50 protein-coding genes, 2 tRNA genes and 1 pseudogene (2 of these 53 running past the window's edge) are annotated in these 57,671 nt (G+C 66.7%); 22 read left to right on the forward strand and 31 right to left on the reverse strand.

Going from position 1 to position 57,671, the window contains the following annotated elements:
• Positions 1-455 carry the 5' portion of a S9 family peptidase gene (locus tag ACZY0X_RS27715; RefSeq protein WP_463774984.1) on the reverse strand. Its footprint begins 1,531 nt before the window's first position, so the window shows 455 of its 1,986 coding nt (coding positions 1-455); its start codon is at positions 453-455; its stop codon lies off the left edge, out of view.
• Positions 456-567: 112 nt separating this feature from the next.
• On the opposite strand from ACZY0X_RS27715, the gene ACZY0X_RS27720 reads away from it, so the two are divergent.
• The gene (locus ACZY0X_RS27720) at positions 568-1,731 is read left to right on the forward strand and encodes an FAD-dependent oxidoreductase (RefSeq protein WP_463774985.1); all 1,164 of its coding nucleotides are present in this window, start codon (positions 568-570) and stop codon (positions 1,729-1,731) included.
• Positions 1,732-1,737: 6 nt separating this feature from the next.
• Here the strand turns inward: ACZY0X_RS27720 and ACZY0X_RS27725 are convergent, their stop codons facing one another.
• From ACZY0X_RS27725 to ACZY0X_RS27755, 7 genes and pseudogenes are all read right to left on the reverse strand, one after another.
• Positions 1,738-2,262: a transglycosylase family protein gene (locus ACZY0X_RS27725; RefSeq protein ID WP_463774986.1), complete on the reverse strand. Its 525-nt coding sequence runs from the start codon at positions 2,260-2,262 to the stop codon at positions 1,738-1,740.
• 279 nt (positions 2,263-2,541) lie between these two features.
• Positions 2,542-2,766 (reverse strand): annotated as a pseudogene (locus ACZY0X_RS27730) (transglycosylase family protein); the annotation flags it as partial.
• 1,165 nt (positions 2,767-3,931) lie between these two features.
• Complete coding sequence (gene mobA, locus ACZY0X_RS27735; protein WP_463774987.1) at positions 3,932-4,534, reverse strand: molybdenum cofactor guanylyltransferase; 603 nt, start codon at positions 4,532-4,534, stop codon at positions 3,932-3,934.
• Positions 4,506-5,588 carry a 2-oxoacid:ferredoxin oxidoreductase subunit beta gene (locus ACZY0X_RS27740; RefSeq protein ID WP_463774988.1) on the reverse strand — a complete coding sequence of 361 codons (1,083 nt, stop codon included), beginning with the start codon at positions 5,586-5,588 and terminating at the stop codon, positions 4,506-4,508. The genes mobA and ACZY0X_RS27740 overlap by 29 nt, the downstream gene beginning before the upstream one ends.
• Positions 5,585-7,522, reverse strand: coding sequence for a 2-oxoacid:acceptor oxidoreductase subunit alpha (locus ACZY0X_RS27745; protein WP_463775071.1), 1,938 nt, complete (start codon positions 7,520-7,522; stop codon positions 5,585-5,587). Before ACZY0X_RS27745 ends, ACZY0X_RS27740 begins: the two co-directional genes overlap by 4 nt.
• Positions 7,523-7,865: 343 nt before the next feature.
• Positions 7,866-8,714, reverse strand: a complete 849-nt coding sequence (locus ACZY0X_RS27750) for a PfkB family carbohydrate kinase (protein ID WP_463774989.1) — start codon at positions 8,712-8,714, stop codon at positions 7,866-7,868.
• 88 nt (positions 8,715-8,802) lie between these two features.
• Positions 8,803-9,807, reverse strand: a complete 1,005-nt coding sequence (locus tag ACZY0X_RS27755; protein WP_463774990.1) for a LacI family DNA-binding transcriptional regulator — start codon at positions 9,805-9,807, stop codon at positions 8,803-8,805.
• A 156-nt stretch (positions 9,808-9,963) separates the two neighbouring features.
• On the opposite strand from ACZY0X_RS27755, the gene ACZY0X_RS27760 reads away from it, so the two are divergent.
• The 4 genes from ACZY0X_RS27760 to ACZY0X_RS27775 are packed head-to-tail and all read left to right on the forward strand — an operon-like array spanning position 9,964 to position 14,030.
• Positions 9,964-11,127, forward strand: a complete 1,164-nt coding sequence (locus ACZY0X_RS27760; protein WP_463774991.1) for a phytanoyl-CoA dioxygenase family protein — start codon at positions 9,964-9,966, stop codon at positions 11,125-11,127.
• Positions 11,124-12,131, forward strand: a complete 1,008-nt coding sequence (locus ACZY0X_RS27765) for a Gfo/Idh/MocA family protein (RefSeq protein ID WP_463774993.1) — start codon at positions 11,124-11,126, stop codon at positions 12,129-12,131. Before ACZY0X_RS27760 ends, ACZY0X_RS27765 begins: the two co-directional genes overlap by 4 nt.
• Entirely contained in the window at positions 12,128-13,036 is a 909-nt protein-coding gene (locus ACZY0X_RS27770; protein WP_463774994.1) for a sugar phosphate isomerase/epimerase family protein, read from the forward strand. Before ACZY0X_RS27765 ends, ACZY0X_RS27770 begins: the two co-directional genes overlap by 4 nt.
• Before the next feature lie 31 nt (positions 13,037-13,067).
• Positions 13,068-14,030: a Gfo/Idh/MocA family protein gene (locus tag ACZY0X_RS27775; RefSeq protein ID WP_463774995.1), complete on the forward strand. Its 963-nt coding sequence runs from the start codon at positions 13,068-13,070 to the stop codon at positions 14,028-14,030.
• Between the two features lie 23 nt (positions 14,031-14,053).
• Here the strand turns inward: ACZY0X_RS27775 and ACZY0X_RS27780 are convergent, their stop codons facing one another.
• The 4 genes from ACZY0X_RS27780 to ACZY0X_RS27795 form a co-directional block, all read right to left on the reverse strand.
• Positions 14,054-14,530 (reverse strand): SRPBCC family protein, encoded by a 477-nt coding sequence (locus ACZY0X_RS27780; RefSeq protein WP_463774997.1) that lies wholly within the window; start codon positions 14,528-14,530, stop codon positions 14,054-14,056.
• Between the two features lie 66 nt (positions 14,531-14,596).
• Positions 14,597-15,418: an ATP-binding cassette domain-containing protein gene (locus tag ACZY0X_RS27785; protein ID WP_463774998.1), complete on the reverse strand. Its 822-nt coding sequence runs from the start codon at positions 15,416-15,418 to the stop codon at positions 14,597-14,599.
• 3 nt (positions 15,419-15,421) lie between these two features.
• Positions 15,422-16,480, reverse strand: a complete 1,059-nt coding sequence (locus ACZY0X_RS27790) for an ABC transporter permease (RefSeq protein WP_463774999.1) — start codon at positions 16,478-16,480, stop codon at positions 15,422-15,424.
• Positions 16,481-16,498: 18 nt separating this feature from the next.
• On the reverse strand, positions 16,499-17,488 hold the full coding sequence (locus ACZY0X_RS27795) for a substrate-binding domain-containing protein (protein WP_463775000.1): 990 nt from the start codon (positions 17,486-17,488) through the stop codon (positions 16,499-16,501).
• Positions 17,489-17,676: 188 nt separating this feature from the next.
• Here ACZY0X_RS27795 and ACZY0X_RS27800 point away from each other — a divergent pair, with 188 nt between their 5' ends.
• Positions 17,677-18,450 (forward strand): TIM barrel protein, encoded by a 774-nt coding sequence (locus tag ACZY0X_RS27800; protein ID WP_463775002.1) that lies wholly within the window; start codon positions 17,677-17,679, stop codon positions 18,448-18,450.
• Between the two features lie 13 nt (positions 18,451-18,463).
• Here ACZY0X_RS27800 and ACZY0X_RS27805 read toward each other — a convergent pair whose 3' ends face one another.
• Entirely contained in the window at positions 18,464-19,195 is a 732-nt protein-coding gene (locus tag ACZY0X_RS27805; protein WP_463775003.1) for a GntR family transcriptional regulator, read from the reverse strand.
• Positions 19,196-19,352: 157 nt separating this feature from the next.
• Between ACZY0X_RS27805 and iolC the strand changes: the two genes are divergently transcribed.
• From iolC to ACZY0X_RS27840, 7 genes are read left to right on the forward strand one after another with little or no spacing between them, the layout of a single operon-like run.
• Positions 19,353-20,324 (forward strand): 5-dehydro-2-deoxygluconokinase, encoded by a 972-nt coding sequence (gene iolC, locus ACZY0X_RS27810; protein ID WP_463775005.1) that lies wholly within the window; start codon positions 19,353-19,355, stop codon positions 20,322-20,324.
• Entirely contained in the window at positions 20,317-21,204 is an 888-nt protein-coding gene (locus tag ACZY0X_RS27815) for a Cgl0159 family (beta/alpha)8-fold protein (RefSeq protein WP_463775006.1), read from the forward strand. The genes iolC and ACZY0X_RS27815 overlap by 8 nt, the downstream gene beginning before the upstream one ends.
• Positions 21,205-21,207: 3 nt before the next feature.
• Positions 21,208-22,077: a 5-deoxy-glucuronate isomerase gene (iolB, locus tag ACZY0X_RS27820; RefSeq protein ID WP_463775008.1), complete on the forward strand. Its 870-nt coding sequence runs from the start codon at positions 21,208-21,210 to the stop codon at positions 22,075-22,077.
• Positions 22,078-22,079: 2 nt separating this feature from the next.
• Positions 22,080-24,038 (forward strand): 3D-(3,5/4)-trihydroxycyclohexane-1,2-dione acylhydrolase (decyclizing), encoded by a 1,959-nt coding sequence (gene iolD, locus ACZY0X_RS27825; protein WP_463775009.1) that lies wholly within the window; start codon positions 22,080-22,082, stop codon positions 24,036-24,038.
• Positions 24,039-24,050: 12 nt separating this feature from the next.
• Positions 24,051-24,956 (forward strand): sugar phosphate isomerase/epimerase family protein, encoded by a 906-nt coding sequence (locus ACZY0X_RS27830; RefSeq protein ID WP_463775010.1) that lies wholly within the window; start codon positions 24,051-24,053, stop codon positions 24,954-24,956.
• A 20-nt stretch (positions 24,957-24,976) separates the two neighbouring features.
• Positions 24,977-25,996, forward strand: a complete 1,020-nt coding sequence (locus ACZY0X_RS27835; RefSeq protein ID WP_463775011.1) for a Gfo/Idh/MocA family protein — start codon at positions 24,977-24,979, stop codon at positions 25,994-25,996.
• A 1-nt stretch (position 25,997) separates the two neighbouring features.
• Positions 25,998-26,873: a sugar phosphate isomerase/epimerase family protein gene (locus tag ACZY0X_RS27840; RefSeq protein ID WP_463775012.1), complete on the forward strand. Its 876-nt coding sequence runs from the start codon at positions 25,998-26,000 to the stop codon at positions 26,871-26,873.
• Between the two features lie 96 nt (positions 26,874-26,969).
• Here the strand turns inward: ACZY0X_RS27840 and ACZY0X_RS27845 are convergent, their stop codons facing one another.
• Positions 26,970-27,632, reverse strand: coding sequence for a hypothetical protein (locus ACZY0X_RS27845; RefSeq protein ID WP_463775013.1), 663 nt, complete (start codon positions 27,630-27,632; stop codon positions 26,970-26,972).
• Positions 27,633-27,809: 177 nt separating this feature from the next.
• On the opposite strand from ACZY0X_RS27845, the gene ACZY0X_RS27850 reads away from it, so the two are divergent.
• Positions 27,810-28,262, forward strand: a complete 453-nt coding sequence (locus tag ACZY0X_RS27850; protein ID WP_463775072.1) for a MarR family winged helix-turn-helix transcriptional regulator — start codon at positions 27,810-27,812, stop codon at positions 28,260-28,262.
• A gap of 14 nt (positions 28,263-28,276) precedes the next feature.
• Here the strand turns inward: ACZY0X_RS27850 and ACZY0X_RS27855 are convergent, their stop codons facing one another.
• Entirely contained in the window at positions 28,277-30,451 is a 2,175-nt protein-coding gene (locus tag ACZY0X_RS27855; protein ID WP_463775014.1) for a glutamine synthetase III family protein, read from the reverse strand.
• A gap of 164 nt (positions 30,452-30,615) precedes the next feature.
• On the opposite strand from ACZY0X_RS27855, the gene ACZY0X_RS27860 reads away from it, so the two are divergent.
• Together ACZY0X_RS27860 and fdhD are read left to right on the forward strand one after the other, a co-directional pair.
• The gene (locus ACZY0X_RS27860; RefSeq protein ID WP_463775016.1) at positions 30,616-32,940 is read left to right on the forward strand and encodes an FdhF/YdeP family oxidoreductase; all 2,325 of its coding nucleotides are present in this window, start codon (positions 30,616-30,618) and stop codon (positions 32,938-32,940) included.
• Positions 32,933-33,763 carry a formate dehydrogenase accessory sulfurtransferase FdhD gene (gene fdhD, locus ACZY0X_RS27865; RefSeq protein WP_463775017.1) on the forward strand — a complete coding sequence of 277 codons (831 nt, stop codon included), beginning with the start codon at positions 32,933-32,935 and terminating at the stop codon, positions 33,761-33,763. The genes ACZY0X_RS27860 and fdhD overlap by 8 nt, the downstream gene beginning before the upstream one ends.
• Here the strand turns inward: fdhD and ACZY0X_RS27870 are convergent.
• Both ACZY0X_RS27870 and ACZY0X_RS27875 read right to left on the reverse strand, forming a co-directional pair.
• On the reverse strand, positions 33,747-34,979 hold the full coding sequence (locus tag ACZY0X_RS27870; protein WP_463775018.1) for an ankyrin repeat domain-containing protein: 1,233 nt from the start codon (positions 34,977-34,979) through the stop codon (positions 33,747-33,749). The genes fdhD and ACZY0X_RS27870 overlap by 17 nt on opposite strands.
• Positions 34,980-35,126: 147 nt before the next feature.
• The gene (locus ACZY0X_RS27875; protein WP_463775019.1) at positions 35,127-36,617 is read right to left on the reverse strand and encodes an FAD-dependent monooxygenase; all 1,491 of its coding nucleotides are present in this window, start codon (positions 36,615-36,617) and stop codon (positions 35,127-35,129) included.
• Positions 36,618-36,674: 57 nt separating this feature from the next.
• Here ACZY0X_RS27875 and ACZY0X_RS27880 point away from each other — a divergent pair, with 57 nt between their 5' ends.
• Positions 36,675-37,304 (forward strand): TetR/AcrR family transcriptional regulator C-terminal domain-containing protein, encoded by a 630-nt coding sequence (locus ACZY0X_RS27880; RefSeq protein WP_463775021.1) that lies wholly within the window; start codon positions 36,675-36,677, stop codon positions 37,302-37,304.
• Between the two features lie 50 nt (positions 37,305-37,354).
• On the opposite strand, the gene clpX is transcribed toward ACZY0X_RS27880, so the two are convergent.
• The 5 genes from clpX to ACZY0X_RS27905 form a co-directional block, all read right to left on the reverse strand.
• The gene (clpX, locus tag ACZY0X_RS27885; RefSeq protein ID WP_463775022.1) at positions 37,355-38,635 is read right to left on the reverse strand and encodes an ATP-dependent Clp protease ATP-binding subunit ClpX; all 1,281 of its coding nucleotides are present in this window, start codon (positions 38,633-38,635) and stop codon (positions 37,355-37,357) included.
• Positions 38,636-38,927: 292 nt separating this feature from the next.
• Entirely contained in the window at positions 38,928-39,575 is a 648-nt protein-coding gene (locus tag ACZY0X_RS27890; RefSeq protein WP_463775024.1) for an ATP-dependent Clp protease proteolytic subunit, read from the reverse strand.
• Positions 39,572-40,156 carry an ATP-dependent Clp protease proteolytic subunit gene (locus tag ACZY0X_RS27895; RefSeq protein WP_463775074.1) on the reverse strand — a complete coding sequence of 195 codons (585 nt, stop codon included), beginning with the start codon at positions 40,154-40,156 and terminating at the stop codon, positions 39,572-39,574. The genes ACZY0X_RS27890 and ACZY0X_RS27895 overlap by 4 nt, the downstream gene beginning before the upstream one ends.
• 119 nt (positions 40,157-40,275) lie before the next feature.
• Positions 40,276-41,718: a trigger factor gene (gene tig, locus ACZY0X_RS27900; RefSeq protein ID WP_463775025.1), complete on the reverse strand. Its 1,443-nt coding sequence runs from the start codon at positions 41,716-41,718 to the stop codon at positions 40,276-40,278.
• Between the two features lie 39 nt (positions 41,719-41,757).
• Positions 41,758-41,831, reverse strand: a tRNA-Pro gene (locus tag ACZY0X_RS27905).
• 96 nt (positions 41,832-41,927) lie between these two features.
• On the opposite strand from ACZY0X_RS27905, the gene ACZY0X_RS27910 reads away from it, so the two are divergent.
• Positions 41,928-42,001 (forward strand) — tRNA-Gly (locus ACZY0X_RS27910).
• Between the two features lie 125 nt (positions 42,002-42,126).
• Here the strand turns inward: ACZY0X_RS27910 and katG are convergent.
• Positions 42,127-44,328: a catalase/peroxidase HPI gene (gene katG, locus ACZY0X_RS27915; RefSeq protein WP_463775026.1), complete on the reverse strand. Its 2,202-nt coding sequence runs from the start codon at positions 44,326-44,328 to the stop codon at positions 42,127-42,129.
• Positions 44,329-44,362: 34 nt separating this feature from the next.
• On the reverse strand, positions 44,363-44,767 hold the full coding sequence (locus ACZY0X_RS27920) for a Fur family transcriptional regulator (protein WP_463775075.1): 405 nt from the start codon (positions 44,765-44,767) through the stop codon (positions 44,363-44,365).
• Between the two features lie 161 nt (positions 44,768-44,928).
• Between ACZY0X_RS27920 and ACZY0X_RS27925 the strand changes: the two genes are divergently transcribed.
• Positions 44,929-45,762, forward strand: coding sequence for a DUF1542 domain-containing protein (locus ACZY0X_RS27925; RefSeq protein WP_463775028.1), 834 nt, complete (start codon positions 44,929-44,931; stop codon positions 45,760-45,762).
• Positions 45,763-45,778: 16 nt separating this feature from the next.
• Here the strand turns inward: ACZY0X_RS27925 and ACZY0X_RS27930 are convergent, their stop codons facing one another.
• Genes ACZY0X_RS27930 through ACZY0X_RS27955 form a run of 6 tightly spaced genes read right to left on the reverse strand, consistent with a single transcriptional unit; the run spans position 45,779 to position 51,619 of the window.
• Positions 45,779-47,467 carry a cation:proton antiporter gene (locus ACZY0X_RS27930; RefSeq protein ID WP_463775029.1) on the reverse strand — a complete coding sequence of 563 codons (1,689 nt, stop codon included), beginning with the start codon at positions 47,465-47,467 and terminating at the stop codon, positions 45,779-45,781.
• A gap of 39 nt (positions 47,468-47,506) precedes the next feature.
• Positions 47,507-48,301 (reverse strand): Fpg/Nei family DNA glycosylase, encoded by a 795-nt coding sequence (locus ACZY0X_RS27935; RefSeq protein ID WP_463775030.1) that lies wholly within the window; start codon positions 48,299-48,301, stop codon positions 47,507-47,509.
• A 3-nt stretch (positions 48,302-48,304) separates the two neighbouring features.
• A complete protein-coding gene (locus ACZY0X_RS27940; RefSeq protein WP_241404336.1) occupies positions 48,305-48,784 on the reverse strand; it encodes a ribose-5-phosphate isomerase in 480 nt (159 codons plus the stop codon).
• Between the two features lie 41 nt (positions 48,785-48,825).
• A complete protein-coding gene (locus tag ACZY0X_RS27945; protein ID WP_463775032.1) occupies positions 48,826-49,785 on the reverse strand; it encodes an isopenicillin N synthase family dioxygenase in 960 nt (319 codons plus the stop codon).
• Positions 49,782-50,213, reverse strand: a complete 432-nt coding sequence (locus ACZY0X_RS27950) for a nucleoside deaminase (RefSeq protein WP_463775077.1) — start codon at positions 50,211-50,213, stop codon at positions 49,782-49,784. Before ACZY0X_RS27950 ends, ACZY0X_RS27945 begins: the two co-directional genes overlap by 4 nt.
• 11 nt (positions 50,214-50,224) lie before the next feature.
• The gene (locus ACZY0X_RS27955) at positions 50,225-51,619 is read right to left on the reverse strand and encodes a purine-cytosine permease family protein (RefSeq protein WP_463775033.1); all 1,395 of its coding nucleotides are present in this window, start codon (positions 51,617-51,619) and stop codon (positions 50,225-50,227) included.
• 234 nt (positions 51,620-51,853) lie between these two features.
• On the opposite strand from ACZY0X_RS27955, the gene mgtE reads away from it, so the two are divergent.
• A complete protein-coding gene (gene mgtE, locus ACZY0X_RS27960) occupies positions 51,854-53,242 on the forward strand; it encodes a magnesium transporter (protein ID WP_463775034.1) in 1,389 nt (462 codons plus the stop codon).
• A 78-nt stretch (positions 53,243-53,320) separates the two neighbouring features.
• On the forward strand, positions 53,321-54,889 hold the full coding sequence (locus tag ACZY0X_RS27965; RefSeq protein WP_463775036.1) for a molybdopterin-dependent oxidoreductase: 1,569 nt from the start codon (positions 53,321-53,323) through the stop codon (positions 54,887-54,889).
• A 12-nt stretch (positions 54,890-54,901) separates the two neighbouring features.
• Here the strand turns inward: ACZY0X_RS27965 and ACZY0X_RS27970 are convergent, their stop codons facing one another.
• The gene (locus tag ACZY0X_RS27970) at positions 54,902-55,510 is read right to left on the reverse strand and encodes a mycothiol-dependent nitroreductase Rv2466c family protein (protein ID WP_463775037.1); all 609 of its coding nucleotides are present in this window, start codon (positions 55,508-55,510) and stop codon (positions 54,902-54,904) included.
• A gap of 95 nt (positions 55,511-55,605) precedes the next feature.
• Here ACZY0X_RS27970 and pepN point away from each other — a divergent pair, with 95 nt between their 5' ends.
• A protein-coding gene (gene pepN, locus ACZY0X_RS27975) for an aminopeptidase N (protein ID WP_463775039.1) crosses the window boundary here: on the forward strand, positions 55,606-57,671 show its 5' portion. 538 nt of this gene lie beyond the right edge of the window; the window shows 2,066 of its 2,604 coding nt (coding positions 1-2,066); its start codon is at positions 55,606-55,608; its stop codon lies off the right edge, out of view.

The following is a 57,671-nucleotide window of genomic DNA, read 5'->3' on the forward strand; positions in this document are numbered from 1 at the left end:
CGCCGGTCGTCCTCGACCCCGGCCGCCGACGGCAGCAGAGCCGCGTGCACCAACACCACGTCTGCGTCGCGGGCCGCGATCACACCGTCGACACCGCCGGGCAGCGTCAACTCGGCCACCGCCTCGCCGCCCTCGGCGGGCAGGCGCCACAGCGCGGCGGGCGGTTTGTCGTCACCTTCGGCAGCGCCGACCCCGGAACGGGATGCCACGAACAGCAGGTCACCGTCGGAGGTGAACGTCGGTGCCGACTCCCCCTTGGCGCCGCGAGTGAGCCGGCGCGCGGGCCGCTGGCCCGCTGGGTCGAGTTCCCATATGGCCGTGACGTATTCGGTGCGCGTCTCGTCGAGTTCGGCGATGGTTGTGACGACGCGCGAGCCGTCACGTGACACCGCTAAACCGGCGACGCGAGGCAGTGCCAGGAACTCGTCGAGGTCGTGGAACGGAGTGGCGGCCATGTCAGCAGAGGTCTCGGTGGCAGAACAGCACCATCGGACCGTACCCCGGCGGGGTCCGTCCTCTGCAGCACCTGCTGGTGTTCGACATCTGATCTGACCTAGCGTCGTCTGCGTGACACAACGCATTCTCGTGGTCGGTGCCGGCATCGCCGGCCTGGCGACCGCGGTAGCCCTGCAGCGGCAGGGCCATCACATCACCATTGTCGAGGAGCGGACCGACACCTCCTCCGGCGCCGGAATCAGCATCTGGCCCAATGCGCTTGCCGCGCTGGATGCCATCGGCCTCGGTGATGCGGTGCGCGAGTCGGGCGGCCGCGTGACCGCAGGCGCCATGCGCTGGCGCGACGGCTCGTGGTTGCGGCACCCCAGCGCCGAGCGGATCGTCACCGCACTCGGCGAACCCCTCGTGGTGATCAGACGATCGGTGCTGACGGATCTTCTCGCCGGTGCACTCGATACCGGAACCATCGAATCTGGTCTCGCGGCAACCGAACTCGTACCCACTGGCCGTAGCGTGCGAGTCACGCTCACCGACGGCACCACCCGGGAGGTGGCCGGCGTGATCGGCGCGGATGGCACCGGGTCCGTCGTGGCGCGGCACCTCAACGGCACACTGCGGCACCGCTACGCGGGGTACACCGCCTGGCGCGGAGTCGCCGCGTACACCTTGGATCCGGATCTGGCCGGCGAGACCATGGGTTCTGGCACGGAGTTCGGCCACGTTCCCCTCGGCGAGGGGCACACCTATTGGTTCGGCACCGAACGCTCACCCGAGGGGGCGTCGGCACCCGACGGTGAACTGGCTTACCTGCGAGCCAAATACGCGGGGTGGGCCGATCCCATCCCGGCGCTCCTGGCGGCGACCGATGAGGATGCGGTACTGCGCAACGATCTCTACGACCGCGATGAGGCCCGGCAGTGGTCTCGCGGTCCCGTCGTCGTGGTCGGTGACGCCGCCCATCCCATGCGACCTCATCTCGGCCAGGGCGGCTGCCAAGGCCTCGAGGATGCCGCGATCCTGGCGCGCTGTGTTGCCTCGGGCGCGGATCTGGCTGCCGCGTTCACCCGCTTCGCCGCGATCCGGCGTCCGCGCGTGCGCTCGCTGGCCCGGGAGTCGCGTCTGATCGGCCAGCTGGTGAATCTTCGGCCTGCGTTCCTGAGTGCCGCGCTGATGCGGTCCTCGGCGGTCGTACCGGAAGCGGTGCTGACGCGGCACCTGGCGTGGGTGGCCTCATCATCGGCGTTCAGGCTTCCCGGGCCGCCGTCGGGGCTCTGAGCGGCCTCAGCCCACCTGACCGAAGGTGCCGAGGGGGTTGAGCAGCGCGGTGCACATCTGGCGGGGGTTGATGAACCCCAGCAGACCCTTGGTGGGCATGGCCTGGCATCCCGCGGGGACCGCCGTCGCGGGTGCCGCCGGGGCGCCGGGGTTGTTCCACACTGCCGGCGCCGTGCCACCGAGGGGGCCGCACTTCGGCCATGCCTTGACGCCCTGGGTGCGCAGCACGTTCTCAGCGACGCGGATCTGCTCTTCACGCGATGCGGTGGCGGGCGAGCCGACGCCGCCGTTGGAGGACCAGGTGGCCGGCTTGAATTGCAGTCCACCGAAATGACCGTTACCGGTATTGGCGGCCCAATTGCCACCCGCTTCGCATTGTGCGACGGCGTCCCAGTTCATCGTGTCAGCGTGCGCGTTGCCCGCAGAGAGGACCGTGGAGATGGTCATCGCGGCGACGGCGAAGCCGCAGCTCAGGACGACAAACCGAACGCTCCGGATGATCAGGCCTGCAATGCTGTTCTTGATGTTCATTCTGCGGTCCTTCCCCGACCGGTTGACACGAGGACCGCGGTGAAAGTGATGCGTTCTTGCACTGCAGTCATCGAGTACTTCGTGTGAGGGAATTCACGCGTTACAGAAGCGACTGAAGTTCTTTATCGGGACGTGATGGGACGTTGGGGTATTTGGGACAAAAGAAGACGGTGCCGGGCGAGTAATCGCCCAGCACCGTCCTCAACCCAATGGGTCACGTCATCGATCCAAGAAAAGACCTGGGTAGAACTAAGCGGGAAGGATGAACCGTGCGGGGAACTAGCCCCGGCGACCGCAGGACGGCCATGCGCCGATTCCCTGCGACTTCAGCACGTTGTTGGCGACACGGATCTGCTCCTCACGGCTGGCCTGGTGCGGCGATCCCGAGCCACCATTGGAACGCCAGGTTCCCATGTTGAACTGCAGGCCCCCGTAGTAGCCATTGCCGGTGTTGATCGACCAGTTGCCGCCGGACTCGCAGGACGCAACCGCGTCCCAGTTCACGCCGCCGTCCGCATTCGCGGTACCGGTCGCCAGTGCCATCGGGGCCACGGCAAGCGCCCCGGCGATGGTGGCCAGTCCGAGCTTGGTGCGGATGTTCTTCAACTTCGATCCTTTCGCCATGCGCGCGCCAATAGACCGTCCGCGCACGCGCGGACGTGATCGCCTGGTAGTCCAGGTATGGGATTTGTGGGTCGCGCCGTCTCTGTCAGGCACGACAGCAGGAGGCAGGAAGGCCTCGCCGGGGCTGAACGCCCGGTGGCCGCAGTGAATGCCGGGATCGTCCCAGGCACGCCGCAGCCCTAGCTCACACGCAAGTTCGTGTATTTGAAATTGTTTGCTCCGTTTTGGAGTCCCTGGGAACGTACAAAGGTTTTTCGGCGAAGTCATGTTTGGCGACGGGGGTGTCGCGGGAAGATAACGTTCAGATAACGACTTGGCGAACGGCGAGTCCGTGCAGGTCAACGCTGCGTTTTGACACTGATCCGGGCCCGCCACCGAGCAGCGTATCCGTGACCGAGATCACCATGATTCTGTGAGCTGCCCCACACATTTGACGATCCCATCAGCACCATGCGTCACCGACTCTTATTCTGCCGCACCAGATCTGCCGCTCAGGGCATGAACAGGGTCCGGATACCTTCGCTGAGCCACCATTCGCCGAGGCGATTGCGGGAACACTGAATCACGCTGCATGGCAAGCACTTACAGCCTCTTACGATTGGCGTCAGATCAGGACAGATCGGTCAAGTCGGACAGTCCAGCAAGCATCGAGAAACGTTAATACTTTGTACTGCAATGTGTTTCAAACAACGGACGACGGCGCGGGCATGAGAGCTCAGCGCCCCTACCAGGACCACCCCAGACCTCTCTCGACCGGGACCTGCCCACTCGCACAGATGATGTGGCTCACCACCATGAGGAATGGTCACCGGCGTCATATGAATCAGACTGCACGCCTTTACTTTCAACGCCTTAGCGACCACGAAACCACCTCTACCTCAGAGGGTTTCGCGGATTGAGCGTTCCGGTCGGCCACTAGAGCCGACCTTCCGGAGCATGAATTGTCACGTGAATAACACGCCACACCAGCAACATTAATTGCTAATTTGGAGCAACTTGACGAATTGCCGAAAATTCACGACATAATTCGCAGTTTGCTGGAGTTTCAGAAGAGGTCAGCGGGCGTGTTCACGTTGGTCAGCGACCGCTGCTCGGGCATGACAACCCGCTGAGTGTCGGCGGTGCCGATGAGGGCGCGCATACTGCGCTCCCCCGTGGCGACCAGCTCGTCGGCGCGAGCGGCAAGAGAGGTGCGATAGACACCGGCCAGATAGTGGTCCCGGCCGTCCCACGGCAGGACCACCTCGGCGCGTAGCCGCAATGCGGGTCCAACGAGGTCGTCGATCAGCTCGACGGAGAGGTACGGCATGTCGACGGCGCAGACAAAGGCCAGGTCAAGACCGGCAGCGGCCGCCGCATGCAAACCGCGCGCTGTCGCCAGCAGCGGACCCACTCCGCGCACCTCGTCGCGCAGGATCTCGGCGTCGAGCGGCGGCAGCGCCTGGCCGGGCGCAGCGATGACGAACACGGGCGAACAGCGCGTCTTCAGCGTCGCGACGATGTGCTCGACCATCGTGATCTCACCATCTAGCCCCGCAAACGGCAGCGTGGCCTTGTCCCGGCCCATTCGCCGGGAAGCTCCGCCTGCCAGCACGATCGCGGCCAGCGGAGAGGTGACGTCAGTCGACAGTCCAGGTGTCTTTTCCACGGAGCAAGGATTGCAGAGCCGCCGTGTCATGGGGCTTGGAATCCATGGCAGAGCTGACCTGATCGCGCGCCATCTCGTCATACGTCGGTCGGCTCACCTGACGGAAGATGCCCATCACGGTGTGCTCGAGGTTCTGTTCGCTCAGTCGCGACAGCGCGAAGGCGTAGGCCGGGTCGTCGACCTCAGCGTTGTGCACGACGATATCCGCCGGGGCGACGTCAGCGGTCTTGGCGACCTCCAGCCCGTAACCGGACTTCACCACGCAGAACTCGCCCTCGGTGCCGAATGTGATCGGCTGACCGTGCGAGACGCTGATGAGGCGGTCCTGCGCGCCCTCTTTACGCAGGGCGTCGAACGAACCGTCGTTGAAGATCGGGCAGTCCTGCATGATCTCGACGAGCGCGGCACCACGGTGCGTGGCGGCGGCCCGCAACACCTCGGTCAGACCCTTGCGATCGGAGTCCAGCGCCCGGCCGACGAACGTCGCCTCGGCGCCCAGCGCCAGCGACACCGGGTTGAAAGGGTAGTCCAGCGAGCCCATCGGGGTCGACTTGGTGACCTTGCCGACCTCGGACGTGGGCGAGTACTGCCCCTTGGTCAGACCGTAGATCCGGTTGTTGAACAGCAGGATCGTGAGGTTGACGTTGCGGCGCAGCGCGTGGATCAGGTGGTTGCCACCGATGGACAGCGCATCGCCGTCGCCGGTGACGACCCACACCGACAGGTCCTCGCGAGCCAGCGCCAGGCCAGTGGCGATGGTCGGCGCACGACCGTGGATGGAGTGCAGACCGTAGGTCTCCAGGTAGTACGGGAACCGGCTCGAGCAGCCGATACCGCTGACGAAAACCATGTTCTCGCGGCGCAGGCCCAGCTCCGGCAGGAAGTTACGGATCGTGTTGAGGATGACGTAGTCACCGCAGCCGGGGCACCAGCGGACCTCCTGGTCACTGGTGAAGTCCTTGGCCTTCTGCGGCTCGTCGGTCCTGGGCACCGCGCTGGTCTTCGTCAGACCGGCAGGTGTAAGACCGAGGTCGGCCCCAATCACGTCCGTCATGCGTCTACTCCCACACCAGCGTCCACGGTGGCCGCTGCCAACCGTGCGAACTTGGTCTTGTCGGTTTCCTTCTCAGCAAGCGTTCCGTCCAGCGCGGCGTCGATGATGCCCTCGACCTCGTCGGCCAGGAACGCCATACCCTCCATCTTGGTCACCGACTGGACGTCTACCAGGAACTTCGCCCGCAGCAGCATGGCGAGCTGACCGAGGTTCATCTCCGGAGCCACGACCTTGGAGTACTTGGCCAGCACGTCGCCGAGATTCGCCGGGAACGGGTTGAGGTGCCGAACGTGGGCGTGCGCAACCTTGATGCCCTTGCGGCGTGCGCGGCGGCATGCCTCGCCGAGCGGACCGTATGAGCTACCCCACCCGATGAGCAACAGCTCTGCCTCGCCGCTGGGATCGTCGACCTCGAGGTCGGGCACGGTGATGCCATCGATCTTGGCCTGGCGCAGGCGTGTCATCAGGTCGTGGTTGGCGGGCTCGTAGGAGATGTTGCCCGAGCCGTTCGCCTTCTCGAGACCGCCGATGCGATGCTCGAGACCCGGTGTGCCGGGCACCGCGAACTGGCGGGCCAGCGTCTCGGGATCACGCGCGTAGGGCTCGAACGGCTCGCCGGCCTTCGCGAATGTGTGGTCGATCGCGTCGTAGCTCGTGACGTCGGGGATGCGCCACGGCTCGGAGCCGTTGGCGATCGCACCGTCGGACAGGATGATCACCGGCGTGCGGTAGGTCAGCGCGATGCGCGAGGCCTCCACCGCGATGTCGAAGCAGTCCGAGGGCGACTTCGGTGCCAGCACTGCGACCGGGGACTCGCCGTTGCGGCCGTAGAGCGCCTGCAACAGGTCGGACTGCTCGGTCTTGGTGGGCAGACCCGTCGAGGGTCCGCCGCGCTGCACGTCGACGACCAGCAGTGGCAGTTCCATCATGACGCCCAAGCCGATGGCCTCGGACTTCAGCGCCACACCGGGACCCGAGGTGCTGGTCACGCCCAGCGCGCCGCCGTAGGACGCGCCGAGGGCGGCACCGATGCCGGCGATCTCGTCCTCGGCCTGGAATGTCAGGACGTTGAAGTGCTTGTACTTCGACAGCTCATGCAGGATGTCGGAGGCAGGCGTGATCGGGTAGGTGCCGAGAATGACCTGGGTGTTCGCGAGCTGACCGGCGGTGACGATGCCGTACGCCATCGCGGTGTTACCCGAGATCTGGCGGTAGTCACCGGCGTTGAGCTTCGCGGGCGCCACCTCGTAGGTGACGGCGAACGCCTCGGTGGTCTCGCCGTAGTTCCACCCGGCCTTCAGGGCCAGCACGTTGGCCTCGGCGATCTCGGGCTTGCGGGCGAACTTCTCGCGGATGAACGCCTCGCTGTGCTCGAGCTCGCGGCCGTACATCCACGACAGCAGCCCGAGGGCGAACATGTTCTTGGCGCGCTGCCCGTCCTTCTTGGTGGCGCCGATGGCCTCGACCGCGCCGAGCGTCAGGGTGGTCATGGCGACCGCCTGCACGACGTAGTCGGACAGCTCGTCGCCCTCGAGTGGATTGGCCTCGTAGCCGACCTTGGCCAGGTTGCGCTTGGTGAACTCGTCGGAGTTCGCGATGATCAGGCCACCGCGGGGCAGATCGGCGACGTTGGCCTTGAGCGCAGCCGGGTTCATCGCGACCAGCACGTCGGGACGGTCTCCCGCGGTGAGGATGTCGTAGTCCGCGATCTGGATCTGGAACGACGACACACCGGGCAGCGTGCCCTGTGGTGCCCGGATCTCAGCGGGGTAGTTCGGCTGCGTCGCAAGGTCGTTGCCGAAAAGGGCGGCCTCGGAGGTGAACCGATCACCAGTCAGCTGCATGCCGTCACCGGAGTCACCAGCGAACCGGATGACGACCTTCTCGAGCTTTTGCCGCGGGGCAGTTCCGTTGCCGGTGCCGTCCAGACTCACGACGCCCTGCCTTTCACGCTTGGTGTGGGCTACGTCATTCCATGTCGCAATCGAGGCCGCTGCCGCGCGATGCGCCGCTGGTATGACGTCCACCCAGATTTTTCTGTCACTGGCAGTACCGATTATTGCACTGCTCTTAGTCTGACCTATACCGGACTCGCCGGTTACCCGCACGTAAAGGGCGGCGAACTTCGCAGGTCAGCCCTGTGAAGTCAAGTGCCACCGCATCGATTTGTGGCTTTCGTCACTTTTCGAGAATGGCATTCTCTAAGACTCGGTTACCGATCAGTAGGCACGTGCACGCGTGCTGGGCAGCCGCCCAGCAAAACGTCGCGACCTGCGACTACACGGGATCGGGCGAGCCGACGTGCAACCGCTTCTCGAGTTCGCGGGCAACCAGTTCACTCGCCAATTCGGCGGCCCGTGTCGGCTCGGCGCCCGCGGCCCGGTTTGCGACGTAACAGGCTGTGAACATGTCACCGGCGCCGGTGGTCTGCACATCCAGCACGCGCCATGCCGCGGGGACGCGGGAGACCGTGCCATCGACGTGGATGTCGCATCCCTCTGATCCGTACGTCACGACGATCTCGGGCACGCCCAACCGTTCGGCGACCGCGGCGTCAAATACCCCGTCGGCGACCACGACGGCTTCGTCTTCGGCGAGCTTGAGGATGTTGAGGTGGGTGAGAAGGTCGGCGGGAAAGTGGCGGTCCTCCACCAGGGGCCCCAACCGGTCGGCCCGCACCAGGCCCTGCCCGTCATAGGCGACGCGATGGCCCCGCTCGGACAGAAGCGCCAGCGTCTCGGCCGGGAAGTCGGTGCGCAGCAGCGGCGCGAGGTGCACCCATGTGGTGTCGGGATCTGCGGCCTCTATCTCGGCACGCCCCCACACCGGACCGATCGCGTCGACCGACATGCGGCGGTGGTCCACGTCGGCGTAGTCCAGGCGGAACCCGCTGGTGCGATCAGCCGGCAGGATCGTGACCATATCGCCGAACCGCTCCCGCAGCGGGTCGAACAGCGTGTGGTCCTGCTCGGCTCCCATCGCCACGATGCGGCCGCGTCCACCCGCCGCCTGCAGCGCCACGCCGGCGAACGACGCGCAGCCGCCCGGGCTCCTGGGGGCTCCGTTGATGACGTCGATCGCCAGGTTGCCCAGGACTGTCACGCCGTTGACGAGTTCTCTCGACACCGATGATCTCCTGGTCTACGTCGGCGCGTTCTGGCGCGCCGTGGGGCGAAATGCTATCGGGGTTCGTCGGATTTCAACCATTCAACGCTCAGGCTGGGAGGTTGTACGGCGTGATGACCTGGATCGGGGTCGGCCGAAACGGTTCAGCGGGCAGGGCACCGTGCTGCTGCAGAATCAGGCGCATCGCCAGTCGCGCGTCGGCGCGCAGATCGTTGTGCAGGACCACCGAGATCCGGCCGTCACGTAACAGGCGCCGATTGTCCGCGTCCAGGTCGTGGGCTACGAACACCCTGCACGCCCGGCCGAGCCTCTCGAACGCGGCCACCGTGGCGGTGTTGCCACCACCCGCGGAGTAGACCGCCTCGATATCGGGGTGACGCTCGAGCGCATCGAGCACCAGCGCTTCGTTGGTGGCGTCGATACCGTCGCTGTCGCTGACCTCGACGATGTGTCGCCCCGACCCGCGGAGCCCCGCCCGGAATCCCACCTCACGCTCACCCTCGCCCCGAAAGACCGTGCGGCTCAGCGTGATCAGCACGCCCGATGGATCGGATCCGAGCCACTGATCGACGAGGTACGCCGCGGTCACACCCGCGCCGTGGTTGTCGATGCCGACATAGCCGCACCGGGCGCTCGTCGGCACATCTGTGGTGTAGGTGACGACGGGCACCCCGGCGTCGACGAGGCGGTCGACGGCCTCGGCCACCTCAGGCTCGTCCTGCGCCTTGAGGATGACGCCGTGGCTGCCTCGAATCCGCGACAGCACGTCGACCATCTGCGTCGTCGACCCCGCCTCCCAGAGGTGGAATCTGGCCCGCACCATCGCAGGCGCGAAGGCGGGCAGTTCGGCCTCGATCGCGGCCCGGAAGGCGTCGGAGAACCGCTGTGGGGTCTGCATCACCACGTCGACCAGGTAGCGCCGGCCGTTGAGCCGCAGTTGCGCGCGTTGTTTGTCGAGGTCGGCGATGGCCTGCATAACCTCGGCGCGGGTGTTCTCGCGGACGCCGGCGCGATCATTGAGGACGCGATCGACCGTCGCCTCGCTCAGCCCCGACTGCTGAGCGATCTCGCGGACCTTGTACCGGTGCGGCACCTGCCCCCTCCTCACTTCCCCTGCGATTTCGGCGCGCTAACCATCGCTGAGCGCGTCTTTCCGCGCCGAAATCGCTCCACCAGGCGCGGTAGGTGATGTCTTTTTGATGGTTTTCTGGTGTTGATTGCGGCTCAGGTCACAACAAGACTAGCGGGCATGGCTGCACCGCTCACCACACCTCGACGGGCATGGATCGAGGAGTCCGACTGCGATATCGCGGCCTTCCACGCCGAGGTCTCCCGCGACACCGTCCGCGCCGACTACCCCCTCGCGACCGACATCCGTGCGGGCGTGCTCGTCTACGACGCCGAGACGGTCGCCAGCGCGGACCGACGCGCCCTGCAGGCCGAGCTGATCCGCGCGCTCGCCGACGGTCCTGGCGTGGTGGTGTTCGAGGACGCCTTCAACCACGACGTCGTGGACCGCGCCAGCGACGCCTTCACCGCGCTCATCGCCGAGCAGCGCGCTGACGGCGCGGCCGCGGGTGACCACTTCGGCAAGGCAGGCGCCAACGACCGGATCTGGAACGCCGCGCAGAAGCTCGCGCTGCACTCCCCCGATGTGTTCGCCGACTACTACGCCGCCGATGCCCTGGCGGTCGTGTCACAGGCCTGGCTCGGCCCGCGGTACCAGATGACCTCACAGGTCAATGTCGTCAATCCCGGTGGCGCCGCGCAGGTTCCGCACCGCGACTATCACCTCGGCTTCGTCGACGAGGATCAGCTCGCCGCCTATCCGGCGCACATGCACACGATGTCGGCGGTGCTCACCCTGCAGGGCGCGGTCGCACACTGCGATATGCCACTGGCCAGCGGACCGACCATGCTGCTGCCGCACTCGCAGCGATTCGCGGCCGGCTACATCGCCTTCTACCGACCCGAGTTCATCGAGTACTTCGCCGAACACCACGTGCAGGTGCCGCTACACAAGGGTGATGCGGTGTTCTTCAACCCCGCCCTCTATCACGGCGCGGGTAAGAACACGTCGGCTGACATCGCCCGGATGGCCAACCTGCTGCAGATCTCGTCACCGTTCGGGCGCGCCATGGAGTCCCTGGACCGCACCGAGATGGTCCACGCCGTCTACCCGGCGCTGCTGGCGATGAAGGCCGCAGGCCGGTCGGAACGGGATCTGGCCAACGTGGTCAACGCGACCGCCGAGGGCTATGCCTTCCCCACCAACCTCGATCGCGACCAGCCGATCGGCAGCCTGGCTCCCCCGAGTCAGGTCGACACCGTGCTGGCCGCCCTGGCCGACGGCATGTCCCCCACAGCACTGCACCTCGCGCTCGGCGAGCAGAACGAACGGAGAACCCCATGACCACCCTCGGAGTGATCGGACTGGGCCGCATCGGCGCCTTCCACACCGAAACCCTTTCCGGCCTGGACGGTCTCGACGGCCTGGTGATCACCGACGAGCGCACCGACATCGCCGCCGCCGTTGCCGCCAAGCACGGCGTCAAGGCCGTCGACACCGTGGAGGAACTGTTGTCCTCCGGGGTGGACGGCGTGGTCGTCGCCGCTGCGACACCCGCCCACGCGGCGCTGACGCTGGCCGCCGTCGAGCGCGGTATCCCGACGTTCTGCGAGAAGCCGATCGCCTCCACTGCTGCCGAGAGTGCCCGCATCGCCGAGGTGATCATCAAGTCGGGCGTGCCGGTCCAGGTCGGTTATCAGCGCAGGTTCGACGCGGCCTTCGCGGCGGCCAAGCGTGCGGTGGACGACGGATCGCTTGGCGTCCTACACACGGTGCGCAGCACCACGATGGACCCTGCTCCCCCGCCGATGGACTACATCAAGGGGTCCGGCGGCATCTTCCGCGACTGCGCCGTGCACGACTTCGACGTCCTCAACTGGATCACCGGGCAGCGCGCCGTCGAGGTGTACGCCACCGGAACGGTTCAGGGCGATCCGCTGTTCACCGAGTACGACGACGTCGACACCGCCGCCGTGGTGGTGAAGTTCGACGGCGGGGCCCTTGGCGTGGTGTCCAACGCCCGGTACAACGCCCGCGGGTATGACTGCCGCCTGGAGGTCCACGGCTTCGACGACAGCGTCGCAGCGGGTTGGGACCAGGGCGTGCCGCTACGGAACACCGACCCCGCGAACGACTTTCCCACCGGACCGTCGCACCATTTCTTCATGGACCGCTTCACCGAGGCCTTCCGGACCGAGTTGGCCGCGTTCGTCCGAGTCACGCAGGGTGAGGCGATCCCGGGCGCGACGGTCGCCGATGCCGTCGAGGTCGCCTGGCTCGCCGAAGCCGCCACCGAGTCGCTCCGCCGGGGTGCGCCGGTCACGATCGCGGAGGTCCGCAACGCATGAGCACGTCCATCAAGACCGGCGGGCAGGAGCGCAGCGACCGGGGAATCAAGATTGCGGGAGCGCCGATCTCGTGGGGCGTGTGCGAGGTACCCGGCTGGGGTTTTCAGCTGGATCCCGACCGGGTACTGGCCGAGATGCGCGGAGCGGGTTTGACCGCAACCGAACTTGGCCCGGAGGGCTTCCTGCCCTCGAACACCGACGACCTGAAATCAGTGCTGCGCGAGCACGACCTGGCGTGCGTGGGCGGCTTCGTGCCCGTCGTGCTGTTCAGCGAGGACCACGACCCGGCCGGTGATCTCGCCGGACCACTGGAGTCCCTGGTGGCAGCGGGTGCCGGAGTGGTCGTACTCGCCGCCGCGACGGGTGCCGAGGGCTACGACTCGCGCCCCGTGCTCGACGACGCCCAGTGGGCCACCCTGCTGACCAACCTGGATCGGTTGGCCACCATCGCATCCGAGCGTGGCCTACTGGCCGTGCTGCACCCACACGTCGGCACCATGGTCGAGACCCGCGCCGACGTCGATCGCGTGCTGGAGGGTTCGTCGATTCCGCTGTGTCTGGACACCGGTCATCTGCTGATCGGCGGCACCGACCCGCTGGAGTTGGCCAAGGCGGTGCCAGGCCGCGTCGCGCACACCCATCTCAAGGATGTCGACGCCGCACTGGCCGCCAAGGTGCAGTCCGGCGAACTGACGTACACAGAGGCGGTGAAGGCGGGTATGTACACCCCGCTCGGCACTGGTGACGTGGACATTGCGGGTATCGTCTCGGTGTTGCGGGACAACGGCTTCGACGGCTGGTTCGTGCTCGAGCAGGACACGATCCTCGACGGCGAACCCGACGGCGAGGGCCCGGTGGCCGACGTCGTGGCGAGCGTGGCCTACCTGCGATCCGTCACGTCGTGACGTTCGAGCGAGAAGGGAAGCGGGATCGCGCATGACGTTACGCATTGGAGTGCTCGGCGCGTCACGCATCGCCGAGTCGGCGATCGTCGGGCCCGCAGGAGAACTGGGCCACCGTCTGGTCGCCGTCGCCGCCAGAAACCGCTCCCGCGCCGAGTCGTTCGCCGAGAAGTACGGCGTCGAACGTGTCGTCGCGTCCTACCAGGACGTCATCGACGACGCGGACGTCGACGTCATCTACAACCCGCTGGCCAATTCGCTGCACGCACCGTGGAACCTGGCGGCAGTGCATGCGGGCAAACCGGTGCTGACCGAGAAGCCGTTCGCGCGCAACCGCGCCGAGGCGCAGCACGTCGCGGCGGCCGCCGATGCCGCCGGGGTCACGGTCATGGAGGGCTTCCACTACTACTTCCATCCCGTCACACAGCGGGCGCTGCAACTGGCAGGCGACGGAACACTCGGCGAACTCAACCGAGTCGAGGTCCGGATGGGAATGCCCGCACCGCAACCCGGGGACCCACGCTGGTCGCTGGAACTTGCGGGTGGAGCGCTGATGGACCTCGGCTGCTACGGCCTGCACATCATGCGTCGCTTCGGTGCGCCGTCAGTCGTGCGAGCCGAAGCCGGTCAGCGCACACCCGGGATCGACGAGTGGTGCGATGTCGAGGTCGCGTTCCCCTCCGGCGCCACCGGACTGTCGACCAACACCATGGTCGCCGACGAGTACTCGTTCACGTTGCGGGTGATCGGAACCCGCGGAGAAGCGTTGGTGCACAACTTCATCAAGCCGCACGAAGATGACCGAATCACCATCAGCACGTCGGCCGGCACCACCGTCGAACATCACGGCAGGCGCGCCTCCTACACCTACCAGCTGGAGGCCTTTGCCGCGCACGTCCGTGACGGTGCCCCGATGCCGCTCAACAACACCGACGCCGTGGCCAACATGGCCCTCATCGATGACGCCTACCGTGCGGCGGGCTTGGAGCCGCGCTAGGTTTCGGCGGATCGGGGCGCCCGCTAGGCGAATCGTTCGGCGAGCGCCCGCAGGGTCGACTCGATACCGTCGGCGTTCTTGCGCTGATAGCCGAGGAGTTCGATGACGAAGGGCAGTTTCGCCGTCGAGTAGTCGAATGTCTCGGTGACTTTCGTCGTGCGCGGGCTGACCTCGGCCAGTTCCCAACGCCAGCGGTGCCCCAGCGGATGCTGCCACTCGACGACGTGGTTCTCCTCGACCGCGGTGACCTTGGACTTGATCTTGTAGGGCAGCCCGTACTGCGACATGCCGACGGTGAACTCGTCACCCTCGCCGAGTTTGTGCGGACCCTCGACGTCGATGTCACGCACGGTTCCCGAGCCGTCGATCTCCGGGTGACGATGGGGATCGACGACCAGGGCGAAGATATCGGCCACCGGAGCCGCGACCTGCACGCTGCGGCTGACACGGCGCGGACCGGCGTCCTCTGTCTTGATCGATATCGGGATGTCTGGACTCATGGGTCCGGCATACCCGAAGGCCCCGCCGACCAATCAGTCGGCGGGGCCCTCGGAGAGAATCGGGTACTACTTGGCGCCGCGTAGTTCGTGCGATAGCGCCTCCAGCTCGTCACCACCGGCCATCTGCTGGGTCAGGTGTTCCAGGGTGATCTCGTCGAACGTGCAGTCCAGCTTCTGTTTGCCCCGATTGAGGAGCACGAAGTGGTCGCCCACCATATGCGCGTGATGCGGATTGTGTGTGATGAACACGACGCCGAACCCCGCCTCCTTGGCGGCGGTGATGTACTTGAGCACCACACCGGACTGCTTGACGCCCAACGCGGCCGTCGGCTCGTCCAGGATCAGCACCCGCGCCCCGAAGAACACCGCTCGGGCGATCGCGACGCACTGGCGTTGACCACCTGACAGCGAGCCGATCGGCACGTCGACGTCGGGCAGTTCGATGCCCATCTTCGCGAGCTCGGTCAGCGTGGTGGCCCGCATCGCGTTGGCGTCCAACGAGAACGGGAACGTCGTCCTACGAAGCTCCTGGCCGAGGAAGAAGTTGCGCCACACCGGCATCAGCGGAACCACGGCCAGGTTCTGGTACACCGTCGCTATGCCCTTGGCTAGCGCGTCGGCGGGTGAGCCGAACGTCATCGACTCACCGTCCACGAGCAGTTCCCCCTCGGTCTGCTGATGCAGTCCCGAGATGATCTTGATCAGGGTGGACTTGCCAGCGCCGTTGTCGCCCAGGATGCCGGTCACCTGGCCGGCGTGCACCCGCAGACAGATGTCCTTGAGTGCGGTGATGTTGCCGTACGACTTGCCGACATTGCACAACTCCACGAGTGGCACCTTGCCGCCCGATGGAGCGTCGTGCTCGGGACGTTCAACTGTTGTGGTCACGGGTCACCTCTTCGCTGCGTAGTTACGGAAGGCGTTGTTGGCGACCACCGCGAACAGCAGCATCGCGCCCAGGAAGAACTTGAACCAGTCGGGGTCCCAACCGGCGTACACGATGCCCTGGTTGGTCATACCGAAGATGAACGCACCGATGGCAGCACCTATCGCGGTGCCGTACCCGCCGGTCAGAAGGCAGCCACCGATGACCGCGGCGATGATGTAGAAGAACTCGTTGCCGATGCCCTGACCGGACTGCACGGTGTTGAACGCGAACAGCAGATGCATGCCCACGAACCACGCGCAGAATCCGACGAACATGAACAGCCCGATCTTGACCTTGGTCACGGGAACACCGACCGCGCGAGCGCTTTCTGCGTCGCCGCCGACGGCGAAGATCCAGTTGCCGATCTTGGTTTTGAACAGGACGTAAGTCGCGATTGCGGTGAAGACGAGCCACCACACGACCGTGATGCGGATGCTGACACCGAAGACCGTGAACGACGAGGCGAACACCGCGCGCGCCGAGTCCCAGCCCTGCATGTCGTTGACGCTCTGCGTGGCCACCTGGCCGGCCACCAGTTTGGTGACCGCGAGGTTGATGCCAGCCAGCATGAAGAACGAACTCAGCGTGATGAGGAAGCTTGGGATCTTGGTCTTCATCACCAGGTAACCGTTGAGGAAGCCGACGGCCAGCGCGAGAATCAGCGCCAAACCCGCACCCGCCCAGAGGTTCAGATGGAGGTTGTAGGCCAGCATCGACGCCGCCAGCGAACTGAATGTCACTGCGACGCCTGCCGACAGGTCGAACTCGCCGCCGATCATCAATACCGCGACACCGCAGGCCATGATGCCGATTGTGGAGCTGGCGTACAGCACGGTGGCCAGTGACGAGGCCTCCCGGAACGGCGCCGCCACGATGAAGAAGAAGATGAAGATGCCGATGGCGCCGATGCCCGCCCCCATCTCGGGGCGAATCAGCGTGCGCTGCAGTCGGTTGCGTTCCTTCACCCGTTCGTCGCGGACGACCTTGTGGTCAGCGACGTCCAGGTCTGCTTGAGTGGACATGTCTGCTCTCCGTCGTCTCTATCGAGTTCCGGCCTTGGCCAGTTCGGCTACGGCGTCGATGTTGGAGCCGTCGATGAAGGACGGTCCGGTCAAGGTGGGCTGGCCACCACCGATCAGGTTCTTGTTGTTCTTGAAAAGCCATAGTCCGTCGATAGCGAGGTAGCCCTGCAGGAAGGGCTGCTGGTCCACCGCCCACTGCACCTGGCCGCCCTTGATGGCGTCGACGAGTGCGGCGTTGGTGTCGAAGGTGACGATCTTGGTCGAACTGCCCGCGTTGCTCGCCGATTGAACGGCGGTCAGTGCGATCGGAGCCCCAAGGGCCACGACGTGGTCGATCGAGCGATCCTGCTGCAGCTTGGCGGTGATCGTCGCCTCAACCGACGGCATGTCCTTGCTGTTCACGTTGAGGATCTCGGTCTTGCCCTTGAAACCCTGCGCGACACCGGCGCAACGTGATTCGAGCGCGACCTGGCCCTGCTCCTGGATGACGCAGATGACGTTCTGAGCGCCGTCCTTGGTAAGCCGCTCGCCGGCTGCGACGCCGGCCAGCTTCTCGTCCTGGCCGAAGTACTCCTGCACGCCCATCTGCTTGAAGTTGTCGAAGCCGGAGTTGAAGGCCACCACCGGGATGCCCTTGTCGATGGCGGCCTTGATCGCAGGTGCCATCGCGTCTGGCTTGGCGAGCGTGACGGCGATGCCGTCGACCCCGCTGTCGATGGCGCTCTGCACCAGGTTCGCCTGGTTGGGCGCCTCCGGATCGTTGGAGTACCGCAGCTCGATGTTGTCCTTCTTGGCAGCCGTCTCGGCGCCCTTGCGGATGAGGTCCCAGAACGAGTCGCCTGGCACCTCGTGGGTGATCATCGCGACGGTCATCCGCGGGGTGTCGACGGTGCCTCCGCCCATGCCATTACCCGAGGACGCGGGCTTACCACCGGTCGATGAACACGACACGATCCCGAGCACGATAACGCCCGCTCCAGCAATCGCCGCGAGCCGCCTGAACGCCATTGTTTGTCTCCTTGTCTCGACTTCGCCGGCCGCGTCTTCGGACCCGATGGGACCGTGCGCTGCGACACGCCTCGGTCCTGATGTAATACGGCTCACACCAGAATGTCAATACTTTGTTAGGACATTCGGACTGCAGGTCAAATGTTAGGGTCCGTTGATCCAGGTCAGATCGAGATGGGTGACAAGCGATGACTGAACTCCAACTGGCGGTGTGCTCCGAGATGGTGTTCACCGACCTGCCGATCCTCGATCGCGTGAAGCGGATCGACGAACTGGGCTTCGCCGTCGAGATCTGGAGCTGGCACGACAAGGACCTGCAGGCACTCGCGCGCACCGGGGCCACGTTCTCGTCGATGACCGGCTATCTGCACGGCGACCTCGTCGACCGCGACGGTGCCGAAGAAGTCGTCCGCACCGCCGAACTGAGCATCAAAGCCGCTGAGAACCTTGGTGTTCCGAGGCTGAACCTGCACACCGCCGAACTCGTCGACGGTCAGGCAGCCCGGCCGCGCTACCGCACCACCGGCGACATGTGGCTGACAGCGGCGCGAGCACTCGAGCGCCTCGGCGACCTCGGCGCCGCAGCGGACGTGACGTTCTGCGTCGAGAACCTGAACACGATCGTCGACCACCCCGGTGTCCCACTGGCACGCGCGAAGGACACGCTGGCACTCGTCGAGGCGGTCGCGCATCCGAACGTGAAGATGATGCTCGACCTGTACCACGCACAGATCGGCGAGGGGAACCTCGTCGAGCTTGTCCGCCGGTGCGGCGGTGCCATCGGCGAGATCCAGGTCGCCGACGTCCCCGGCCGCTGCGAGCCAAGCACCGGGGAGATCCACTACCCCGCCATCGCGAAGGCATTGCGCGAGATCGGGTTCAGCGGAACCGTCGGCCTCGAGGCCTGGGCGTCCGGCCAAAGCACCGTGGCGTTGGAGCGGTTCCGTCAGGCGTTCAGCTGACGCCCCGCCGCCGTCATCGGTCGACGAGCGTGGTCTCGAAGTAGTACCGCGACGCCCGGTAGCAATGGCTGCCGTACTCGACGGCCTTGCCGGAGTCGTCGAACGCCGTGCGGCTCATCGTGAGGAGCGGAGCCCCCGCCTTCTCGTTGAGCAGCCGCGCCTCCGACCGGCTTGCGGGCCTGGCACCGATCCGCTGGCGCGCCAACCGGATGTGCACGCCACGCGTACGAAGCGCCTGGTACAGGCCGCTCGCCTCGAGTTCCTCGGCGTCCGGCGCGAGGTCGGCGGGCAGGTAGTTCGTCATCACCGCGAGCGGCTCGCCGTTCGCGCACCGCAGCCGCTGAATCATCACGACCTCGGCGTCGGCAGCGAGGTTCAGCTCCGTCGCGACCTCCTCATCGACCACCATCCGCTTGTACTCGAGAAGCTCGGTCGTGGGCGTCTGCCCGGCACGCGTGAGATCGTCGAAGAGGCTGGTCAGTTCCACCCGGCGGTGCACCGGGCTCTGGACGACCTGGGTCCCGACGCCCCGCTTACGCACCAGGAGGCCCTTGTCGACCAGTTCCTGGATCGCACGTCGGGTGGTGGGCCGGGACAGCGTCAGGCGCTTCGCCAGTGCGAGTTCGTTCTCGAAGCGATCGCCCGGCGCCAGGTCTCCGTCGCGGATCGCGGCTTCGATCGCCTGGGCGAGCTGATAGTAGAGAGGAACCGGGCTGGACCTGTCGAGTTCAACCGCTACGGGCACGCCTACTCCGATCTCGGGCTACTGACGAGAAACAGTAGCCGGATGCTATCACCGGCATGATTGAAAGTCCGAATGTCAGGACAAACTATTGACACGGCGGAGTGACGCGGGGCACAGTCATAGACGAGCCCAGTCCACCACCGTCCGGGGAGATGAATTGACAAGCACCGAACCGTTCGACGTCCTCGCCATCGGGCGTTGCGGCGTCGACATCTACCCCCTCCAAACCGGTGTCGGCCTCGAGCACGTGGAGACGTTCGGCAAGTTTCTCGGCGGCAGTGCGGCGAATGTCGCCGTCGCTGCAGCACGTTTGGGGAACCGCACCGCTCTGATCTCCGGTGTCGGCGCCGACCCGTTCGGGCGGTTCGTGCGTGCCGAACTCGCCGACCTCGGCGTCGACAACCGGTACGTGACGGTGCACGGCGAGTACCCCACGCCAGTCACATTCTGCGAGATCTTCCCGCCCGATGACTTCCCGCTGTACTTCTACCGGAAGCCCTCGGCGCCCGACCTTCAGATCCGGCCTGACGAGATCGACGTCGACGCGGTGCGCGGTGCCCGACTGTTCTGGTCGACGGTCACCGGGCTGTCCGAAGAACCCAGCCGCAGCGCACACTTCGCGGCGTGGGCGGAGCGCGCCCGCGCTCCGCTGACCGTCCTCGATCTGGACTACCGACAGATGTTCTGGGAGTCGCCGGCCGCAGCCACCGAGCAGGTGCAGCGCGCACTAGGGCACGTCACGGTCGCGGTGGGCAACCGGGAGGAGTGCGAGATCGCCGTCGGCGAGTCCACCCCCCACAAGGCCGCCGACGCGCTGCTAGACCTCGGCGTGGAACTGGCCATCGTCAAACAGGGACCGCGCGGGGTGCTGGGCAGGACTCGGCACAGCTCGGTCACCGTCCCACCCAACGACGTGGACGTCGTCAACGGGCTTGGGGCCGGGGATTCCTTCGGCGGCAGCCTGATCCACGGCCTACTGCACGGCTGGCCACTGGAGAAGACGCTGCGCTACGCCAACGCCGCCGGCGCGATCGTCGCGTCTCGCCTCGAGTGCTCGACGGCCATGCCGCGGGCCGATGAGGTCGCCGCGCTCGCCGAACAGACCGCAGTGGGAGCCGTCAATGTCTAGGCAGAGCACGGTCTGCACCGACTACGCCGCCGTCACCGACCTCCGCGCCGGAGACCCGGGCGCGGTCGCCAGGGCCTGGCAGGCCCGCACCACCAGGCCCACGGTGCGTGGCGACGGCCGCCTCATGATCGTCGCCGCCGACCATCCTGCACGCGGCGCCCTGGCCGTCGGTTCCCGGCCGACGGCGATGAACAGCCGCGTCGATCTGCTGGACCGGTTGCGCACAGCGCTTACCGATCCCGGCGTCGACGGCGTGCTGGCCACCTCCGACATCCTCGACGACCTCCTTCTACTCGGGGCCCTGGAGGACAAGGTCGTGTTCTCGTCGTTCAACCGCGGCGGTCTGGCCGGCGCGTCGTTCGAACTCGATGACCGCATGACGGCGGCCACCGCCGCGTCCACGGCGGCGGCCAACATGAACGGCGGGAAGATGTTGTGCCGCATTGATCTCGACGACCCGGGCACGGTGGCGACGATGGCCGCGTGCGCACGAGCCATCGACGAACTGGCAGCACACGAACTGATCGCCATGCTCGAACCGTTCATGTCGAGCCGCATCGAGGGCAAGGTCCGCAACGACCTCTCCCCCGACGCCGTCATCAAGTCGATCCACATCAGCCAGGGCCTGGGGTCGACGTCGGCGTACACGTGGATGAAGCTGCCAGTCGTCGACGAGATGGACCGTGTCATGGAGGCCACCACCCTGCCGACGCTGCTACTCGGTGGTGATCCCGCCGATCCCGATGAGGCATTCGCCAGCTGGGAGAAGGCGCTCGAACTGCCCTCGGTGCGCGGCCTGATCGTCGGTCGCACACTGCTTTACCCACCCGATGACGACATCGCATCCGCCGTCTCCACCGCCGTGTCGATGGTGAGGTGAGAGGTGCATAGCAAGCTCTACATCCCCGCCAACAGCGCGACTGCTCCGTACACCGTGGATGTCACCCCGGAGTCAGCGGGCTGGACGGAGTCGAGCCTCCTGGTGGCGGAACTGGCTGCAGGTCAATCCATCTCGTTGACAACTGGCGACACCGAGGTGATGATCTTGCCGCTGGCGGGCGGTGGCACCGTCGAATGTGGCGGCGATACGTTCGAGTTGACGCCCAGGGCCTCGGTGTTCGACGGCCCGTCCGACATGGTGTACCTCGGCATCGATCAGTCCTACGTGATCACCGGTGAGGGCCGCTTCGCGATATGTGGTGCCCGGGCCAAGCGGTCGTTCCCGAACCGGCGCGTCGCGGCCGCCGACGTCGCGGTCGAACTGCGGGGCGCAGGCAACTGCAGCCGCCAGGTGCACAACTTCGGCACCGCGGGCGTCTTCGAGGCCGACTCGCTGATCGCCTGCGAGGTCATCACACCGGGCGGCAACTGGTCGAGTTACCCCGCGCACAAGCACGATGAGAACACCGCCACTGAAAGCGAACTCGAGGAGATCTACTACTTCGAGATCGCGGCCGGTCCGGATGGTTCCCGCGGCTTCGGCTACCACCGCGTGTATGGCACCCCGGACCGTCCGATCGAGGTCCTCGAGGAGGTCCGCACCGGCGACGTCGTCCTGGTGCCGCACGGCTATCACGGTCCGTCGGTGGCCGCGCCGGGCTATCACATGTACTACCTCAACGTCATGGCCGGACCGGGCGCCGAACGCGCCTGGAAGATCGTCGACGACCCGGAGCACACCTGGCTCCGCGGCACCTGGGACGACCAGGCCGTCGACCCCCGCCTGCCCCTCCACGACCCAAGAGGAGCGTAAACGTGGTCTCCACCGCACCCAAGCGAGCCGAGAAGACGCCCGACGCCGAGCCGACCATCCGACTCACGGTGGCGCAGGCCACCATTCGGTTCCTCGGAAACCAGTACGTCGAACGCGACGGCGAGCGCAGCAAGTTCTTCGCCGGCTGCTTCGGAATCTTCGGCCACGGCAACGTGGCGGGTCTGGGCCAGGCGCTGCTCGAGGACGAGGTTGCCGCCGCCGAGACGGGCACTGCGCCGCTGCTTCCGTACGTTCTTGGCCGCAACGAGCAGGCCATGGTGCACAGCGCCGTCGCCTACGCGCGTCAGAGGGACCGCCTGCAGACCTGGGCGGTGTCCGCCAGCGTCGGCCCTGGGTCCACCAACATGCTGACCGGCGCCGCGTTGGCGACCATCAATCGGCTGCCCGTGCTGCTGCTGCCCGCCGACACGTTCGCCACTCGGGTCAGTTCACCCGTGCTGCAGGAGCTGGAACTGCCGGCTAGCGGTGACGTCACGGTCAACGACGCATTCAAACCGCTGTCGCGCTACTTCGATCGGGTGTGGCGCCCGGAGCAGCTGCCCGCCGCGCTGCTCGGCGCGATGCGTGTGCTCACCGATCCCGTCGAGACGGGCGCGGCGACCGTGGCCATCCCGCAGGACGTCCAGGCTGAGGCACACGACTGGCCGGAATCCCTGTTCGCCGAACGCACCTGGCATATCGCCCGGCCGCTGCCGGAGCGTTCGGTGATCGCACGCGCCGCCGAGGTGATCCGGTCGGCCCGCACACCGCTGATCGTCGCCGGTGGCGGGGTCGTCTACTCCGGTGCCACCGAGGCCCTCGCCGCGTTCTGCGAGAGGACCGGCATCCCCGTCGGAATGAGCCAGGCCGGCAAGGGCGCACTGTCCTACGACCATCCGCAGTGTGTGGGAGCCGTCGGATCCACAGGCACCACCGCGGCCAACGCGCTGGCCACCGAGGCCGACGTGGTGATCGGCATCGGCACCCGCTACAGCGATTTCACGTCCGCGTCGCGCACCGCGTTCAACAACCCCGACGTCAGGTTCGTCAACATCAACGTGGCGTCGCTGGACTCGGTCAAGCAGGGCGGCATCAGCGTCGTCTCCGACGCCCGGGAGGCCATCGAGGCACTCGAGGCGGCGCTCGGAGATTTCTCGGTCAGCGATGACTACCGGTCGCGCACCGCCGCGCTGGCCCAGGAGTGGGACGACACCGTATCCGAGGCGTACGCGATCAACGACGGCCAGCGGGGCGCGGCACTCAACCAGAACCAGGTGATCGGCCTGGCGAACACCTTGAGCGATCCCCGCGACGTCGTCGTCTGCGCCGCCGGCTCCATGCCCGGCGATCTGCACAAGCTGTGGCGGACAAGGGATCCCAAGGGCTACCACGTCGAGTACGGATACTCGTGCATGGGCTACGAGATCGCGGGCGGCCTGGGTGTCCGGATGGCCGACGACACCCGCGATGTCTTCGTCATGGTCGGCGACGGGTCCTATCTGATGATGGCCACGGAGTTGGTGACCGCCGTGCAGGAGGGCATCAAGGTCATCGTCGTGCTGGTGCAGAACCACGGCTTCGCGTCCATCGGGTCACTGTCGGAGGCGTTGGGGTCACAGCGCTTCGGTACGTCCTACCGCTACCGCAGCGACGACGGCCGCCTCGACGGTGACAAGCTCCCCGTCGATCTCGCCGCCAACGCCGCCAGTCTGGGCGCCGACGTCATCAAGGTCGCCACGGCATCCGAGTTCGGCGATGCCGTCAAGGTGGCCAAGGCCAGCGATCGCACCACCGTGATTCACGTCGAGACCGATCCGATGATCCCCGCACCCGACAGCGAGTCCTGGTGGGACGTTCCGGTCAGCGAGGTGTCGGCACTCGACTCCACCCGGGCCGCTTATGCGACCTACTCGGACTGGAAGAAGATCCAGCGCCCCCTCATCCGCCCCTCCGACAGCTGAAAAGGCAAGCACTTGAGCAACATCCTGGTCGGCTCCGCCCCCGACTCCTGGGGTGTCTGGTTTCCCGACGACCCGCAGCAGACCCCGTACACCCGATTCCTCGACGAGGTCGCGGCGTCGGGCTACGAGTGGATCGAACTCGGCCCCTTCGGTTACCTGCCGACCGACCCCGCGAAACTCTCCGATGAACTCGCCAAGCGCAACCTGAGGCTCTCGGCGGGCACGGTCTTCGAGCACCTGCATCAAGACGATTCGTGGGGTGCCGTGTGGTCCCAGATCGAGGATGTCGCGAAGCTGACGGCGGCAGTTGGCGGCAAGCACGTCGTCGTGATCCCCGAGATGTGGCGCGACCCGGCCACGGGTGCGGTGCTCGAGGACCGCAACCTCACGCCCGCACAGTGGCGCAAGAAGACCGAGGGCATGAACGAACTCGGCAGGGCCATGTTCGAGAAGTACGGCGTGCGCGCGCAATACCATCCGCACGCCGACAGCCACGTCGACACCGAGGAGAACGTGTACCGCTTCCTCGACGGCACCGACGGCGAGTTCGTCAACCTGTGCCTGGACACCGGGCACATCAGCTACTGCGGTGGTGACAACATCGCCATCATCCGCCGGGCACCCGAACGCATCGGCTACCTGCACCTCAAGCAGGTCGATCCCGAGGTACGCGCCAAGGTCGAGGCCGAGGACCTGCCGTTCGGCGAGGCCGTCAAGCTCGGCGCGATGATCGAGCCTCCGCTGGGCATTCCGGAGATGCCGCCGCTGCTGGCCGAGATCGAGAGGCTCGGCATCGACGTGTTCGCGATCGTCGAGCAGGACATGTATCCGTGTGAGGTCGACGCCCCACTGCCGATCGCCAAACGCACCCGGTCCTACCTCGGGTCGTGCGGCGTGTCATCCGTTCGCTTCAACTGACTCAGGAGAACTCAGAAGCCATGTCCGACTTGCGTGTAGCCGTCCTCGGAGTGGGCGTCATGGGTGCCGATCACGTCGCCCGGTTGAGCACCAGGATCTCCGGCGCCCGGGTGTCGGTCGTCAATGACTACGTCACCGAGAAGGCCGAGCAGCTCGCCGCCACGATCGAGGGCTGTCGTACCGTCGTCGACCCGCTCGACGCGATCGCCGATCCGGACGTCGACGCCGTCGTGCTCGCCACCCCGGGTCCCACCCACGAGAAGCAATTGCTCGCGTGCCTCGAGCACGGCAAGCCCGTGCTGTGTGAGAAGCCGCTCACCACCGATGTCGCCACGTCGTTGGAGGTCGTCAAGCGCGAGGCCGAACTCGGCACACGACTGATTCAGGTCGGCTTCATGCGCCGATTCGACCACGAGTACGCCCAACTCAAGGCGCTGCTCGACTCGGGCGACCTGGGCCGCGCGCTCGTCCTGCACTGCGCGCACCGCAACCCCGCAGTGCCACCGAGCTTCGACAGCGCGATGGTGGTCCGCGACTCCCTCGTCCACGAGGTCGACGTCACCCGCTTCCTCTTCGACGAGGAGATCGCCTCCATTCAGATCGTGAAGCCCGCCGCCAATCCTGGTGCGCCCGAGGGGCTCGCCGATCCGCAGATCGCGATCCTGCGGACCGCGTCGGGCAGGCACGTCGACGTCGAACTGTTCGTCACCACCGGTGTCGCCTACGAGGTGCGCACCGAGGTCGTGGCCGAGAAGGGCAGCGCGATGATCGGCCTGGACGTCGGGCTGATGCGCACGGGCGCGCCTGGAACCCGGGGCGGGCAGATCACGCCGGGCTTTCGGGAGCGGTTCGGTCAGGCCTACGACACCGAGTTCCAGCGCTGGGTCGACGCCGTCCGCAGTGGAGTCAACGTCGACGGGCCCACCGCGTGGGACGGTTACGCCGCCGCGGCGGTGTGCGAGGCGGGCGTGGAGTCCCTGACCAGCGGCCTGCCCGTCGAGGTCACAATGGTCGACCGCGCATCGATCACCGGAGCGTGACGTGAAGATCGCGTTGGATCCCACGCCGTTCCACCACGACTACGAGCTGCTCGAATTCCCCCGTGTGGTGGCCGAACTCGGCTACGAGTACCTGCAGCTGACCCCGCACCGCGACTTCATCCCGTTCTTCAACCACCCGCGGGCAGACGATCACCTGGTGTCGAAGTTCCGCAAGGCCTGCGCTGATGCCGGTGTCGGTATCGCGTCGGTGCTGCCGGTGTTGCGCTGGTCGGGCCCCGACGAGGACGCGCGAGAGGCCGCGGTGCGCAACTGGAAGCGAGTCGTCCAGATCACCGTCGACCTCGGCGTCAACGTCATCAACACGGAGTTCTCCGGCCGTCCCGAGAAGGCCGAGGAGTCCGAGCGTGCATTCTTCCGGTCCATGGAGGAACTGGTGCCCATCTTCGAGCGCGAGGGCATCGACGTTCGCATCGATCCCCACCCGGATGACTTCGTCGAGGACGGGCTGGAGGCGGTGCGGATCATCCGCGGCGTCAACTCGCCTAACATCGGCATGGTGTACGTCGCGTGCCACACATTCCATATGGGCGCCAACATGATCGACATCATGCAGGCCGCGGGCGACAAGCTGCGCCTGGTGCACGTCGCGGACACCATGGACCACCACCGCAGCCACGGCCTGCGCTACATCACCAATCCCCCGGGCAACGCGGTGCGGGTGCATCAGCACCTCAAGATCGGCGACGGTGACGTCGATTGGGACGAGTTCTTCGGCGGCCTGGCCGAGATCGGTTTCTACGACCGGCCCGACACGGTGATGGTGTCATCGGTGTTCGCCGAGGACGAGTCCGCCGCGGAGGTCTCGCGCTACCAACTCAAGACCATGAGCGAGTACGTCACCAAGTACGGAAGATGACCCCGGCAAGCCGCGAGACTGCAGTCAGATCGTGATTCTCGACGAATCCACGATCTGACCGCAGTCTCGACGACCAGGTCGGGTTGGTGGGCGGTGTCAGCTCTCACCGAGAGAGCGGTGCAGTGCCTTCTTGGCGTCGGTGATCGCGTCCAGGATCTTGGTCCGGTTCTCGACCAGCGCGGCCTTCTGCTCGTCGGTGCCGCCGATGACGATAGAGCGAGCCAGCTCACCGAATTCGCGCAGCCCCTTGTGGATCTTGATGACATCGATGAACTTGGATGCCTTCCCGAGGAATGCGTGCACGGTCTCGCTGCTGACGCCACGCCATGCGAGCAGGTTCTTGCCGAACTCGGTCAGGGTTGCGGTGCCGTTGTCGACGGTCACCACACCGCGGCCGGCGAGTACGCCGATGGCAAGCTCGGCGATATCCTGCGGCGGCGTGATGGCGCCCTCGGTCGCGTCGCTGACACGTTGCACGATCTGCGCGGCATCAGCCGGGCCGTCAAGCAGCAGGGCGCCAGTCACAAACGCCGCACGCTTGAGACCCCACGGCCCCTTTCCGCTCGGGCCACCGGGGCCGCCAAAGCCCTTTCCGCCGAAACCGCCGAAACCACCGAAGCCGGGGCCGCCACCAAATCCGGGGCCACCGAACCCGAAGCCGCCACCGCCGGGTCCGCCAAATCCGGGACCGCCGAAGTCCGGTCCGCCGAAGCCAGGTCCGCCGAAGCCAGGTCCGCCTGAGAATCCACCAAAAGACATGTCGTTGTTTCCTTTCCGAGGTGACAGCTGCGACTTGCATCCGCCCAACTACCTATCAACCTCCTTGATACGGACGCCCACAACGGGTGTCAAGGAGCTTGATAGTGGGCCGCAAAAGTCGACGTCATCCGCCTGAGTGCGCACAGCCGGCTCATAGCATCTGTCAGCATGAGTGCCATGGAACAAGCCGACGAACAGCCGTTGGGCTATCTCATGTATCGCGTGATGTCGGCACTGCGACCCCGGGCCATCGCCGAGCTGGCCCCCCTCGGGCTGAGCATGCCGGAGTTCGTCTGCTTGCGCGTTCTCTCCGTGCAGCCCGGACTCACAAGCGCCGAGCTGGCCCGCGACAACCAGGTCTCGGCGCAGGCCATGAACCAGGTGCTGAAGGCGCTCGAGGACCGTGGTGCGGTCACGCGTCCGGCATCAATTCCCGCAGGCAGGCCGTTGCCGGCCGAGCTGACTCGCGAGGGCAAAGCACTGCTCAGACGCGGCGAAGCGGCCATCCACGCCGTGGACGAGAGCGTCCTGTCCAATCTGACTGCCGACGAACAACACCAGCTCAAGCGGCTGCTCTACAAGGCAGGCAGCCGCGCCACCGACGACACCACCGGACCGAGCGTCCCCTAGCTCAGAGTCTCCGGCTACAGGATGTAGAGCATCTCCTGGTAGGTGGGCAGCGGCCACAGATCGTCGGCGACGACACCCTCAAGCGTGTCAGCGGCAGCTCGCACCGCGTCCATCAGCGGCAGCAGGCTCTGCGCGTGGGCGGCCTCCTCGGCCGCGGTGTCGCCACCGTGTTCGGCCATCGCCGTCTTCAGTGCGGTCAGCGCCCCGGTCAGGTCGGAGATCGGCGCGGAGACCGTCTGCAGCAGCGTGAGGTCCGGCTCGATGCCCGCGGCCTTCAGGGTCGCGACGTTCTGCGCCAACTCGGTCTGGTAGCGGATCGCCGCGGGCAGCACGACTGTCGATCCCAACTCCAGGGTCAGCTTGGCCTCGACGGTGATGGTGAGGGCGTAGGTCTCGTAGCGGACCTCGGCGCGGCTCTCCAACTCGCGCGCGTTGAACACGCCGTAGCGCTCGAAGACCTCGATCGCCTCCGGCTTCTCGAGCTCCGGGATGGCGTCCAGCGTCGTCTTGAGATTCGGCAGTCCACGCGCGGCCGCCTCGACCTGCCAGTTCTCCGAGTAGCCGTCACCGTTGAACACCACGGCGCCGTGCTCGGTGATGATCTCGGTGAGCAGCTTCTGCACCGCCATGTCGAAGTCCTCGCCCTCGCCCACGGCCTTCTCCAGCGCCGTGGCCATGTAGTCGAGCGAGTCGGCCATGATCGTGTTGAGGATGATCATCGGCACGTTGATGGTCTGACCCGAGCCCGGCGCACGGAACTCGAACCGGTTGCCGGTGAACGCGAACGGGCTGGTGCGGTTGCGGTCGCCCGGGTCGGTCGGCAGGTGCGGCAGCGTGTCGACCCCGATCATCATGGTGCCCTTGCCCTTTGACGACGTCGCGGCCCCCTTGGCGATCTGCTCGAACACATCGGCGAGCTGGTCGCCCAGGAAGATCGAGATGATCGCGGGGGGCGCCTCGTTGGCGCCGAGGCGGTGGTCGTTGGTGGCCGAGGCCACCGACACCCGAAGCAGGCCGGAGAACTTGTGCACCGCGCGGATGACGGCGGCGCAGAACACCAGGAACTGCGCATTCTCGTGCGGGGTGTCACCGGGTACCAGGAGGCTGCCGAACTGCGCGTTACCCAGCGAGAAGTTGACGTGCTTGCCCGACCCGTTGACGCCGGCGAACGGCTTCTCGTGGAACAGGCACTCCATGCCATGTTTCTTGGCGATGGTCTTGAACGTGGTCATGAGCAGCTGCTGATGGTCGGCGGCGATATTGGCCCGCTCGAACATCGGCGCGATCTCGAACTGCCCCGGCGCGACCTCGTTGTGCCTGGTCTTGGCCGGGATGCCCAGCTTGAACAGCTCACGCTCGGTGTCCATCATGAAGCCGAGCACACGCTCGGGGATGGCGCCAAAGTAGTGGTCGTCGAACTCCTGGCCCTTGGGCGGCTTGGCGCCGAACAGCGTGCGGCCCGCGTTGATGAGGTCGGGGCGCGCCAGGAAGAAGTGCCGGTCGATCAGGAAGTACTCCTGCTCAGGGCCGCAGAACGACACGATCTGGTCGAAGTCACTGTGCCCGAACAACTTCAGAATGCGCTCGGCCTGGCCACCCATCGCCTGCTGGCTGCGCAGCAGCGGCGTCTTGAAGTCCAGCGCCTCACCCGTCATCGAGACGAACACCGTCGGGATGCACAGCGTGTTGCCGTTGGGGTTCTCCAGGATGTAGGCCGGGCTGGTGACGTCCCAACCGGTGTAGCCACGCGCCTCGAAGGTGGAACGCAGACCACCCGACGGGAAGCTCGAGGCGTCGGGCTCGCCCTGAATCAGGGTCTTGCCGGCGAACTCGGCCAGCGTCTGACCGTCGGACACCGGCTCGAGGAAGCTGTCGTGCTTCTCTGCGGTCAACCCGGTCATCGGGTAGAAGACATGCGCATAGTGGGTGGCACCCCTCGACAGCGCCCAGTCCTTCATCACCGAGGCGACGGAGTCGGCGACGGACGGGTCCAGCTTCGCGCCCTTCTCGATGCTTGCGGCAACGGACTTGTAGACCGACTTGGGCAGCCGCAGACGCATCTCGGCCAGCGTGAAGACGTTGGCGCCGAAGATCTCGCCGGGCGCCTCGGCCGGGTCGAAGCTGATGGCGGGGGGCACGTAGGCCTCGACGCTGGTGATGGCCTGCCGTCTGACCACATTTCCACTCAATGGAGTTCCTCTCCCCGCGTGCGCCCGCAACTCATTCGCGGACGTGATCGGCTCACCCTAGAAACGCCATGTTCCGGAATTGTTACGTCGGTGTCGCCACCACAATGCGGACCGTGAATGTCCAGGCCATCGGCTCGATTCGACGGGCCGCCTAAACTGTGGACATGGGAACCCGGCGCCACCCCGACCTTGACATCGACGCGACCATCGACGAGCGAGAGATCGTCGTCACAGGCGCCGAGGACGAGGCCGCAGGGATGACCGCCGTGGCGGTGTCGCTGCGGCGCGGGCTCGAGCAGATGGGTCCGGTGCGGACCGCGGTGGCACTGTCCAAGCTGAACCAACGCCACGGATTCGACTGCCCGGGGTGCGCGTGGCCCGAGGAGCACGGCGGCCGCAAGCTCGCCGAGTTCTGCGAGAACGGCGCCAAGGCCGTGGCCGAGGAGGCCACCAAGCGACGGGTCACACCCGAGTTCTTCGCCCGCCACTCGGTCCACGACCTGGCCGCCCAGCCGGAGTACTGGTTGTCGCAGCAGGGCCGGCTCACCGAGCCCGTCGTGCTGCGACCGGGTGACACGCACTACCGCCCCATCGGCTGGGATGAGGCATACCGGCTGATCGCCGATGAGCTGCGCGGACTCGACAACCCCGACGAGGCCCTGTTCTACACCTCCGGGCGCACCAGCAATGAGGCCGCGTTCCTCTACCAGCTGTTGGTGCGCAGTTTCGGCACCAACAACCTCCCCGACTGCTCCAACATGTGCCACGAGTCCTCGGGCACGGCGCTGGTCGACGCCATCGGCATCGGCAAGGGGTCCGTCACGGTGGAGGACGTCGCGAACGCGGACTGCATCCTCATCGCCGGGCAGAACCCGGGCACCAACCATCCCCGGATGCTGTCCATCCTGGAGAAGGCGAAGGCCAACGGCGCCAAGATCATCGCCGTCAACCCGCTGCCCGAGGCGGGCCTCATGCGGTTCAAGGACCCGCAGAAGGTGCACGGCGTGGTGGGGCACGGCGTCCCGATCGCCGACGAGTTCGTGCAGATCCGGCTCGGCGGTGACATGGCACTCTTCGCGGGCCTTGGCCGGCTGCTACTGGAGGCCGACGACGCGGCCCCGGGCTCGGTCCTGGACCGGGACTTCATCGAGCGGCACTGCGCGGGCTTCGACGAGTACGAGACCCGCACCCGCGAAGTCGATCTGGACACGGTGACCGAGGCCAGCGGAATCGGTCGCGAACAGCTGCAACGGGTGGCGGGCATGCTCGCCGCATCGGAGCGGACCATCTTCTGCTGGGCGATGGGCCTGACCCAGCAGCGGCACGCGGTGGCCACCATCGGCGAGGCCACCAACCTGCTGCTGATGCGCGGCATGATCGGCAAGCCCGGCGCCGGGGTGTGCCCAGTCCGCGGACACTCCAACGTTCAGGGTGACCGCACGATGGGCATCTGGGAGAAGATGCCCGAGCAGTTCCTCGCCGCGCTGGATTCTCGCTTCGGCATCGAGAGCCCGCGCAAGCACGGGTACGACACCGTCGACGCCATCCGGGCCATGCGCGACGGCCGGGCCAAGGTGTTCATCGGGATGGGCGGCAACTTCTCGTCGGCCACCCCCGACACCGAGGTCACCGAGGCGGCACTTCGCACGTGTGCGCTGACGGTTCAGGTGTCCACCAAGCTCAACCGCAGCCACGTCGTGCACGGTCGAACCGCACTGATCCTGCCCACCCTGGGCCGCACCGACAAGGACTTCCAGGCAGGTGGCAAACAGCTTGTCTCGGTGGAGGATTCGATGTCGATGGTGCACCTGTCGCGCGGGAGCCTGACACCGCCCAGCGAGCACCTGCGCAGCGAGGTGGCCATCGTGTGCCAAATGGCGCGTGCGGTGCTTGGCGCGGATCATCCGGTGCCGTGGGAGGAGCTGGTCGACGATTACGATCGCATCCGCGACGCCATCGCCGACGTGGTGCCCGGCTGCACCGACTACAACGCCCGGGTTCGCGCCCCCGACGGCTTCCAGTTGCCGCATCCACCGCGCGACTCCCGCGAATTCCCCACCACCACCGGTAAGGCCAACTTCACCAACGAGCCGCTGCAATGGGTGCCGGTGCCGGAGGGGCGTCTGGTACTTCAGACGCTGCGCAGCCACGACCAGTACAACACCACGATCTACGGGCTCGACGACCGCTACCGCGGTGTGAAGGGTGGCCGCCGCGTGGTGTTCGTCAACCCGACCGACATCGCCAGCCTCGGCCTGGCCGACGGCGCCCGCGTGGATCTGATCTCGGAGTACCGCAACGCCGCAGGCGATCTCGAGGAGCGCCGGGCGAAGGACTTCCTCGTCGTGCCGTACTCCACGCCCGTCGGAAACGCCGCCGCGTACTACCCCGAGACCAACCCCCTGGTTCCCCTGGACCACACCGCACTCAAGTCCAATACGCCGGTGTCCAAGGCCGTGGTGATCCGACTGGAGCCTGCGCATGGGTAGGGTCACCGCGCGGCGGCGAGCCAGTCACCTCAACGGGGATCAGATGACCACCCGGCCCGAGACGCTGGCTGTCGAGGAGCCGCTGGAGCTGCGACTCAACGGTTCCGCCATCACCGTCACGATGCGCACTCCCGGCTCGGATGTCGAACTGGCACAGGGGTTTCTGCTCACCGAGGGCGTCATTGGCCACCGCGATGACATCGCTCGTGTCGAGTACTGCCGCGGGACGGGTGAAGACGGCGCCAACACCTACAACGTGCTGGACGTGCGACTCGCTCCGGACGTCGCGCTGCCCGACCTGGACGTGACCCGCAACTTCTACACCACGTCGTCGTGCGGCGTGTGCGGCAAGGGGTCCATTGACGCCGTGCGCACCATCAGCAGGCACTCCCCCGGTGATGACCCGACAGTCGTCTCCGCCGAAACCCTGTCGGCCATGCCCGACCAGCTCCGCGCGGCGCAGAAGGTTTTCGCGAGCACCGGCGGGCTGCACGGCGCCGCGCTGTTCGATGCGGACGGCACGCTGCTGGTGGTCCGGGAGGACATCGGCCGCCACAACGCCGTCGACAAGACCATCGGCTGGGCGGTCGAGAACGAACGCATCCCGCTGACCGGCACCGTGCTGCTCGTCAGTGGCCGGGCGTCATTCGAGCTGACGCAGAAGGCCGTGATGGCGGGCATTCCGGTGCTCGCCGCCGTCTCCGCACCGTCGTCGTTGGCGGTCGACCTCGCCAGTCAGGCCGGCCTCACCCTGGTCGCCTTCCTGCGCGGCGAGTCGATGAACGTCTACACCCGACCCGACCGGATCAAGCACCCCGGCTGAGCGGCCGCAGCAGGTCGGCGGCCTCGGTCTGGTAGGCGTGCTCGGCCCACCCCAGCGGCGTCGTTCCGAAGCGGGTGTCAGTCGCCGTCGGATCGGCCCCGGCCGCCAGCAGCCGCTCGATCAGGTCGAGGTCACCGTCCCAGGCGGCATGGTGCAGGGGTGTCGCACCGTCATCGTCACGGGTGTTCGGGTCATCTGGAAGCGCGGGCACCACGACATCGACACCCGAGACGTCGACACCATGTCGGGCCAGCAGATCCAGGCGCTCGGTGAATCCGTGCTCGGCGGCCCAGCTGATCTGGCGCTGCCACATCTGCGCCCGCGTCTCCATCGCCTCGCCGAGCAGACGCTCCCATGGGCTCGCCGCCGCGTCGGCCAGCCCATGGGCGAACAGCAGTTCCAGGTGCGCATTATCGGGTCGGAACATCCTGTTGTAGAGGGTCTGCTGGTCTACCGGGTGCGCTCCCCGCTGCAGTAGCAGCGTGGCCAGTGCGGACGCAAAGGGGTGTCGCGGCTGCCTGCGAGGACCCTGCTCGCCCTCGCCGAACACGCCGGTCAGAACCGTGAACGGCGTCGACATCCCGCACCACAGGTAGCCCTCGTTCGGGTCGGTCCCGGCATCGAGCAAAAGCGTTGCAGCAGCTAGCACTTCGGCTTCGCTACGGTCGATCGGGGCGCGTGAGTAGCACAGATACATCAGCGGTACCCAACCGAAGGGCCCGCCGCGTGCCGTCGCCAGCCCGGGGCTGACCGCGAGGTGGCTGGCGAGGACGACCGGGTCCGCCGCCGACGCGGCCGCCCACACGTGCCGCTCGACCAACCCCGGGTCAGCCTTGAGCAGGTTCGCTGCGGCCCGGCGCCGCGGTGGGGCGTCGGCGTCGTCGTAGCGCAACGAGGCCAGCGCGCAGAATCGGTCCGCGGGGTCGAGTGCGTTCTCGTCGACTCCGCTCGGATCGACGCTGATGTCTCCGGCGAGTTCCAGGTAGTGCACCAGGGCGGGCCATCCGGAGAATCCGTAGCGCCGGGCAACAGTCAGTTGCGCATTGTGCAGGGCGAACCGGGCGGGCACGTCGCCGAGCGCGATATCGGGCCGCGGGTGGTAGCGCTGGACGAGATCCAGCGCTTGGGGATCAGACGCGGTGACCCCTCGCTGCAGTCTGCGTGCGGAGTCACGCAGCCGATCCAGTGAGGGATTGTTGGGCAGGGTGCTGGCCATGACGGCCTCCTCTCGAGAGCCCGCGTCCGCGAAGTCGGGCCGAGAAGAGGTCGGTCACAACGAGATACACCAGCAGGGAGGCTGAGCCCCTTCGAGCGGACGTCGGGCGGTCCTGCGCGCCCACCCCGACACTAGCAAACGGAACATCTACAGCTGACGGGCTGCGCCGATTCGTTCGGCCGCCCGCCGGAGTCCGGCAGTCGATCCGTCCTGGGAAACCCATGCCACATGGCCGTCGGGCCGGATCAACAGCGCGGCCGGCAGCGCGACCCACCCGATCACCGGCAGCCGCCACCGACGCACGGCGCTGTCGGCCGCCACCCGCACGACGTGGTCGCTCAGGTTCGCCTCGGCCTCTCCACCCATCTGCGTGTCGAAGGTCAGTAGCACCGGTCGTGCCGGATGCAGCAGCTCATAGACGCGCCGCAGCCGAGTGCCGACCACGATGTCACCGTCTGGGACCCGTCGACCCACCAACGGGTGATCACCCTCCTGGTAGCAGACGTCGAGGCCTGAGATCTCGGCGCCCACTTGTTCATTGGCGGCGTCAACACTCAACAGTCGTTCGAACGTCTGCCGCATCGCAGTGACGTTCTCCCCCTCGTCGAGCAGGGCGGTCTGCGCACGGGTGTTGATCAGCACGCGAGCTGCGACTGGATGACGCTCGGCGTGGTAGCTGTCGAGCAATGCCTCGTCGGCCACGCCTCGCAGCACCGCGGCCAGCTTCCACCCCAGGTTCATCGCATCCTGCATCCCGATGTTCATGCCCTGACCGCCCAGCGGCGGATGGATGTGTGCGGCGTCGCCGGCCAGCAGGACTCGGCCGTCGCGATAGCGGGTGGCCTGCCGGGAGGCATCGGCGAATCGGGACAACCAGCGCGGCGTGTGGATGCCGTAGTCGGTCCCCGCGACGCTCTGCAACACCCCGCGTAGCCCGTCGAGGGTCACCTGCCCCGATTCGGCAACCGGTGAACGGTATTCGGTGACCATGACACGCGCCCATGTGTCACCAGAGAGTGCGCCGAACGGCAGCACGGTCACGGTGCCGGCGTCCCGCCGCTGCAGGAAGGTGCGCTCGGCAGGCGGGTGCTCCATCTCGACGTCGCCTAGTAGCGTGACGAACTGAGCGTCAGCGCCGTTGAATTCGATGCCGATCAATCTCCGCACCGCACTGCGTCCACCATCACAGCCCACTACGTACTGGGCGCGACGGACTGCCGGGCCCGCCACACCATCGGTCTTCACCGTGACACCGGTGTCGTCCTGCTCGATGCCCGTAAGCTCCGTGGACCACTGCACCCCCACACCCAGTCGGGTGGCGAAGTCCTCCAACACACGTTCGGTGTCGGCCTGCATGATGGCCAACGTGTAGGGATGCCGTGTCGGCAGCAGAGCCGTGTCGAGTGCAATCCCCGAGAAGTGCCCGGCCGCCATCGGTCGCCCCGCTGCCGCGAAGGCCTCGAGCATCCCGCGCTGGTCGAGGATCTCCATGGTGCGGGCATTCATCCCCGCCGCCCGCGACGCATCCGAACGCTCCGGCGACCGGTCGATCACGTCCACCGCCACGCCAGCCAGCGCCAGCTCACACGCCAGCATCAACCCGGTCGGACCTGCACCGACCACGATGACATCACTCATCCCACACCTCTCTCTAACGTTGTTAGGGAGGACTCTAACAGTGTTAGAGTGTTCGGTGTGCCGCCCAAGTTGACCCGTGACGTCATCGCCCGGATGGGGCTGGACCTGCTCGCCGACCACGGCCTCGAGGGCCTCTCCATGCGCACCCTGGCCTCTGCGCTCGGCGTACAAGCTCCCACGCTCTACTGGCATGTGAAGAACAAGCGCGAGCTGCTCGACGCCATGGCCGACGTCATCGCGGCCGAGGCCTGCCAACGGCTGCGGCCACTCGACGATGGCGACTCCGTGGCGCACTGGCTCGCCGATGTCGCGCGGACGCTACGGTCGGCGCTGCTGCAATACCGCGACGGCGCACGTGTATTCGTCGGCTCAGTGACCCCATCCGCCCGGCCCGCCAACGAGATGGTGCTGACCGGTCTGCAGTCCGCCGGATTCGATCTCGACGCGGCCGCGCAGACGGTCCTGGTCTTGCTGCACTATGTCACCGGCAGCGCCATCGAGGAGCAGGCCAGGTCGGGCGTCGACTACGAGGACAACCCGTACGCCAACGCCGAACTGCTTGATGCCGAGCGGTTTCCACTCACCGCCCAGGTCCGACTGGTGCTGTTCAACCCTGACGCGGACGCATCATTCGAAGCTGGGCTGACGACGGTGCTCGCCGGGATCACGGCAACGCTGACCCCCTAGTGCACAACAGAAAAGCCCCCGCCGTGGCGGGGGCTCATCTGCGATCAAACTCAGGCGCTCTTGTCGCGACGCTCGCTGCGCTGCGGCTTGCGCGGCACGATGGTCGGAAGCACGTTGTCTTCGACGGTCTCCTTGGTGACGACCACCTTGGCGACGTCGTCGCGGCTGGGGATGTCATACATCACCGGCAGCAGGACCTCTTCCATGATGGCGCGCAGACCGCGGGCACCGGTGCCACGGTGGATCGCCTGGTCCGCGATGGACTCGAGCGCCTCCTCGGTGAACTCCAGTTCCACGCCGTCCATGTCGAACAGGCGGGTGTACTGCTTCACCAGTGCGTTCTTGGGCTGCGAGAGGATCGTGACCAACGACTCCTTGTCGAGGTTGGTCACCGAGGCGACGATCGGCAGACGACCGATGAACTCGGGGATCAGACCGAACTTGATCAGATCCTCGGGCATGACCTCGGCGAAGTGGTCCTGCGTGTCGATCTCGGCCTTGGACCGCACCTCGGCGCCGAAGCCAAGGCCGCGCTTGCCGACCCGATCGGACACGATCTTCTCCAGGCCGGCGAACGCACCCGCCACGATGAACAACACATTCGTCGTGTCGATCTGGATGAACTCCTGATGCGGATGCTTGCGCCCGCCCTGCGGCGGCACCGACGCCTGCGTGCCCTCGAGGATCTTCAGCAGCGCCTGCTGCACACCCTCACCGGACACGTCGCGGGTGATCGACGGGTTCTCGCTCTTGCGGGCGATCTTGTCGACCTCGTCGATGTAGATGATGCCGGTCTCGGCGCGCTTGACGTCGTAGTCGGCAGCCTGGATCAGCTTGAGCAGAATGTTCTCGACGTCCTCACCGACATAGCCGGCCTCGGTGAGCGCGGTGGCGTCGGCGATCGCGAACGGGACATTGAGCATCTTGGCGAGCGTCTGCGCCAGGTAGGTCTTACCGCAACCGGTCGGACCGAGCATCAGGATGTTGGACTTCGACAGCTCGACGGGCTCGGCCCGCGAGTCACGCGACTTCTCCTGCGCCTGAATGCGCTTGTAGTGGTTGTAGACCGCGACGGCCAGCGTGCGCTTCGCGGTGTCCTGCCCGATGACGTAACCCTCGAGGAACTCGCGGATCTCGGCGGGCTTGGGCAGCTCGTCGAGCTTGACGTCATCGGCGTCAGCGAGTTCTTCCTCGATGATCTCGTTACACAGGTCAATGCACTCATCGCAGATGTAGACGCCGGGTCCGGCGATGAGCTTCTTGACCTGCTTCTGACTCTTGCCACAGAACGAGCACTTCAGCAGGTCGCCGCCATCTCCAATGCGTGCCATTGTCCTGCTGGCCTACTTTCTGCGATCGCCGTCGACATCTGTCATCCGGAGGGACACCTCGGGTGTAACCCGACGCTACCCGTATGTTCCGTCGCCATCGACCGATAAAGCCGAATCGCGTCGGTGATATTCACCTGCGTAGGAGGAGAACATATCCCGTGTCGTCCCCCACGGCCCGCCGGACGCGCCACCGTGTCGCTGGCGTGTCGCCGCCGTTATCCGGCGGAGAGTTTCGGGCACGAAAGGGACACTTCGACCGTACCGGCGCTGGCGCATTCGCGCCGTTCGGACGTCAGGCGTTCTGCGCGGACAGCTTGCGGTACTCGAGGACGGTGTCGATGATCCCGTACTCCTTGGCCTGTGCGGCCGTCAGGATCTTGTCGCGATCGGTGTCCCGACGCACCTGCTCGGCTGACTTGCCCGTGTGGGTCGCCAGCGTCGTCTCCATCAGCGTGCGCATCCGCTCGATCTCAGCGGCCTGGATCTCGAGGTCCGAGAACTGCCCCTGGATGACGCCACCGAGGGACGGCTGGTGGATCAGGATCCGGGCGTTGGGCAGCGCGAGCCGCTTACCCGGCGTTCCGGCGGCCAGCAGCACGGCCGCAGCCGACGCAGCCTGCCCCAGGCACACCGTCTGGATATCGGCACGCACGTACTGCATGGTGTCGTAGATCGCCATCAGGGACGTGAACGAGCCACCGGGCGAGTTGATGTACATGGTGATGTCGCGGTCGGGATCGAGCGACTCCAGCACCAGCAGCTGCGCCATGATGTCGTTGGCCGACGCGTCGTCGACCTGGACGCCGAGGAAGATGATGCGTTCCTCGAACAGCTTGTTGTACGGGTTGGACTCCTTCATGCCGAAGCTGGAGTGCTCGATGAATGACGGCAGGATGTAGCGCGCCTGGGGCGCCAGTCTCGGGTCGGTGTGGTCGGTCATGGCTTCACTCCGTTGAGGTTGGCGCTGGTGATGATGTGATCGACGAAGCCGTACTCCAGCGCCTCCTGCGCCGTGAACCAGCGGTCGCGGTCGGAATCGGCCTCGATACGCTCGATCGTCTGGCCGGTGAACTCGGCGTTGAGCCGGAACATCTCCTTCTTGATGACCGCGAACTGCTCGGCCTGGATGGCGATGTCGGCGGCACTACCGGTGACCCCGCCCAGCGGCTGGTGCATCAGGATGCGCGCATGGGGCAGGGCGAAGCGCTTGCCCTTGGTGCCCGCGGCGAGCAGGAACTCGCCCATCGAGGCGGCCATGCCCATGCCGTAGGTGGCGACGTCACACGGTGCGAGCACCATCGTGTCGTAGATCGCCATACCAGCGCTGATCGAGCCGCCCGGCGAGTTGATGTAGAGGTGGATGTCCTTGGTGGGATCCTCCGCCGACAGAAGCAGGATCTGCGCACAGATCCGGTTGGCGATGTCGTCGTCCACCTGCGAGCCCAGGAAGATGATTCGCTCGGCGAGCAACCGCTCATAGACCGAGTCGACGAGGTTGAGCCCCGACGTGCTCGCACGCATTTCAGTCACGACTGGATACCTGCTTTCTTCGAGTATTCGTACTCGCCATTCATGTCCACCGACACTAACCAAACCACGACGCCGTGCACTCCCTAGAACGCCGGCGTTCGCTCACAGCGTCACTTCGTGTCGTCGGCCGCCACGTCGTCGTCGGCCGCGTTCTCCTCGACGGCGACGCTGTCATCTGCGATGTCGTCTGCGTCGTCGTCATCTGCGGCGATCTCGGCTGGCTGCTCGGCGTTCGGCGGCCCGAAGAACTCCGCGGTGTCGATCTCGGTGCCCTCGGTGTCGGTGACCGTCGCACCGTGCACCACGGCAGCGATCGTCAGGCCACGGCGCACGTCGGCGAACATCGCGGGCAGCTGGTTGTTCTGCTGGAGGACCTGCAGCAGCTGCTGCGGCTCGAGGCCGTACTGACGTGACATCAGCACCAGACGCTCGGTGAGGTCGGTCTGGCCGACCTGGATATCGAGGTGATCGGCGACGGCGTCCATCAGCAGCTGCGTCTTGACGCCCTTCTCGGAGTTCGTGCGGTTGTCCGCATCGAACGCCTCGCGCGAGCTGCCTTCCTTCTCCAGCGACTCGGCGAACTTCTCCTCGTCGTGCTCCAGGCCGTGGATGGCGTTGTGCAGCGTGTCGTCCACCTGCGCCTGCACGATGGCCTCGGGCAACGGGATCTCGGTCTGCTCGAGAAGCGCCTCGAGTGCGCGGTCCCGGATCTGCTCGGCCTGCTGGATGCGCTTGACCCGCTTCACCTGCTCAACGAGGCTCTCCTTGAGCTCGTCGATGGTGTCGAATTCACTTGCCAGCTGCGCGAACTCGTCGTCCGGCTCAGGAAGCTCGCGCTCCTTGACGGAGTTGACCTTGACCGTGACGTCGGCCTCTGCGCCGGCGTGCTCGCCCGCGACGAGGGTGGTCTTGAAGACCTTGCTCTCCTCGGCCTTCAGGCCCTTGATCGCCTCATCGAGACCCTCGATGAGCTGACCCGAGCCGACCTCGTGGGACAGCCCCTCGGTCTTGGCCTCCGGCACATCCTCGCCGTCGACGGTGGCCGACAGGTCGATCGACACGAAGTCGCCGTCCTGGGCCGGCCGGTCAACACCGGTGAGGGTGCCGAAGCGGGCCCGCAGGTTCTGCAGCTCGGTGTCGACCTCATCGTCGGAGACCTCGATCGGGTCGACCTCGATCTTCAGCGCCGCCAGGTCGGGCAGCGTGATCTCGGGGCGAACGTCGACCTCGGCGGTGAACGCCAGATCCTCGCCGTACTGCTTGTTGGTGATGTCGATCTCCGGCTGCCCGAGGGGCTTGACCTCGGAGGTGGCCACGGCCTCGCTGTAGCGGCCGGGCACGGCCTCGCCGATGACCTGCTCGAACATGGCCTGCTTGTCGACGCGCTGCTCGAGGAGCCGCACCGGAACCTTGCCCGGACGGAATCCGGGCATGCGGATCGACTTGGCCATCTCCTTGAACGCGCGATCGAAGTCGGGCGCCAACTCTGTGAAGGGCACCTCCACGTTGATGCGAACCCGGGTCGGGCTCAACTTCTCGACGGTGCTCTTCACTGCGGTGCTCCTTGCATGCTCGTTCGATGTGGGTGTCTGTCGGGGTGACAGGATTTGAACCTGCGGCCTTCCGCTCCCAAAGCGGATGCGCTACCAAGCTGCGCTACACCCCGTGTCTCGCTGCGCACGAGATACTACGGGTCCGACACGCGACGCACTCAATTGGATTTGACTACGTCGGCGCCGGTACAGTCTGCGTTGCACTGCACGCGGGCGTAGCTCAATGGTAGAGCCCTAGTCTTCCAAACTAGCTACGCGGGTTCGATTCCCGTCGCCCGCTCCAAGAGAGCCGCCCTGGTTAGGGCGGTTTTCTGCTTTTCGGACATGCGCTGGGCCATCCCGGCTACCCGAACGCCCAGGTCAGCCACGGGGGCCGACCTGGGCGTCGAGGTACTCAGGTTGCTGCTATCAGGCGGTCAGATCGAACCGGTCGGCGTTCATCACCTTGGTCCAGGCCGCGACGAAGTCCTTGACGAACTTCTCCTTGGCGTCGTCCTCGGCATATACCTCGGCCAGTGCCCGCAGCTGCGAGTTCGAGCCGAACAGCAGATCGACACGGCTGGCGGTGTACTTCTGCGCACCGCTGGCGCGGTCGGTGCCGACGTAGGTGCCGTCATCGGCCGGCGACGGCGCCCACTTGGTGCCCATATCGGTCAGGTTGACGAAGTAGTCGTTCGTCAACTGTCCCTTGTTGGCAGTGAGCACACCGAGATCCGAGCCACCGTAGTTGGCGCCCAGCACTCGCAGACCGCCGACCAGCACGGTCATCTCGGGAGCCGACAGGCCCAGCAGATTGGCCCGGTCGATGAGGCGGTACTCGGCCGGCAGGTTGTCACCCTTGCCCGCGTAGTTGCGGAAACCGTCGCTGCTGGGCTCCAGGTAGGCGAACGACTCGACGTCGGTCTGCTCCTGGGTGGCGTCGCCACGACCCGAGGTGAACGGCACCGTGACATCGAACCCGGCATCCTTGGCCGCCTTCTCGACACCCACGACACCGCCGAGGACCACCAGATCGGCGAACGACACTCCCGTGCCCGACGCCTGCTGGATCTCCTCGAGCTTGCGGATCACCTGCGACAGCTCTTCGGTCTCGTTGGCCTCCCAGCCCAGCTGCGGCTGCAGCCGGATCCGTCCGCCGTTGGCACCGCCGCGCAGATCGCTGGAACGGAATGACGCCGCTGCCTTCCACGCGGTGTCCACCAGCTGCTGGGTGGTCAGGCCCGACTCTGCGATGGCCGCCTTGAGCGTCGCGACATCGGCGTCGGACAGCGCCTTGCCGACCGGGACGATGTCCTGCCACAGCCAGGTCTGCTTGGGCACGAGCGGCCCGAGGTAGCGGGCCACCGGCCCCAGATCGCGGTGCAGCAGCTTGAACCAGGCCTTGGCGTACTCCTCGGCCAGCTCCTCCGGGTGATCCAGCCAGCGGCGGGTGATCCGCTCGTAGATCGGATCCACCCGCAGCGCCAGGTCGCTGGTCAGCATCGACGGATGGGTCTTGCCAGTCCCCTGGGCCATCGGCACCGAGTTGGCCCAGCCGCCGTCCTTGGGCTTCCACTGATTGGCGCCCTGCGGGCTCTTGGTCAGCTCCCACTCGTTGCCGTAGAGGATCTCCAGGAACGAGTTGTCCCACTTGGTGGGGGTGTGGGTCCAGGTCACCTCGAGGCCGCTGCTGACGGTCTCGTTGCCGACGCCCGGGTTGCTCCAGCCCAGGCCCATCTGCTCGAGCGGGGCAGCTTCGGGCTCCACCCCGTTCTCGATATCAGTGGCGCCGTGGGTCTTGCCGAAGGTGTGGCCACCGACGATCAGCGCGGCCGTCTCGATATCGTTCATCGCCATCCGGCCGAAGGTCTCGCGGATGTCGATGGCGGAGCCCGCCGGATCCGGATTGCCCTCGGGGCCTTCAGGGTTGACGTAGATCAGACCCATATGACTTGCGCCGAGCGGGTTCTCCAGCTTGGTCCGATCACCGCCCGAACCGGCGTAGCGATCCTGAGAGCCCAGCCACTCGTGCTCGGCGCCCCAGTAGATGTCCTCCTCCGGCTCCCAGAAGTCGGGGCGGCCGAAGGCGAAGCCGGCGGTCTTGAAGCCCATCTGCTCCTGGGCCCGGTTGCCGGCGTAGACGATCAGGTCAGACCACGAGATCTGCTTGCCGTACTTCTTCTTGAGCGGCCACAGCAGACGGCGGGCCTTGTCCAGGCTGACGTTGTCGGGCCAGCTGTTCAGCGGGGCGAAGCGCTGCATACCGCGCCCGCCGCCACCGCGGCCGTCCGCGACCCGGTAGGTGCCCGCGGCGTGCCACGACATCCGGACGAAGAGTGGGCCGTAATGGCCGAAGTCGGCAGGCCACCAGTCCTGCGAATCCGTCAGCAGCGCATCGAAATCGCGCTCGAAGGCCTCGAAATCGAGAGACTTGACGGCCTCGCGGTAGTCATAGCCCTCGTCCGTCGGGTCGATGGCGGGCGGATTCTTCTGCAGGATCTTGAGATTCACCGCATTGGGCCACCAGTCGCGGTTGCTGCCGCCCTCGACGGGGGGCTTAATCTGCATCGGACAACCGCTTTCGGCGGGTTCTGTTTGAGCTTCGCCAATGGGTGGGTGTGTTTCGGCCATGACAAATCCTTTCCGGGGCTGGCGGGTTAAGGGGTTATCTAGTTGGAGCAGTGGAACAGTCGGGGCACACGCCCCAGTACATGACCTCGGCTTCGTCGATCGTGAAACCGTGATCATCTGACGCGGTCAGGCAGGGTGCCCCACCGACCGCACAGTCGACATCGGCGATGGCCCCACACGTCCGGCACACGACGTGGTGGTGGTTGTCGCCGACGCGTGACTCGTAGCGAGCCACGGAGCCTGACGGCTGGATACGCCGCACCAACCGCGCCGCGGTCAATGCATGCAATGAGTCGTAGACAGCCTGGTGCGACACGTCGGGCAGCTCTTCCCGCACAGCACGAATGATCGAATCCGTGTCGGCGTGCGGGTGCTCGTACACCGCGCTCAGTACTGCCACACGAGGGCGGGTGACTCGCAGGTCGGACCGACGCAGCATCTGCTGGAAGTCGGTGATCGTCGCCACAAACAAAGCCTGGCCCATAATCTGGAATTAGTCAAGAATGAAATTCTCCTGGGTAGGCGGTTTCTCCTGAGAGCGCACTCAGCTGCGCGTTCATCAACGCCTTCCTGGGCGTCTCCGTCGGTAGGCTGGGGTGCATGGACGGCTTTCTGCTGGTGCTCATCCTCGTCGTACTCGGTGCAATCGCGTTCGCGGTCTACAACTCGTCGAAGGCCTCCGGGCAGCGCAGCGCCGCGTCACTGGCCGACGCCAAGGCCGACGCCCGGCGCCTCATCGAGCGGCTTGGCGGCCAAGTGATCAACCTGTCCGGTACCGACGACGCGTCCAAGCAGGCGCTCGCCGACGCCTCCGAGCGCTACACCGCAGCGGGCTCGCAGATCGACCAGGCGACGACCGCCAAGCAGGCACTGCTCGCCAAGGAGAGCGCCATGGAGGGGCTGTACTACGTGCGTGCGGCCCGGGTGGCGATGGGCATGGACCCGGGTCCCGAACTCGAGACGCTGAGCGGGCAACGCGCGGCGGGCACCGTCACCGAGGACCGCCGGGTGGAGTTCGAGGGCCGCCAGATCGAGGCGTCCCCGGCACCCTCGGAGCGCACGCCGAACTACTACCCCGGCGGCCGGGTCGCCGGTCGACCGGTGCCCGCGGGCTGGTACTCCGAGCCGTGGTGGAAGCCCGCCCTGATCGCGGGCGCCTGGGGCATGGGTTCGGTACTGCTGTTCAGCACCCTGTTCTCCGGTATGGGCGGGGTCGGCTACGACGCGCAGGCCTTCGAGAACGGCTACGGCGACGGCTTCCAGGACGGCATGGACCAGGGGCAGCTCGATGGTGCCGGCCAGGACATGGGCGGACAGGACGGCGGCGGCTTCGACGGTGGCGGCGGCGGCGACAGCTGGGGCGGTGGCGGCGACGGCGGCGGCTGGGACTTCGGTGGGGGCGGCGACTTCGGTGGCGACTTCGGGGGTTTCTAGCCCCGGTCCCCCGCGTTCAGAGCCGGCTCTCCAGCCTGGCTGACACGCCGGCCTCCTGCAGGTCGAGTCGCTCCAACATGCCACGGACGGCCTCATCCTCGATGCGGCCCTCGTCCCGTTCGGCGATCAGCGCGGCACGCTGCGCCGACAGCACCTCGCGGTACAGCGCCGAGAACACCTCGGCGCGTTTGGTGTGCGCCTCGGGGTCGGGCATCTGGTCGGCGTCCTGCGACTGCCGAGCGATGGTGTTGCCGATATCGGCGAGCACGTGCGGGTCCATACCCGCAGGCGGGTTCGCCCGGAACTGCGCCAGCACTTCCTCAGCGGCGTCGTGCACCGCGCGCTCGGCCTTGAGTTCCTCGCCGCGGTCCACGGCATGGTCGTCGGAGAAGCGCGACAGGCGGAGCCGGCTGATCAGCGGCGGCAGGGTCCACCCCTGGATCAGGAGCGTGCCGACGCTGACGACGAACGCGATGGCCTGGATGGTGGCCCGCTCGGGGAAGGGCTCACCACTCGCGGTGGTAACCGGGATGGCGGCAGCCGCGGCCAGGGTGACCACCCCGCGCATGCCCGTCCACGACACCACGACGTTCTCCTGCCACGACAGTGACCGCCGGTCGATCCGGGACCGCCACTTGCCCGGCGGTTTGTCTGCGCGTCGCATTCCCCGCGCGCCGCGCCCCACAGCGGGCGCCGGCACACTGAGCTTGCGTTCGACGTGACTGGAGAGCTTGTTGCGACCGAACATGAGAAGCACCGACAGCGGCCGGATCAGCATCACCAGCACCAGCACGATCAGCGCGGCGACCGCCACCTCCGCCAGCGATTCGTGGGCGTCGCGCAGATCCTCGAGAACGAACCGCAGATGCAGCCCGATGTACGCGAACACGAAGGCCTCGAGCAGCACGTCGACCGAGTTCCACACGTAGCGCTCCTGCAGCCGGGTCTGATACCCCGCGGACAGGGTGCCGTTGCCGACCACGAAACCCGCGACCACGACCGCCAACACACCGGATGCGTGCAGTTCCTCGGCGGTGATGAACGCCGCGAACGGCACCACCAAACCCTGCACCGTCTCCAAACCCGGATTGGCCAGCCGCTTGCGGATCCACAGCGTGACGAGACCGAGCACCGCACCCACGACCGGCCCCAGCACGGCGCTGTAGGTGAACAGCAGGAACGGATTCTCGATGAACGTGTGGGTTCCCGCGACCTGCGCGACGGCGATCGAGAACAGCGTCAGGGCGGCGGCGTCGTTGATGAGGCTCTCGCCGGTGAGGATCGCCATCACCTTCTTGGGCAGCCCGAGCTTGCGGCCGACGGCAACCGCCGTGACGGCATCGGGCGGGGCCACGATCGCGCCGAGGACCAGTGCCGTCCCGAACGTCAACGGCACGACCACCAGCCACGAGGCCACCGCCGCCACGGTGAACGCGGTGACCACGACCAGACCCACACCCAGCCCGAGGATGGGCCGGATGTTGCGCAGGAACGTCGGGAACGAGAAGTTCAGTGCCGCCGAGTAGAGCAGCGGGGGCAGCACGACCGTAAGCAGGATGTGCGAGTCCAGTTCGGGTGCCTCGAAGTCCGGCAGGAACGACACCGCGCCGCCGATCATGACGATGATCAACGCGGGTTCCAGCCCGCGCCGGTGTGCGACAGCGGTGACCGCGATGGCGCCTACGACGACGAGGATGAGTTCCACGCGTTGATTCTCCCGTCAATCACCAGGCGGCGCGCGGCGTCAGATCTGGCAGGTCGGGCACCAGAAGAGGTTGCGACCGTCCATGACCTCGGTGCGGATGGTGTCACCGCACACCCGGCAGGCCTCGCCGGCCCGTCGGTACACATACGTGCGTGGACGGCCCTCCCGATACGACGGCGCACCCTTGTCGTCGGGGCGACGGATCGTGACGATCTTGCCGCCGCTCACGCCGACCTTCATCAGCGCGACGAGGTCGGTCCAGGCGGCGTCGAACTCCTCGAGGCCGATGTTCGTGCCCGGCCGGTGCGGATCGATGAGGTGGCGATACAGCAACTCGCAGCGGTACACGTTGCCGACGCCTGCGATCACGGCCTGATCCATCAACAGCGCACCGATCGGTCTGCGCGACTTGCTGATTCGCGCCCAGGCCAGTCCCGGGTCGGGGTTGCGTCCCAGCGGGTCGGGCCCCAGCCTCGCGATGATGTCGTCGACCTCGGTATGGCTGATGACCTCACACGCGGTCGGCCCACGCAGGTCGGTGCCGTACTCCGCGCCGAGCATCCGCATCCGGACCTGGCCGACGGGTGCGGGCATGGGCACGGGGTGCTCGGTGAACGTCCCGTACAGCCCGAGATGCACGTGCACCACCGCGCCGCCGTCGTAGTGGTGGAAGAGGTGCTTGCCGTGGGCGGCGGACCTGCGCAGCACCTTGCCGCTGATCGCCGTCGCGGATTCGGTGAAGCGCCCCTGCGGGCTGGTCACGACGACAGGAGCGCGACCGAACCGCCTCTGGTGCAGCCGTGCCAGGCGGTGCAGGGTGTGCCCTTCGGGCACGGGTTACGCCGAGGCGTCGGGCACGGGAGGCGCGTCGTGCGTCAACTCGTAGGCCTCGATGATGTCGACCCGACGCTGGTGGCGCGGTTCCTCCGACCACGGCGTCGACAGGAACGCGTCGACGATCTCGAGCGCCTCGGCCTCGGTGTGCATGCGGCCACCGATGCCGATCAACTGCGCCTTGTTGTGCTGGCGCGCAAGCGATGCCGTCTCGGTGCTCCAGGCCAGCGCACAGCGGGCGCCGGGCACCTTGTTGGCCGCGATCTGCTCGCCGTTGCCCGACCCTCCGAGCACGATCCCCAGGCTGCCGGGATCGGCCACGGTCCGGACCGCCGTGGCGATGCAGAACGCCGGGTAGTCGTCCTGCGCGTCATAGGTGTGGGCGCCGCAGTCGACGGGCTCGTGACCACCGGCCTTGAGATGCTCGATGATCGCCTGCTTGAGTTCGTATCCGGCGTGGTCAGCACCGAGGTAGACGCGCATGGTCGATACCCTACTTCTTGCCGCCGGGTCGCTCGCAATGCTCAGGCCACCGTGATGGCGTCGAGCCGCTCCTTGATGAAGTCGGCCGACGTCACCGGTGACAGGCCCGACACCCGCCCGATCGGCGGCTCCAGCGGGGTTACGAGTGCGTCGTGGTTGGCCTCGTAGAAGTAGATGAGCGACACCAGGTCCTCCTCCGGGGCGTGCGGCTGCGGTGGCAGCACCCGATGCCGGCCCGACGGCCAGCGTCGCCCGCTCCAGTACTCGAGCAGGTCGCCGATGTTGACCGTCAGCGCGCCCGGCTGCCACGGCGCGTCCTCCCAGCCCGCCTCCTCGGAGTAGACCTGCAGACCGCCTGCTCCCGGCTCACGGTCGAGCACCGTCACCGTGCCGAAATCGGTGTGCGGGCCGATCCGGAACTGCCCCTCCTCGGGCTCACCGACCACACTCACCGGCGGGTAGTGGTTGATGTTCATCGTCCAGGTGGCGCGGCTCGTCATTGCGGTGAAGGGATTCTGGGGCAGTCCCAGTGCCCGCACGAACAAGGCCAGCAGATCGTCGGACACCGTGCGCATCGCCGCGGTGTACTCCTCGACGAGGGCCTGCAGGTGCGGCACCTCAGCCGGCCACACATTGGGCGCGAACCAGATTCGGTCCACCTCCGGATCGCCGGTGGCGGTCTCGGCGCCCAGGCTGAAGCTCTCCTTGAGATCCGGTGGGGTCTCGGTGCCCTCGGCGTAGGCGTTCGCCTCGGCGCCCGGGCCGATCCAGCCGTGCCCGCCGACGGGTACCGAGTAACGCTGCTTGACCTCGTCGGGCAGCGCGAAGAACTCCCGGCTCGCCGCCCGCACGCGAGCCGCGAGGTCGGTGTCGACGCCGTGCCCGGTGATCACGATGAAACCCGCCCGCTGCAGTCCCTCGTCCACCTCGGCGGCCAGCGCGTCAGCCTCAGCGCCGCCGGCGTACCAACGCGACATGTCCACTGTCGCAATCGCGCTCATTCGGCGACCCCGATGTCCTCGTTCCACAGTTCCGGCCGGTCAGCGATGAACTCCTCCATCATGTTCACGCAGCGCTGATCGTCGAGCACCGTGATGCTGACCCCGTTCTCGGCCAGCCAGTCATGGCCACCGCTGAACGTCTTGGCCTCCCCGATCACCACGGCCCCGATGTTGAACTGCCGCACCAGCCCGCTGCAGTACCAGCACGGCGAGAGCGTCGTCACCATCACCGTCGAGCGGTAGTCACGCTGGCGGCCCGCATTGCGGAACGCGTCGGTCTCACCGTGCACGGACGGGTCATCGTTCTGGACCCGCCGGTTGTGGCCGCTGCCCAGCATCACGCCGTCGGCGCTGAACAGGGCAGCGCCGATCGGAATCCCGCCCTCCGCAAGCCCCTTTCGGGCTTCGGCGACGGCAACCTCAAGCATTTCCTCCGGTGTCACAGGGCAACTCGTTCCGCTTCGATCTTGGCTCGGCAGAACACAAGGTAGCAGCCGGCAGCGAGCACGAAACCGACGAAGAAGGTGATATCGCCCAGTTCCGGGACGGCCCGCACGACGTAGCCGACGAACCTCTCCTGATTGCAGAACAGCAGCACCGAGACCACCAGCCCGATCAGGAACGACGCAAGGCCCGGCCAGTTGGTGTAGGTGCGGTCGTACAGGAAACCGTCGATCCGGTGGCCGCGGCGCAGATACTGGTCGGCGAACACCACACCGAGCCACGGCCCGATCCAGTACGCGATGAGCAGCAGGAACGCCTCGTAGCTGGCGGCGGCATCGGCCAGCGCCCACCACGCGATGAGGAAGCCGGCCACCCCGAAGAACACCGTGGCCAGCGCGCGGGCGATATGCGCGGGGAGCTTGACGCCGGTGGTGACGAAGGCCATCGCACCGGAGTAGACGTTGATCGCGTTGGCCGCGATGGCTCCGATCGCGATGGCCAGCAGTGTGGCGCTGGCCAGCCAGCCGGGTAGCGAACCGGTGAACGCGTCGGTCGGGTTGTCGGACCCGGCTGTCGCGATGGTCACTGAGGCCGCCCCGACGATCGCGAGGACGGTGCATGCCAGGAACAGGCCGGCGGACCCGAAAATGCCGGTGCGGAGCGGCGATACGGTACGCGGCAGGTAACGGCTGAAGTCGGCCGCGTAGGGCGCCCACCCGGCGACATAGCCGAAGGTCGTTCCCACCGTCAGCAGGAATCCGCCCAGCCCGCCGACACCGCCGTCGACGGCAGGCGCACCGAGGTCCGCCTTGGTCAGGATCACCACCGAGGCGACCGCGAAGATCACCGCCAACACCGGGAAGGCCAGGCGCTCGAACGCCTGCACCAGGTTGTGTCCGAAGAAGGCCAGCGCGGTCTGAACGACGACCACCGCCACTAGCGCGGGCAGCGGGCCGATGCCGAACAACGTCGAGAGCGCGAACGCACCGCTGACACTGTTGGTCGCGAACCAGCCCACTCCGGCGGTGATCGACATCAGCGTCGACGGCACCGCGTTGCCCTTGAAACCGAACGCCAGTCGCCCGAGCACCATCTGAGGCACGCCGTGCACCGGACCGCGGGCGGACAGGACAGCGTGCGCCAGTGTGCCCAGACCGGCGCCCACCACGATGCCGGCGACGGCCTGCCAGAACGTCATGCCGTAGTAGGCCACCGCGAGCACGCCCAGGAAGATGGTGGCGAACTCCAGGTTGGGTGACGCCCACGTCCACAGCAGCTGGCTGGGGCGCCCGTGCCGGTCGGCATCGGCAATGAACTCGTTGCCGCCGGGTTCGACCGCGACGATGCGGTCCCCGTAGGTGCCGTCTGTGGTGGGTTCCGCCGCTGTCATGCGAGCACTTTGACGTGCTCGACAGATACTTGCAACCGGAATGACCAAGTTCGTTGTCAGGCGCCGTATCTAGAAGTTCAGGTGCCGGTAACCCCCGCCACGCCGTCCGGCGAGCTGTTGTTAACATAAAATCCCCTGTGGGACATAGCTTTCCGCAGATGACTGACGGCCCGGGGCAACGGCTAGAGTGGCCTCGCCGCGGGAACGGTCCCGGCGGTAGAAGCGGAGGCACGGATGAGCAGCACTGCGCCGAATTCAGACACCACTGACGTGTCCCTGCGCCACGCGGTGGCCCGCGCTGACAGCGGATCCGTTGCCGGCTGGATCAAGGCGGTCCGCGAGCCCGCCGAGCGCACCCACCAGGTCGCCACGCTGTCGCAGTCCGAATTGCGCTTACTCGGCCCGCTGCTGAATCACCGGAACGCGACCGATCTGTTCGAGTCCATCGATGATGCACTAGGGGCCCGGGCACTTGGCGCAATGGCTCGCGAGGACGCCGCCAGCGTGCTTGACGTGCTTGACCTCGATCACGCGGCCGATGTCCTGCGCGAGATCAAGGCCCCCGTCCGGGAAGAGCTGCTGACCAGCCTGCCGTCGGCACGCGCCGCGGCTCTGCGTGGATTGCTGAGCTGGCCCAAGGAATCGGTCGCAGCCCACATGGTGCCCGAGGCTTTGACCGTGCGCCCGGAGATGGCGGCGGCAAGTGCCATCGCCACGATCCGCGATGACGCAGCCACGCTGCGCGCCGATTCCCGAACTGGCGCATACGTTTACGTCACCGACGCCGAGGGTCACCTACTCGGCGTGGTGGCCTTTCGCGATCTCGTGCTTGCCGATCCCGATCAAGCGGTCTCGACATTGACCAACGACGACGTGCTGTCGGTGTCACCGCTGACCGACGCCGAGGACGCGGCGCAGGCGCTGATGGACTACAACCTGGTGGCGGTGCCCGTCGTCGACGCCGACAACCGGCTCCTTGGCATCCTCACCGAGAACACCGCGGGAGACATCACCGAGGAGGAGGCCACCGAAGACGCCGAACGCCAGGGCGGTTCAGCCCCGCTGGAGGTTCCCTACCTGCGCGCGTCGCCGTGGTTGCTGTGGCGCAAGCGCATCGGCTGGCTGCTTCTGCTGTTCATCGCCGAGGCCTACACCGGGACGGTACTGCGCCATTTCGAGGAGGAGATGGAGGCCGTGGTCGCGCTCGCGTTCTTCATACCGCTTCTGATCGGGACCGGCGGCAACACCGGCACGCAGATCACCACCACGCTGGTCCGTGCGATGGCGACCGGCCAGGTCCGGCTGCGCGACGTGCCTGCGGTGCTGGCCAAGGAACTGTCGACCGGCGCGATGATCGCCCTCACGATGGCGCTGGCGGCCGTCATCCGAGCCTGGACTCTGGGCGTCGGGCCCGAGATCACCTTGACCGTGTCGCTGACGGTGGCCGCCATCGTCATGTGGTCGTCGTTCATCGCATCGGTGCTACCGCCCGTGCTCAAGAAGCTGCGAGTGGACCCCGCGGTGGTGTCGGCGCCGATGATCGCCACCATCGTCGACGGCACGGGCCTGATCATCTACTTCATGATCGCGCACGCGACGCTGTCACAGCTGCAGGGTCTGTGACGCTGGCCCGGGCGCCGATGTCAGCGTTGCGTCACGACACCGATCCATCCCGCGCCGCCGTGGCGCCGAATCACCGTCATGACGACGAAGACCGGCATCCCCATCGTCCGGGCCGCCCTCACCGGACTCATCGCGGTGTTCGGCGCGCTGGGCGTCGGGCATCTGGTCGCCGGAATCCTGCTGCTGCCCGCCGCGTCACCGTTTCTGGCCGTGGGTGACGCGGTCATCGACCGCACCCCCGCGCCGGTCAAGGACTTCGCCATCAGGTCCTTCGGCACCAACGACAAACCCGCTCTGCTGGTCGGCATGGCCGTCGCGCTGGCCATGCTCGGCGTGGTCATCGGGCTGATCTCGCGGCGCAGCCCGGTGCCCGGTGTGGTGGCGATCGTCGTTCTCGGGGTGCTCGGGACGCTGGCCGTGCGCGAGCAGTCCGGCGGCGGGCCGGGCCTGCTCGCTCCGCTGGCCGCCACCCTCGCGGGGGTGGCGGTGCTGTGGTGGTTGCGCAGACGCGCGCTGCCAGGGGACGCCGTACCGGCGCCTACACCCGGCGCGGGCCTCGGTCGGCGACGCTTCGTGGTGGGCGCCGTCGCTGCCTCGGCGGGCGCGGCGCTGGCCGGCGCGGGCGGGTTCGGGCTGGCTCGACGGATCGACGTGGCCGCGTCGCGACGCGCGGTCGGCGCGCTTGTCCCCACGATCCCTGCGCCGCCGATCCCGGCGGGGGCGGCGTTCCCCGAACTCGGGACGCCCAGCTTCATCACGCCGATCGCCGACTTCTACCGCATCGACATCAACCTCGCCGTGCCGCAGCTGCGCGCCGAGGATGCCGCGCTGCGCATCACCGGCATGGTCGAGCGGCCGCTCGAGTTCAGCTTCAACGACATCCAGTCCATGCCGCTGGTGGAGCGGACCATCACCATGACCTGTGTGTCGAATGAGGTTGGTGGGCCGTATGTCTCGACCGCGAACTTCATCGGCGTGCCGTTGCTGGACCTACTCGCGCGGGCCGGCGTTCGCGACGGCGCCCAGCAGGTCGTCGGACACTCCGTGGACGGATTCACCCTCGGCACACCGTTGGAGCTGCTGCGCAACACCGGCAAGGAGGCGATGGTGGCGATCGGGATGAACCGTGAGGCGTTGCTGCCCGAGCACGGCTTCCCGATGCGCACCGTGGTACCCGGCCTCTACGGGTACGTCTCAGCCACCAAGTGGCTCACCGAACTCGAACTCGCCACCTTCGACGTCAAGCCGTACTGGGTGCGACGCGGGTGGGACGGCGAGCCGCCGGGCGTCGCCCCGATCAAGATCTCGTCGCGGATCGACGCGCCGACATCGTTCCAACGCGTGCGGGGCCGGGACGTGACGGTCGCGGGCACCGCGTGGGCGCAGGGCCGCGGCATCAGTGGTGTCGAACTTCGCTTCGACACCGGCGACTGGCAGCCCGCCGATCTGGCACCCGAGGTGAACCAGTTCACGTGGCGCATGTTCCGGCTCACGACGGCGCTGCCGCCCGGTCAGCACACCGTGACCTGCCGCGCCATCGACGGCACCGGTCAGATGCAGGCCGAGGAGAGGCTGCGGCTGATAAATCCGGGCCCGGTCCCCGACGGTTCGACGGGTTGGCACTCGATGATCTTCACCGTCGAGTGAGAATCATCCAGGTCAGTCGAACTCAGGCGCCTCGGTGCGCGAGCGCTTCAGCTCCCAGAAATGCGGGTAGGCGGCGAAGATCACCGACGCGTCCCACAGCTTGCCGGCCTCCTCGCCGCGAGGTATCCGCGACAGCACCGGACCGAAGAACGCCACGCCGTTGACGTGAATGGTCGGAGTGCCGACGTCCTCGCCGACGGCATCCATGCCGTCGTGGTGGCTCTTGCGCAGCACCTCGTCGAACTTGTCCGACGTCGCCGCCTCGGCCAGCTCGGCGGGCAACCCGACCTCTTCAAGTGAGGACGCGATGACGTCGTCGAAGTCCTTGTTGCCCTCGTTGTGGATCTTGGTGCCCATCGCGGTGTACAGCGGGCCCAGGATCTCGCTGCCCTTCGCCTGCTCAGCGGCGATCGCGACGCGGACCGGACCCCACGCCTTCGTCATCGCCTCCTGGTACTCCTCGGGCAGGTCGCGCCCCTCGTTGAGCACGGCGAGGCTCATGACGTGGAACTGCACGTCGATATCGCGGACCTTCTCGACTTCGAGAATCCAGCGGGAGGTGATCCAGCACCACGGGCACAGCGGGTCGAACCAGAAACCGGCGACATCCTTCTTGGCCATCGGACGCAATCCTCTCGAGACGTGGACAGAACTCAGTTCAGCACAACTACGTGTGACCACACTGTGTTCCCCGTCGCCGTCTAATGTTGGTCCACGTGGCACTTCCAAATCTGACTCGCGACCAGGCCGCCGAGCGCGCCGCCCTCGTCACCGTCGACGCGTACCGAATCGTGCTGGATCTCACGGACGGCTCCGGAGGGCCAGGCGAACGCACCTTCCGCTCGACCACCACCGTCGAGTTCAGTGCGCTCGCCGGGGCGAACACCGTCATCGACATCGCCGCCGCCGCCGTGCACGGCGCGACGCTCAACGGTGTGGACATCGACGTCTCCGGCTACGACGAGTCCACCGGCATCCCGCTGGTCGGTCTTGCCGAGCACAACGTCGTTGTGGTTGACGCCGACTGCCTGTACTCGAACACCGGCGAGGGACTGCACCGCTTCGTCGACCCCGTCGACAACGAGGTGTACCTGTACTCGCAGTTCGAGACCGCGGACGCCAAGCGCATGTTCGCCTGCTTCGACCAGCCCGACCTCAAGGCGACCTTCGACGTCAGCGTGACGGCCCCGACGCACTGGCAGGTGATCTCCAACGGCGCGACGGTCTCTGCCGGAGCCGCTCCGGCGGCGACATCAGGCTCCGACGGTGGTTCGCACACCTTCGTCACCACGCCGCGGATGAGCACCTACTTGGTGGCGCTCATCGCCGGCCCGTACGCGCGCTGGGACGACGTCTACTCCGACGCGCACGGCGATATTCCGCTGGGCATCTACTGCCGGGCCTCGCTCTCGGAGTTCATGGATGCCGAGCGGCTGTTCACCGAGACCAAGCAGGGGTTCGGCTTCTACCATGAGAACTTCGGCGTCCCTTATGCATTCGGCAAGTACGACCAGCTCTTCGTGCCCGAGTTCAACGCGGGCGCCATGGAGAACGCCGGGGCCGTGACATTCCTGGAGGACTACGTCTTCCGGAGCAAGGTGACCCGCTACAGCTACGAACGCCGCTCCGAGACGGTGCTGCACGAGATGGCACACATGTGGTTCGGCGATCTGGTCACGATGACCTGGTGGGACGACCTGTGGCTCAATGAGTCCTTCGCGACGTTCGCATCCGTGCTGTGCCAGGCCGAGGCCACCGAGTACAAGCAGGCGTGGACCACGTTCGCCAACGTGGAGAAGTCATGGGCCTACCGGCAGGACCAGTTGCCGTCGACCCACCCCGTCGCCGCCGACATCCCCGACCTGGCCGCGGTCGAGGTGAACTTCGACGGCATCACCTACGCCAAGGGCGCAAGCGTGCTCAAGCAACTGGTGGCCTATGTCGGGCTCGAGGCGTTCCTCGCCGGTCTGCGCGACTACTTCCGCGACCACGCATTCGGCAATGCCACCTTCGCCGATCTGCTTGGTGCACTGGAGAAGTCGTCCGGACGCGACCTGAGCCACTGGGGCCGCCAGTGGCTCAAGACCACCGGACTGAACACGCTGCGCGCCGACTTCGACGTCGACGAGGCAGGGAAGTTCACCCGGTTTGCGATCAACCAGAGCGGTGCCGCGCCGGGCGCGGGCGAGACCCGCGTACACCGACTGGCCGTCGGAATCTACGACGATGACGGTTCGGGCCAGCTGGTGCGCACCCACCGCGAGGAACTCGACGTTGAGGGCGACACCACCGACGTACCCGCGCTGCACGGCGTTTCGCGCGGCAAGCTGATCCTTGTCAATGACGACGATCTGACCTACTGCTCGTTGCGCCTCGACCCCGAGTCGCTCGACACGGTGCTCAACCGGGTCGCCGACATCGCCGACTCACTCCCCCGCACGCTGGCGTGGTCGGCGGCGTGGGAGATGACACGCGAGGCCGAGATGAAGGCCCGCGATTTCGTGGTGCTCGTGATGGGCGGCGTGCACGCCGAGACCGAAGTCGGGGTGGCCCAACGCCTGCTGCTGCAGGCGCAGACCGCGCTCAACGCGTACGCCGACCCGCAGTGGGCGCGCTCCAACGGCTGGCCCGCGTTCGGCGATCGGCTGCTGGATCTGGCCCGCGAGTCGGCACCCGGTTCCGATCACCAGCTGGCGTTCGTGAATGCGCTGTGCACGTCAGTGCTGTCGCGTAATCATGTCGCCGTCCTGGCGACGCTGTTGGACAACGAGCCGGCCGCGGT

It is taken from the genome of Mycobacterium sp. IDUB_39, assembly GCF_055419205.1.

What these genes read in the sequence shown, in the direction of transcription:
- ACZY0X_RS27725 (WP_463774986.1), bottom strand. Translation starts at nt 2,262, where the DNA reads ATGAACATCAAGAACAGCATTGCAGGCCTGATCATCCGGAGCGTTCGG.
- ACZY0X_RS27740 (WP_463774988.1), bottom strand. Translation starts at nt 5,588, where the DNA reads ATGACGGACGTGATTGGGGCCGACCTCGGTCTTACACCTGCCGGTCTG.
- ACZY0X_RS27760 (WP_463774991.1), top strand. Translation starts at nt 9,964, where the DNA reads ATGGCTGCACCGCTCACCACACCTCGACGGGCATGGATCGAGGAGTCC.
- ACZY0X_RS27765 (WP_463774993.1), top strand. Translation starts at nt 11,124, where the DNA reads ATGACCACCCTCGGAGTGATCGGACTGGGCCGCATCGGCGCCTTCCAC.
- ACZY0X_RS27770 (WP_463774994.1), top strand. Translation starts at nt 12,128, where the DNA reads ATGAGCACGTCCATCAAGACCGGCGGGCAGGAGCGCAGCGACCGGGGA.
- ACZY0X_RS27775 (WP_463774995.1), top strand. Translation starts at nt 13,068, where the DNA reads ATGACGTTACGCATTGGAGTGCTCGGCGCGTCACGCATCGCCGAGTCG.
- ACZY0X_RS27780 (WP_463774997.1), bottom strand. Translation starts at nt 14,530, where the DNA reads ATGAGTCCAGACATCCCGATATCGATCAAGACAGAGGACGCCGGTCCG.
- ACZY0X_RS27790 (WP_463774999.1), bottom strand. Translation starts at nt 16,480, where the DNA reads ATGTCCACTCAAGCAGACCTGGACGTCGCTGACCACAAGGTCGTCCGC.
- ACZY0X_RS27795 (WP_463775000.1), bottom strand. Translation starts at nt 17,488, where the DNA reads ATGGCGTTCAGGCGGCTCGCGGCGATTGCTGGAGCGGGCGTTATCGTG.
- ACZY0X_RS27800 (WP_463775002.1), top strand. Translation starts at nt 17,677, where the DNA reads ATGACTGAACTCCAACTGGCGGTGTGCTCCGAGATGGTGTTCACCGAC.
- ACZY0X_RS27815 (WP_463775006.1), top strand. Translation starts at nt 20,317, where the DNA reads ATGTCTAGGCAGAGCACGGTCTGCACCGACTACGCCGCCGTCACCGAC.
- ACZY0X_RS27835 (WP_463775011.1), top strand. Translation starts at nt 24,977, where the DNA reads ATGTCCGACTTGCGTGTAGCCGTCCTCGGAGTGGGCGTCATGGGTGCC.
- ACZY0X_RS27845 (WP_463775013.1), bottom strand. Translation starts at nt 27,632, where the DNA reads ATGTCTTTTGGTGGATTCTCAGGCGGACCTGGCTTCGGCGGACCTGGC.
- ACZY0X_RS27850 (WP_463775072.1), top strand. Translation starts at nt 27,810, where the DNA reads ATGGAACAAGCCGACGAACAGCCGTTGGGCTATCTCATGTATCGCGTG.
- ACZY0X_RS27860 (WP_463775016.1), top strand. Translation starts at nt 30,616, where the DNA reads ATGGGAACCCGGCGCCACCCCGACCTTGACATCGACGCGACCATCGAC.
- fdhD (WP_463775017.1), top strand. Translation starts at nt 32,933, where the DNA reads ATGGGTAGGGTCACCGCGCGGCGGCGAGCCAGTCACCTCAACGGGGAT.
- ACZY0X_RS27870 (WP_463775018.1), bottom strand. Translation starts at nt 34,979, where the DNA reads ATGGCCAGCACCCTGCCCAACAATCCCTCACTGGATCGGCTGCGTGAC.
- ACZY0X_RS27875 (WP_463775019.1), bottom strand. Translation starts at nt 36,617, where the DNA reads ATGAGTGATGTCATCGTGGTCGGTGCAGGTCCGACCGGGTTGATGCTG.
- clpX (WP_463775022.1), bottom strand. Translation starts at nt 38,635, where the DNA reads ATGGCACGCATTGGAGATGGCGGCGACCTGCTGAAGTGCTCGTTCTGT.
- ACZY0X_RS27890 (WP_463775024.1), bottom strand. Translation starts at nt 39,575, where the DNA reads ATGACCGACCACACCGACCCGAGACTGGCGCCCCAGGCGCGCTACATC.
- ACZY0X_RS27895 (WP_463775074.1), bottom strand. Translation starts at nt 40,156, where the DNA reads ATGCGTGCGAGCACGTCGGGGCTCAACCTCGTCGACTCGGTCTATGAG.
- katG (WP_463775026.1), bottom strand. Translation starts at nt 44,328, where the DNA reads ATGGCCGAAACACACCCACCCATTGGCGAAGCTCAAACAGAACCCGCC.
- ACZY0X_RS27920 (WP_463775075.1), bottom strand. Translation starts at nt 44,767, where the DNA reads ATGCTGCGTCGGTCCGACCTGCGAGTCACCCGCCCTCGTGTGGCAGTA.
- ACZY0X_RS27925 (WP_463775028.1), top strand. Translation starts at nt 44,929, where the DNA reads ATGGACGGCTTTCTGCTGGTGCTCATCCTCGTCGTACTCGGTGCAATC.
- ACZY0X_RS27940 (WP_241404336.1), bottom strand. Translation starts at nt 48,784, where the DNA reads ATGCGCGTCTACCTCGGTGCTGACCACGCCGGATACGAACTCAAGCAG.
- ACZY0X_RS27945 (WP_463775032.1), bottom strand. Translation starts at nt 49,785, where the DNA reads ATGAGCGCGATTGCGACAGTGGACATGTCGCGTTGGTACGCCGGCGGC.
- ACZY0X_RS27950 (WP_463775077.1), bottom strand. Translation starts at nt 50,213, where the DNA reads ATGCTTGAGGTTGCCGTCGCCGAAGCCCGAAAGGGGCTTGCGGAGGGC.
- ACZY0X_RS27955 (WP_463775033.1), bottom strand. Translation starts at nt 51,619, where the DNA reads ATGACAGCGGCGGAACCCACCACAGACGGCACCTACGGGGACCGCATC.
- mgtE (WP_463775034.1), top strand. Translation starts at nt 51,854, where the DNA reads ATGAGCAGCACTGCGCCGAATTCAGACACCACTGACGTGTCCCTGCGC.
- ACZY0X_RS27965 (WP_463775036.1), top strand. Translation starts at nt 53,321, where the DNA reads ATGACGACGAAGACCGGCATCCCCATCGTCCGGGCCGCCCTCACCGGA.
- ACZY0X_RS27970 (WP_463775037.1), bottom strand. Translation starts at nt 55,510, where the DNA reads ATGGCCAAGAAGGATGTCGCCGGTTTCTGGTTCGACCCGCTGTGCCCG.